We start from the raw sequence: 42,616 nt of genomic DNA, 5'->3' as shown, positions 1-42,616 counted from the left end.
CCAGACGCCGACTTGAAGGCGATCCCGCCGCGACGGCGGAGCCGGCGCCAAAGACTCAAGACTCTCGGCGCAGCATTCGGCTGACGCCTGCTGCGACGGTGGTCGCGAGGATCCAGCCGGACGCGGTGAACCCGGCCGCCACCCAGTTGTCCGCGCCGTGCATGTACCAGCGCGACTTGTTGCCGAAGTCGACGATCGGCACCAGCAGGTCGGCGGTGTAGATGACCGGATTCCACTGCAGCCCGGAGTCTTGCTGGTTGACGAGGCAGCGCGGTCCGCTGGTCATGTAGCGGCCGGTGTGGTCGTTGACGCAGTCGTCTTTGCCGAGGCCGAACCAGAGGCTGCCGAGCACCAGGAGCGTGAGCAGCCAGCCGAGCGCGCGTACCGGACGGAAGCCGTAGCCGACCATCGACCGTTGCAGCCAGCTCCATAGCCGGACGCCGGGGCCGAAGAACTTGAAGCCCTTGGCGAGTGCTTCGTAGCGGAACTGCTGCTTCCGCAGGGCGACCGTCGAGGCGTGCTCTTCGTTTCCGGCGGCGCGCAGGGTCGCGGCCAGCTGGTCGTACGGTCCTGGGCGGTAGCCGCGCATGGCGTTGCGGAGCAGGTCGATCCGGTGGTCCAGCGCGTTGTCGTCGTCGAGCGCGATGCCGTGTTTCAGTGCGTCGTAACGGAAGTCTTCGAGTTCGAGGCCGTCGGTGGCTTTCCAGATCTCCTCGTTGTCGGCCAGAGCGCCGCAATGCGCCCGGCGCAGGCGTACCGACCCGGTCGGCGGCTCGGCGGGAGACAGGATGAACTCGTCCGCCGTGACGTCGCTTGCGTCGAGCGCGATGTCATGCGGGGCAAGCGATCCCAGCTTCGCGCCGTTCATGTCGAGCCGCCGGGCGATCTGCGCCCCGTCGAGGTTCACACCGCCCTCGGCCAGGAACGGACGATCCTTGTCCTCGGTCAGGACGACGTCTCGCCCGATCCGCGCGGTGCGGATGTCGAGGGAGAAACTGCTCGATTTCCGTTGCCCTGGCTCGGTGAGCAACGTGCCGAACATGTTCACGCTGCCGCCGATTTCCGCCCCTTGCAGCCTCAGGGTGCCCTGCAAGGTAGCGTCGGTCAGCTGGAAATTCCCGGAGATTTTGGCTCTCCGGGCGGAAAACACGTCTCGCCCTGGGTGGAGGAACATCGAATTCCAGGCGAGGAAGTTGCCGCCGACCGTGACGTCCGCGAGCCTGAGCTGCCCGATCGGGACCCGGAGGTTGGTGGCCTCGATGTCGCCGCCGATCGTGGACCCGTCGAGGTGCAGCGCCCGGTCGTAATACGGCGTCGCACGGCCGCGCACCATGGTGATCTCCGCGCCCGCGAGCCTGAGCGACCCGCCGATCCGCGCGTTGACCATGCGCAGCGTGCCGAATGCCCGGAGCCCGTCGGACAGTTCGAGATTGCCGTCCACCTTCAGCCGATCCGCGACCAACGCCGGTCGCGGATCGAGGTACGGGTCTCCGGATTTCCAGGCGTCCACGACGATCGGCCCGCGCTGGTCGACCTGAAGCCGCGCCTCGCGCAGGACTATGTCACTGTCCACAGTGGCGCTTGGGAGATAGAGAACACCCTTGGCGGAGAACCTTTTCCGCTCGCTGGCCGGCCCGTAGTTGTCGACCTCGCACAGCAGGCTTCCGCCGATGTGCAACCCGTTCCCGTTGAACGCGAAGCCATCCGGGTTGTCGAACGTCGCCCCCGAGAAGTTGACGTTACCGCCGGTCCGCATGCCCGGCAGCCGCACCTCGCCCTTGGCGACCATCCGATACGCGAGAAGAGCGCCGGTGATCACCAGTCGGTCGCCCTGGATCGCCTTGCCGTGCGGATGGCTGATCGTGGTCCTGGTGAGCACGACGGACCCGTCGATCACCGCGTCGGTGAGGTTGACCGCCGCGTTGGGCATCCCGCGCTCACGATCGTCCCCGCGCTGCACGGTCGTGGTCTCGAGCTCGAATTGGTCCGCCGCGATTTCCACGACACTGCGAACCAACCGCACGTCATTCCTGCTGCGCAAATTGCGAGCCCGCAGGCCGGGAAGCCAGCATTTGCGGAAAACGAGCCCGAGAAGAGTCGCCTCGCGCACGTCCGGCGGATGCTCGAAGCGGCACCGTTCGAATTGAAAAAGGAAATTGAGGTCGGCGGCGCGCAGGTCGAGAGTCCCGGTGATGTAGGCGTCCTCGACCTGCACGATCGGCGCGTTGGTGGCCTGCCGGCGCCAGCGAAGGATGCCGCTGGTGCCAGGTTTGAGCAGGTCCGCGGCCTTCACCTCGTACCGTTTGTCGGGAACCCCGGCAAACGGATCAAGCGGCGGCAAGGTCGTATCGGTCGGCACGAGCCCCTTCTCCCCACGATCGTCGGCCCTCAGGGAATCGGATCAACGACGGATGAGCAAGGGGCTGGGCGGAGTAGTGCGTGTTCGGCCTCGGGGTTGGTCACTTTGCGCGCGCGGACGACTACGTGATCGATTCACGACCCCCGGACGATCTTGCCCGAACGTCCTTCGCGGGCGGTTCGTGCCTGCTAAGGTCACTTCCCGGAGCTGAACAAGAACAGAGGGTAGGCCGCACCCAGGAAGTCGCGGCGGCTGGCTCCTGCTCGCGGACTGCAACAGCCCCAGGACGCCCCACTTCCGGGACATCGCCACCTCCGGACCTAGCAGGCAGTGCCGATACCCCGCCGAAGATCGCCGTCAAAAGCGGATCCGTTAACAGAGGCCCGGCAGCGGTGCGCTGCCATTGAGGACACCCGGCGATCGTGTACGACGTAGGCCCGGCATATGCCGTCAACGCGCAACTGTCCCGCTACGGCCACCTACAGCCGAAGAGCGACCGGCCGCCCAGGTCACACGCTTGCGAGCAAGTAACTACCCACCTCGGTCGATCTTGCTCGAACGTCCTTCCTGTGCGGTTCGTGCCTGCTAGAGTCACTTCCCGAAGCTGACCAGGAACAGAGGGTAGGCCGCACCCAGGAAACCGCGGCCCGTGCGGGGAGGCACGACATGCCAGACGGAACGAACAGCGGGCTGCAGGGCGTCCAGAACCAGATCATCTCGACGGCCCCGACCGCGCCTCCGCCCGGATCCGGGTTGATCCAGGGGGCCAACGCGGCCGCGCCGCCGCCTCCACCGCCGGACTACGCGGCATTGGGCAAGAAGCAGGCCTCGGCCGACTTCGCCGCCGCGTCGGGGAACAACGGCTGGGAGTTCGACCCGGCCGCGATCGACGAGGTCATCAAGAACCTGGAAGACAGTCTTGACGGCGACCACCAGGAGAGCGTCTCGAAGGCCACGGCGTTGATGCAGATCGTCCCGCCCGGTTCAGAGGTCGGCAGCCAGGGCTACGCCGACGTGGCAAACAAATCAGGATCTTCTTATTACGATTTCGCCCAGGGTGCCCAGACATATATTTCGTCCTACGTGGACACGTTGAAACAAATTCGCACCGCCTACCAGAATAATGATCAGAACGCCAAGGATCAGCTTCGATCCGCCGGGAAGGTTGATTAAATGCGACCCAGCAAGTCTCTAGCCGCGCTGATCGCTGCAGCCGCCGTTTTGTCGACATCAGCGTGCAACGGCTCGAACGCGGGGTCTGCCACGCCTGCTCCGAACGAACAATCCTCGGCCGCACCCTCGTCCAACGCCGGAGACGGCGGCGCGCCTAAAGTTTCGCAGCCGATCACCAATACCTCCGGGTTCGAAGCCGACCCTTGCTCGGCCATCCCGGCTGCCGCGGTCGAAAGCGCCGGCGGCAAAGTAGACCGGACCAAGGTGGAGAACTCGGCGACCGACAAGACTTGCGCATGGGTCTTCGCTACCGGCGGAAACGTCAGCGGTGCACTAGTCACCGGCAACACGCACGGGCTCGACGGTGTCTACATCCAGCACCGCAACGGAGCGATCACCTATTTCAAGCCGCAGCCTGCGGTCCAAGGCTACCCAGCCGTCGTGTACGACCGAGGTCAACCGGCACCCGGCAGGTGCAATCTCGCCGTCGGGATCCGCGACGATCTCACCTACACAGTCGTCACGCAGCTAAGGCAAGAAAGCCCTTCGTACTCCGACCCATGCACGCTGGCGACAAAGCTTGCCGCCGCGGCGGTCTCCCACATGAAGGGTCAGTGACGTGACCTACAGTGGGTTCGACATCTTCACCAAGGTTCACGACCCAGGCGATACGTCATCTCTCGACAGCGCCCGGGACACGTCAAGCCAGCTCAAGACGATCCACGAGAACATTGTCCGGAACCTGACCGAGAGCCAGGCGAAGCTCAACGCGTTCTGGAAGGGCAAGGCCGCGGAGACCGGTACCGCCGGGCTGACCCCGCTGATTCAAAGTTCGCAGATCGTCGCGGAAAACATGGACCGGGCGCACCGCTCCATGCAGGAGCAGTCCGACGCGTTCCGGTACGTCAAGCAGAATGCCCGGCAAGTCGGCAAAGACCGGCCGGACGATCAGAAGCTGAGCGACTACGTCTCGATCGGCGCCAGCGACGACGAGAAGGCCGCGGCGCAGTTCGATTCGGACACGAAATTCAACGTCGAACTGTACGAGCCCTATTACCAGAGCACGCAGCCTCGCAAGACCACGTTGGCTCCGGACTATCCGGCCGCGCATGATCCGAATGTGTCGGCGACTGGCATCACTCCGGATCCGCCAACGCCGGGCTCTACCGGTGGGCAGGTTGGCTCGGGGGCGGGACACCACTCGTCTGGCGGGTCGTCGCACAACTACGGCGGTGGGCCGTCGCATAGCTACAGCAGTGGGCCCAGCACCTACTCCGCTCCTCCCGGGGCGGCGGGCATGCCAGTGCCTCCGCCACCCGGGCACGGCGGGCCGGTGGCCCCGCCCGTGTCGCCGCCGAATGACAGCACTCGGGCGGCTTGGGCTGATCCCACGCCGCCTCCGCCGTCTCAGACTTGGCAGCCGCCGTCCGGCCTGCCTGGGGGTGGGAACACCGGCAACGGTGGCATGAACGGCGCGTTCGGGCCGGTCGGCGGGCTCGGTGGTTTCGGGCCCACGAGCGGTGGCGGCGGCGGGTTCGGCCCAGGCGGGTCGGGAGCCGGTTCCGGTGGTACGGGCGGCCCAGGTGCCGGACCCCGAGGTGTCGGCGGCGGCACTGGTGCGGGAGCGCTCGGCGAGAGCGCGGGTCGCCCCGCGATGGGTGGCGGTGCGGGCGCAGCCGGAGCGAAGGGTCAGCCGGGAATGGGTGGCATGGGTGGCGGCGGCAAGGGCGGCAAAGGGCCCGAGGACGAAGAGCACCAGCGCAAAATCCTGCTCGCCGAAGAGGACCCGGACTCGATTTTCGGGGGTTATGACGGCAATCGGCCTACGCCGCCGGTTATCGGGGCTTAGCGGAATGGTCAGGGGGAGGGAAAGTCGGTGCTGCGCAAGCCCGTTGAGCTGAGCCTGCAGACCTTCGAGGTGCTGCTGGAGCGGCTGAATCTCGGCGACATCCACCCAACGCTGGTTCGCGGCGCGCTCTGGTACTCGCCGGACGAGCGCCGGCAGCTGGCTGCTGAGACCGATCGCGAGCTGCACAATTCCGGTTTGATGCAACGTGGACGGCTTAGCGACGAGTTCGTCGAGACGATGCATTTGCTGCAGCGGCCGGGCATTGAGTACTACTCGTGGGTCAAGTCGGAGCGCGGCGAACGGACCGTGCGCGCGGCGGCGAGTGGCCGGGACGCGGCGACTGTTGTTGCGGTGAACCAGAAGCTGTACATCGCGCCGTGTTCGGCGGATACGTTGGTTCGTGAGTTCATCGCGTTGCTGCCGGAGGCTCCGGCCGCGCGGGTGCTTTCGCTTAACTGTTCTGACGAGGATTTGAATCTGGTCAAGAGCGGTGGCCAACCGTCTGGGCGGACTAGTCCGAGTATTCGGGACGCAAAGCAGGTACTGCAGTGGCTTGACAAGCCGCATACGTACTTCGGGCGGCTGTACGTCGCGATCCGGGACAGTCGCGGGAAGCGGCGGCGTAATGAGAATCCGCCGGGGTGGGCGGATATGGAGGAGGGGCGGATCCTGTTCGGGGTGGACAAATCCGGATGGATCAGCTTGGCCGGGGCTGGGCCGCAGGAGATGGCGAAGAAGGTGCAGCAGGTCGAGAACGAGCTGCGAAAGTGAAAGGCCGCCCGGAGAATCTCCGGGCGGCCCCACATCAAGCGTTCGGGTTCAGAACCCGAGACAAAAACGACTTAGTCCGTTCATGCTTCGGATCGCCGATGACCTCATCCGGAGCTCCGGACTCGACGACAACCCCGCCGTCCATGAAGAAGACCTTGTCGGCTACCTCGCGGGCGAACTGCATTTCGTGCGTCACCACGACCATTGTCATGCCGTCCTTGGCCAGTTGGCGCATCACGCCAAGGACGTCGCCCACCAGTTCCGGGTCCAAAGCGGACGTCGGCTCGTCGAAGAGCATCAGCTTCGGTTGCATGGCCAGCGCTCGCGCGATGGCGACGCGCTGTTGCTGGCCACCGGAAAGCTGACCGGGGTAGGAACGGGCCTTGTCCGCCAGGCCGACGCGGTCCAGCAGTTCCAGCGCCCGTTCCCGGACCTGGGCCCGAGGCTCGCGGCGGACCTGCACCGGGGCCTCCATGACGTTTTCCAGTGCCGTCATGTGCGGAAACAGGTTGAACCGCTGGAAGACCATGCCGATGTTCTTGCGCTGTGCCGCGATTTCCTTGTCTCGCAGCTCGTGCAAGCGACCGCCGCGTTCGCGGTAGCCGACCAGTACGCCGTCGACATACAGCCGGCCCGCGTCGATTTTCTCCAGGTGGTTGATGCAGCGCAGCAGAGTGGACTTGCCGGAACCGGACGGGCCGATCAGGCAGAGCACCTCTCGGTCGTGCACTTCCAGGTCGATGCCCTTCAGCACGTCGAGCGAGCCGAAGCTCTTGCACACCTTTTGCGCGGAAACTACGGGAGTCACTGCGGAGCACCCCCGCTTCCACTGCCGCCACTGCCGAAGCGGAAGCCCAGCATTCGCGCTCCCCACTTGTTCTTCTGCGCGGTCGCCCGTGAAGTGCCACGGGCGAAGTACCGCTCGATGTAATACTGCACGACCGTCAGCACCGACGTCATGAACAGATACCACGTCGCCGCGACGATCAGCAGCGGGACTGTCTTGTAGTTCTGCGAATAAATCGTCTGTGCCGACACGAACAGCTCGAAGTACCCGATCACCACCACCAGCGACGTGGTCTTCAACATCGAGATGGTCTCGTTGCCGGTGGGCGGGATGATCACCCGCATCGCCTGCGGCAGGATGATCCGGCGCAAGGTCTTGCCCCGGCTCATGCCCAGCGCGGACGACGCTTCCAGCTGACCGCTGTCGACGGACTGGAGGCCGCCGCGGACGATTTCCGCCATGTACGCCGCCTCGTTCAGGCCGAGGCCCAGCAACGAGGCGACGAACTGGTTGATCAGCGTGTTCGTGTCCCAGCTGACGAAGGTCGGCCCGAACGGGATGCCGAGTCCGATCTTCGGGTACGCCAGCGCCAGGAAGTTCCAGATCACCAGCTGAGCGATCAACGGCGTGCCGCGGAACAGCCAGATGTAGATCGACGCCGCGCCCGACATCAGCAGGTTCGGCGACAGTCGCATCACCGCGAGCAGTACGCCGCCGACAATGCCGATGAGCATCGAGAGCACCGTGAGCAGCAACGTGTTCCGCAGGCCGTTGAGAATCCGGTTGTCGAAGAGGTACTGACCGACGACCGACCACTGCAACGCGGAATTCGTGACGACGCTGCGGATCACGATGAACGCGACGAACACGATGATCACGCCGGCGATCCAGCGTCCGTAATGCCGGACCGGGACCGCCTTGATCGGGGTGGTGTCGACCTCCTGCCAGGAATCGGCGGGGCCGGGGGGAGTGGACACGAGTAACTAAGTCCTCAGTTTCGTCAGGAAGCGGACGGGTTGATCTCCGACTTGGTGATGGCACCGGAACCCGACAAGCCCCACTTGTCCAGGATCTTCTTGTAGATTCCGGTGTCGATCAGCTTCTGCACGGCGCCCTGCACGGCCTTGCCGAATTCGGTGCTGCCCTTCGGCAGCACGATCCCGTACGGCGCGGTGTCGTACGGCGCGCCCGCGGACTCCAGCTGGCCCCCGGTCTGCTTCACCGCGTAGTCGATCACCGGCGAGTCGGCCAGTTCGGCCTGCACGCGCTTCGCGGTCAGCGCCAGGTTCACGTCGGTCTGCGCCTGGAACTGGGTGATGTTGATGGCCTGCTTGCCCGCCTTGGTGCACGCGGTGTTGCGCTTGCCGAGGTCGTCGACCTGCGTGGTGCCCTTCTGCACGGCCACATTCTTACCGCACAGGTCGTCCACCGCGATTTTGTCCGGATTTCCCTTGAGCACCGCGAGCGAGGTGCCCGCGCTGTAGTACGAGATCATGTCGACGGTCTGCATCCGCTCGGCGTTGATCGTGAACGACGAGATGCCCATTTCGTACTTCTTCGCCGAAATACCGGGAATGATGCCGTCGAACGCCGAGTTCTGGAACTCCGTCTGCACGCCGAGCACCTGGCCGACCGCGGTGGCGATGTCGACGTCGAAGCCGGTCGCCTTGCCGTTCTCGACGAATTCGTTCGGCGGGTAGGTCTGGTCCTGCCCGATCACGATCTTGCCGTCGGCTTTGACGTCGGCGGGCACGAGCCCGGCCAGCGCCGCGTCCTTCTGCGCGGTCGGCGCGCTCTCGGTGCCGCCGGGAGCCTGGCTGGCTCCCGAATCACCGCCGGAACCGTTTCCGCCCGCACCGCACGCCATCGTCATGCCGACGAGCGCGAAGGCTGGGAGAAGGGCGAGTGCCTTCATTTGCTGTCCTCGGGCCACTTCGTCACTCCTCGTAGTTCTCAAGGGCTGAGAGCTGGCATATTGCCACTCGTAAGCGGGTATGCACAGCACTGATGCGTCACGGGGAAGTTTCGCACAGGACTTGCCGGGAAGACGGGTGTCGCGGCCGCTCGACGCGGTAAGTCAGGATGTCCTCCATGAACGCCAACCCCGGTCCCCGGCTGCCTCCGGCCGGACGACGTGCGCGAACGGTGAAAGGCCGCCGCGCGGCCAGGCCCGGCGCGCAGTTCGACGGATACCTCGCCCCGGAGCGGCCGCACGCCGGCGCCTACGACGAGATGTTCGCGCCCGACGGCATGGTCCGCGGCCCTTACCGAGCGCTCTACGGCTCGATCGCCGCGCTCGACGCCGGCGACCTCACCAACCGCTCGCAGGCACTCGACCGGGCGATGGTGGACCAGGGGATCACGTTCTCGCTGTCGGGCCAGGAGCGGCCGTTTCCGCTCGACCTCGTGCCCCGCGTCATCCAGGCGACCGAATGGTCCCGGCTCGAACGCGGCGTGACACAGCGTGTCCGGGCGCTGGAGGCGTTCCTCGCCGACGTCTACGGCGACCGGCAGATCCTCCGCGACGGCGTGCTGCCGCGCAGGCTGATCACCTCGTGCGAGCACTTCCACCGCGAGGCCTACGGGATCAAACCGCCCAACGGGGTGCGGATCCACGTCTCCGGCGTCGACCTCGTCCGCGACGAAGAGGGCACATTTCGCGTCCTGGAGGACAATCTCCGCAACCCGTCCGGCGTGTCGTACGTGATGGAGAACCGGCGCACGATGGCGCGTGTGTTCCCAGACCTGTTCGCGCGACACCGGGTCCGGCCGGTCGGTGACTACGCGTCACATCTGCTTCGCGCGCTGCGAGCGGCGGCCGCGCCGAACGTCGCCGATCCGATGGTCGTCGTGCTTACCCCGGGCGTGTACAACTCGGCCTACTTCGAGCATTCGCTGCTGGCCCGGCTGATGGGCGTGGAGCTGGTCGAGGGTCGCGACATGTTCTGCCGCGACAACGTGGTCTACCTGCGCACCACCGAGGGCGAGCGCCAGGTCGACGTGATCTACCGGCGGATCGACGACGAGTTCCTCGACCCGGTGCACCACCGGCCGGACTCGGTGCTCGGCGTCGCCGGCATCCTCAACGCCGCCCGCGCGGGCAACGTGGTGGTGGCGAACGCGGTCGGCAACGGCGTCGGCGACGACAAGCTCGTCTACACCTACGTGCCGGAAATGGTGCGCTACTACCTGAACGAGAAACCGATTCTGCCCAATGTGGACACTTTCCGCTGCTGGCTGCCCGACGAGTTCGACTACGTCATGCAGCACGCCGGCGAATTGGTGATCAAACCGGTCGAGGGCTCCGGCGGGTACGGCATCGTTTTCGGGCCGGACGCGTCCAAAAAGGAGCTCGACGCGTTGCGCCGCAAGGTGCGCGCGAACCGGCGCGGCTGGATCGCGCAGCCGGTGGTGCAGCTTTCCACCGTTCCGTCCAAGGTGGACGATCGGCTCGCGCCGCGGCATGTGGACCTGCGGCCGTTCGCGGTCAACGACGGCAAGGAAATCTTCGTGCTGCCCGGCGGCCTCACCCGGGTCGCGCTGCCCGAGGGCAGCCTGGTGGTGAACTCGTCGCAGGGCGGCGGGTCGAAGGACACTTGGGTGCTCGCTTCGCGGTCTTCGACGTCGGAGCAGGAACTGGACCGTCCCGCGCTCGGCGACGTGTCCGTTGTGGACGGTGTCGCCGCGGAACAGGGACCGGAGCTTTCCACGTCGCAGCAGCAACAACAGCAACAGCAGAGCTGAGGGAGGGAAATCATGATGCTGGCCCGCAACGCGGAGTCGCTGTACTGGATCGGCCGTTACGTCGAACGCGCCGACGACACCTCCCGCATCCTGAACGTCTCGGTGCATCAGCTGCTGGAAGACGCGAGCGTCGACCCGGACCACGTCAGCCGCCAACTGCTCGCTGTGCTCGGCATTCCGTTCGACGCGGGCGACGCGCTCGACGTCTGGAAGCTGACCGAATTGGTCGCCTATGCGAAGGACAATCCGTCGTCCATCGTCGGCTCGATCAACTCCGCGCGCGAGAACACTCGCGGCGCGCGCGAGGTGGTGTCGACCGAGCTGTGGGAATGCCTGAACGCGACGTGGAACGCGGTGCCGGACCGGCAGCGTTACGCCCGCCGTGCCGGGCCGCACGCGTTTCTGTCCTTTGTGGAGGAACGGGCGGCGATGTTCGCCGGGCTCGCCGATTCCACGATGAGCCGCGACGACGGCTGGCTGTTCCTGGTGCTCGGGCGATCGGTCGAACGCGCGGACATGGTGGTGCGGCTGCTGCTTTCGCGAGTTTCGGACCGGGCGTCGTCGCCGGGATGGATGACCGTGCTTCGCTCGGCGGGCGCGCAGGACACGTACCTGCGCACCAACCGTGGCGCGCTGGACGCCGCACGCGTGGTGCAGTTCCTGCTCAGGGACACGTTGTTCCCGCGTTCGGTCTTCCACGCCTTGCGCCAGGCGGAGGATTGCCTACGGCAGCTGGATCCGGGAATCAACGCACGGGGCAACGAAAAAACCGAGGCCGTCCGGCTGCTCGGCCGCGCCCGCAGCGAGCTGGAATTCCTTCACCCGGCGGCGCTGCTGGACGACCTGCCGCGACGGCTGCGCGGGCTGCAGGAAGCGATCAAGGAAATCGGGGAAGCGGTGTCCATGCAGTACTTCCACACGTCGCCGTGGGTGGCGTGGAGCGGTGCGGAGGTATCCCTGTGACCTGGCAATTGCGGGTGACGCACCGGACCGGCTACCGGTACGCGACGCCGGCCACCCAGTCGTACAACGAAGCCCGGCTCACGCCGCGTTCGGACCGGCGGCAGACCACTTTGGCCACTCGCATCGAAACCTCCCCGGCCACGCGCGCCTATCGCTACACCGATTATTGGGGAACCGACGTCACCTCGTTCGACCTGCACGCGCCGCACACCGAGTTCACCGTGCTCGCGACGTCCGTGGTGGAGACGGCGGACGAAGCGGAACCGGTGCACTCGGCGACGTGGAAAGACCTGCAGAGCGAGACCGTCCGCGATCAGCGCACGGAATATCTGACGCCGACGCCCTATACGCCGAATGATCAAGAACTGTCCAAACAGGCCCGTGCGCTGCGCAAGGGATTGGACCCGGCGGACGCGGTGCTCGCGATCTGCGGCTGGGTGAACGAGCAGTTGAAATACCAGCCCGGAACCACCGGCGTACACAGCACGGCGACCGATTCGTGGCGAGCGCGCGAGGGTGTGTGCCAGGACTTCGCGCACGTCACGCTGGTGATGCTGCGGGCGATCGGCATTCCGGCGCGGTATTGCTCGGGGTACCTGCACACCAAGCCGGAGGCCAAACTCGGCGAAAAGGTGGAGGGCGAAAGCCACGCGTGGGTCGACGTGTGGACCGGGGGCTGGTGGGCGCACGATCCGACGAACGCGATCCCGGTCGGGCCGCGGCACGTGTGGGTCGCGACTGGGCGGGATTACGCGGATGTGGCTCCGTTGAAGGGGATCTTCACCGGGGCTAGTCAGTCCACTTTGGACGTTTCGGTGGAACTGACCCGGATGGCTTAGTCACGCGGTCTGACGGCGTCGGGAAACCGCCAGCAGCCACAACAGGTACCCGCCGCCCAGCGCTGCCGCGACCACGCCTACCGGCAGCAGCGAAGCGTCCAGAACCCGCTGTCCCACGAAGTCCGCCGCCAGTACCAGCACCGCGCCCATCGCCGCGGAAGCGACCAGGTTCGGGCCCGGGCGGCGGGTCAGGCGGCGAGCGAGTTGCGGCGCGGCCAGGGCGACGAACGGAATCGGCCCGGCCGCGGCGGTCGCGGCAGCGGCCAGCGCGACCGCCGCCAGCAGCACCACCGCACGCACGCGCGGCACCGCGACGCCGACCGCGACAGCCGCGTCATCGCCCATTTCCAGCATTCGCAACGCGGGCTGGTGCACGAAGATGAACGGCGACAGCACCAGGACAGCCAGGCACAACGGGATGAAGTAGTTCCAGTCGCGGCCCGCGAGATCGCCGGTCAGCCAGCCGACCGCCTGTGCCGCGGCTTCGAGTTTCGCTTGCACCAGCAGATAGCCGTTGACCCCGGCGAGCACCGCGCTCACCGCGATGCCCAGCAGCACCAGCCGTGAGCTGAGCAAACCGTGCGGGGCGCACAGCGCGGTGACCAGCAACGCAGTGAGCAGGCCGCCCGCGACCGCGCCGACCGACACCAGTCCAGGGCCCGCGCCGAACAGCAGGATCATCATGATCCCGCCGGTCGCCGAGCCGGTGGTGAAGCCGATGATGTCGGGACTGCCGAGCGGATTCCGCGTCACCGTCTGGAAAACCGAACCCGCCAGCGCGAGCGCGATGCCGACGAAAATCGCCACCAACGCGCGCGGCAGGCGGCCGGTGACCACCAGATACTGCGCCTTCGTGCCGGATCCGGCGAGCGTCCGCAGGACTTCCATCGGCGTCATCTCGTAATCGCCGGTGCCGACGGCGAGCACCAGAAGCACCGCAGCCACCAGGGTCAGCAGCCCGACGACCATCCACGTCCTCATCGCCGCACCGCCTTCAGCCGCCGCGCCACGATCACGAAGGCGATGCCGCCGATCACGTCTGTCATCACGCCCACCTGGATTTCGCCGTTGCCGCCGAGCAGTCGGCCGAGCACGTCGCAGCCGAGCAGCAACACCGGCCCGAGCAGCGCGGACAACGGCAGCACCCACCGTTCGTCCTGGCCGACCAGCGCGCGGACGACGTGCGGGATCATCAGCCCGACAAAGGCAATCGGGCCACACGCGGCGGTCGCGGTCGCGGAGAGCAGGCCGACGGCGATCATGCCTGCCGCGCGGGTCAGCGCCGGGTTCGCGCCGAGGCCGCGTGCGCTGTCGTCGCCGAGCGCGATCGCGTTGAGCGGCCGAGCGAGTACACCCGCGATCACCAAGGCTGCCAGGAAAAACGGCAGCAGCCCGGCGAGGCTGTCGAGGTTCCGGTTCACCAGCGATCCCACGAGCCAGTACCGCATCTGGTCGAGGCTGTGCGTGTTGATCATCTGCATGCCCTGGTTGATCCCGACGAACACGGCCTGCACCGCGACGCCCGCGAGCACCAGCCGCAGCGGGCTCACCGAGCCGCCGATGACCGTGACCAGGACCGTTCCCGCCAGCGCGCCGAAGAAGGCGAACCACACCAGTTGCTCCGGCGAAGTCACCGAGAACACCGCGCCGCCCAGGACGATCGCGACCGCCGCGCCATGGTTGATGCCGAGCAGACCGGGGTCGGCGACCGGGTTCCGGGTGATCGCCTGCAGCAACGCGCCGGCCAGCCCCAGCCCGACGCCGACGGCCAGCCCGAGCAGCGTCCGCGGCAGCCGGTCGTCGCGGATCACGACGTCCTCGAACGTGCCGCTGTAGGAGAACAGCGCGTGCCAGACGCTGCCGAGCGGCAACCGGTTGGAGCCGAGGGCGATGGACAGCACCACCACCGCGACGAGTGCGACGAGCGCCGCGACCAGGACTGTCGCGCGGACGCCCCAGCGCCGGGATGTGACGCGCTCCCCAAGCAGGACCATGGCGTTCACCCTAAGGCAAGGCTAACCTCAGGCGGTACCTCACCCGATCCTCCGGAGTTCCGATGACCTTCTCACCGGCGCGGCTGTCCCGCCGCGGCTTTCTCGCAGGCACCGCCGCCGCGGGCACCCTCGGCCTGCTGAGCGCCTGCGGGTACAAAGACGACCAGCCGGCGGCGGGCGACGGCGCGACCTGGTCCTTCACCGACGACCGCGGCCGCAAGCTCGACGGCAAACGGCCGGAACGGATCGTCGCACAGGTGACCGCCGCGGCCGCGTTGTGGGACTTCGGCGTGAAATCGGTGGGCATTTTCGGCCCGTCGAAGCTCCCGGACGGCAAGACCGATCCGCAGGCGGGCGGCGTCGACCTGAAGTCGGTGACCTCGCTCGGCAACGTGTGGAACGAGTTCAACTTCGACAAGTTCATCTCGCTGAACCCGCAACTGCTGGTCAGCGTGATCTACCTGAAGCAGCAGATGTGGTACGTGCCGGACACGATGGCGGACAAGGTCGACAAGGCCGCGCCGAGCGTCGGCATTGGACTCCAGGACATCGCGATGCCGCAGGGGATCGCGAAGTTCGAGGCGCTGGCGAAGGCGCTCGGCGCGGACGTCGCGACGCCGGAAATCCAGCAGGCGAAGGAGAAGTACGAGGCCGCGGACGCCAAGCTCGCCGAGGCGGTCAAGAAGACGGCCGGGCTCAAGGTGCTGCTGCTGTCGGCGCAGAAGGACACGACATACGTGGCCAACCCGGCGAAGTTCGCGACCTCGAAGCACTACCAGGACAAGGGGATGCAGTTCGTCCTGCCGGAGAAGCCCGACGAAAGCCAGGGCGGCTACTACGAGCAGGTGAGCTGGGAGAACGTCGGCAAGTACTCCGCCGACGTGATCATGTACGACTCGCGCGGCGGGTCGCTTTCGCTCGGCCCGGACGGGCTCGGCGGCGTCCCGACCTGGCAGCAGCTGCCCGCGGTGAAGGCGGGCAAGCTGATCCCGTGGAACAACGAGACGCCGTTCTCGTACCAGCGGTTCGCGCCGGAGCAGACCCGGATCGCCGACGCGTTGGGCAAGCTTGCCTAAAGCACCCCAATGTGGCATTGGGTGCATGCGACGCACCCAATGTGGCATTGGGTGCGTGAGATGCACCCAATGCCACATTGGGGCGTTCGCCAGGTCAGCTGCGGGCGTGCGCGTCCAGCAGATGCGCCACCGCTTCGGTGACCTGCTGGGCGTAGTCCAGGTTCAGCCACTCGTCGGGCACGTGGATGTTCGAATCCGCCCCGCACGCGCCGGTGACCAGGAACTGCGCCTCCGGGTACTTCTCGCCGAGCAGGCCCATGAACGGGATCGACCCGCCCATTCCCGCCGCGCGGTGCGGACGGCCGAACACCTCGTCGTCGACCCGGCGCAGCGCGTCAGTCAGCCACGCGGCTTCCTCCGGCGCGTTCCAGCCGTTCTCCGCCTGCTGGTCCTCGGCGATGGTGACCTTCGCGCCATACGGAACATCCGTGGTCAGCACCCGCTTGATCGCCGCCAGCGCGTCGTCCGCGACCGCCGTGGGCGGCAGGCGGAAGCTGAGCGTGAGCGTGGTGCTCTGCCGCAGCACGTTGCCTGCCTCGGCGGGCAGCGGAAGCCCTTCGCCGCCGATGATCGACAGCGTCGGCCGCCAATAGTTGTTCAGCAGCAGCTCAAGCGCGTCCTCGGACACCGTCTTTCCACCGCTCACCAACGGGAACGCGGTGTGCAGCGCTTCCGGCGCCACCTCCGCGACCGCCTCGATCTCGGCGCGGCGGCTGGCCGGCACCTCGACGTTCAGCTCGGACAGCTTGATCTCGCCGGTTTCCGCGTTCTCGATCCGCTCCAGCAGCTGCCGCAGGACCCGGAACGAACTCGCGACGACACCGCTGGCCAGACCGGAGTGCTGTGCGGTGGCGAGCAGCTGGACGTTGACCGTCAGGTGCACCATGCCGCGCAGGCTGGTGGTGAGCCACAGCCGCTCGTAGTCCATGCCGCCCGCGTCGAGGCAGACGACGAGGCTGACTTCGCCGAGCCGTGCGCTCAGGTGCTCAAGGTAAGCGGGCAGGTCGGGGCTTCCGGATTCCTCGCCGGTTTCCAACAGCAGCGCGATGCGCGCGTGCTCGCCGCCAGCGGCGTGTACTGCTTCCAGTGCGGCACTGGCCGCGTACCCGGAGTAGCCGTCGTCGACCGAACCTCGGCCGTACAGGCGACCGTCGCGGATGACTGGCGTCCACGGGTCGAGGCCTTCGGACCAGCCGCCGACCGGGGGCTGCTTGTCCAAGTGGCCATACATGAGAACGGTGCCCTTGTCCGTCGCGCCCGGGGTGGCCGGAACGTCGACGAACAGCAGCGGAGAACGGCCTTCCAGCTCGACGACCTCGATCCGCGCGCCCGGCAGGTCGCGCCCTTCGAGGTAGGTCTTGACGTGCTGGACGGCGGCGGCGAGATGCCCGGTCGACGCCCAGTCCGCGTCGAACGCCGGGGACAGCGCGGGGATCGCGACCAGACCGGACAGGCTCGGCGTGACGTCGTTGATCCACGTCGAGACCACGGATTCGCGTACGGATTTTTGTTCCACAGCGCCATCTTGCCACGGTGACCGACGTCACCGGTGCGGGTGAACGTCGTGCGCGGCGATCCCAGCGAGAACCGCGATCGTCGCTCGCGAGGGCAGGTAGGGCGCGGGATGGCCGACCGACCATCGCCACTCCCATACTCGGGCATCCAAGCGTTTTCCCTGTTCAGCGAGGTTTTCTCAGCAACAAATCAGCAACTCCCGCTCTCCATCGGAGCAATTCTCGTGCCAGGATGTGGCCACGAACCGTCAACGCCGACGATGACCGGAGCACCTCGGACCCGAGGCGCCGGTCCCCGCCGGTGCAGTCGCTGTGGCCGCCACAAGCGGCCGTCAGAGGCGCCGACACCGAGGAGAACAGCTCATGCCGTCCGAACAGTGGACGCACCCGGAACCTGGAGACGGGCCGGCCGCCGTAGCGGCCCAGCCTTCCCCCGAACAGGTGATCGCCGGTTTGCGAGCGACAAGCGAAGGTGGCGCTGAGCTGACTCAGCTGCTCACCCCCGAGGGCCAGCGGGTCCCGTCCGAGCGGTTCGACCGCTACGTCGAGGACGTGGACGACGAAACGCTGAAGAACCTCTACCGCGACATGGTGCTGGTGCGCCGCGCGGACCGCGAGGCCAACGCGATGCAGCGCCAGGGGCAGCTGGGCATCTGGGTGCCGCTGCTCGGCCAGGAAGCCGCGCAGGTCGGGTCCGGTCGCGCGCTGCAGCCCCGCGACATGGCTTTCCCGAGCTACCGCGAGCACGGCGTCGCCTACACCCGCGGCGTCGACATGCGCGAGCTGATCGGGATTTTCCGGTGCACCGACCACAGCGGCTGGGACTACCAGGCGCACCGGTTCCACCCGTACACCATCGTCATCGGCAACCAGGTGCTCAACGCGGCCGGTTACGCGATGGGCCAGAAGTTCGAGGGCAAAGTTGGCGACGAGGGTGGCGAGGCCACCATCTGCTACTTCGGTGACGGCGCGACTTCGCAGGGCGACGTGCACGAAGGTTTCGTCTGGGCCGCGGTGTACGACGCACCGCTGGTCTTCTTCTGCCAGAACAACCAGTGGGCGATTTCCGAGCCCACCGAACGCCAGTCGCGGCTGCCGCTCTACCAGCGCGCCCGCGGCTACGGCTTCCCCGGCATCCGCGTGGACGGCAACGACGTCCTCGCCTGCCTCGCCGTCACCCGGTGGGCGCTGGAGGAATGCCGGCACGGCAACGGACCGGTGCTGATCGAGGCGTTCACCTACCGGATGGACGCGCACACCACGACCGACGACCCCACCCGCTACCGGCTCTCAGACGAGCTGGAGGAGTGGAAGCTCAAGGACCCGATCGAGCGCGTCCGCGCGTTCCTGGCCCGCAACGGGCACGCCGACCAGGCGTTCTTCGACAGCGTCCAGGCCGAGGCGGACCAGTTCGCCGCCGAGCTGCGCGACTACACGTTCAACATGCCGGAGCCGCCGCCGGATCGGGTGTTTTCCCAGGTGTACGCCGAACCTTCGCCGGTGCTGGAAGCGCAGCGCGAGGAGTATCTGTCCTATCTCGACGGTTTCGCGGCAGCGGGTGAGCACTGATGACTGATCTGCAGAAGCTCACGATTGGCAAGGCGCTCAACCTCGGTCTCCGTCGTGCGATGGAAGAGGACCCGAAGGTCCTGATCATGGGGGAGGACGTCGGCAAGCTCGGCGGCGTCTTCCGGATCACCGACGGACTGCAGAAGGACTTCGGCGAGCAGCGCGTGCTGGACACGCCGCTCGCCGAATCGGGCATCATCGGCACCGCGGTCGGCCTCGCCGTGCGCGGATTCCGGCCGGTGTGCGAGATCCAGTTCGAAGGCTTCATCTTCCCCGGCTTCGACCAGATCTCCTCGCAGCTGGCGAAACTGCACTACCGCACGCAGGGCAAGGTCAAGATGCCCGTCGTGATCCGGGTGCCGTTCGGCGGCGGGATCGGCGCGGTGGAGCACCACTCGGAATCGCCGGAATCGCTGTTCTCGCACATCGCCGGCCTGAAGGTGGTGTCGATTTCGAACGCCGTGGACGCCTACTGGGGCATCCAGGAGGCGATCCGCTCGGACGACCCGATCCTCTTCTTCGAGCCCAAGAAGCTGTACCACTCGGGCGCGTTGAAGATGGAGGTCGACACCTCGACGGCGCCGTCGCGGGTGTTCGCGTCGCAGGTGGTGCGCGAGGGCACGGACGCCACGGTGGTCGCGTACGGCCCGTCGGTGAAGGTGGCGCTCGACGCCGCTACCGCCGCCGAAGCCGAGGGCAAGTCGCTGGAGGTCATCGACCTGCGCACGCTCTCGCCGCTCGACCTCGGACCGGTCTTCGAATCGGTCCGCAAGACCGGACGGCTCATCGCGGTCAGCGAAGCGCCGTCGGAATCCTCGCTGACCTCGGAAATCGCCGCCCGCGTTCAGCAGGAATGCTTCTACTCCCTTGAGTCCCCCGTCCTGCGCGTGACCGGATTCGACACGCCGTACCCGCCTGCGAAGCTCGAGGAGCACTACCTCCCCGACCTCGACCGGGTCCTGCACGCTGTCGACCGATCTCTCGCCTGGTAAGGGGGTTGCATCAGAAATGCCCGAGTACAAACAATTCCCCCTGTCGGACACGGCGGAGGGGCTGACCGAAGCCGACATCCTCGCCTGGCGCGTCAAGCCGGGCGACACGGTCACGGTCAACCAGATCGTGGTCGAGGTCGAGACCGCGAAGGCCGCTGTCGAGCTGCCGATCCCGTGGGCCGGGGTGGTCACCGAACTGCACGTGGAACCGGGGCAGACGGTGGAGGTCGGGACGACGATCCTGACCATGGACGTGGATCCCGACGGGAAAGCCGCGCCCGCGCCCGCCGCTGCTGCTGCTTCCGCTGCCGCGCCCGCTCCGGCCGAGGAGGAGATGAAGCCGCTGGTCGGCTACGGCTCCAAGGCGGCCGGGACTACCCGGCGGGCGCGAAAGCACCCCAATGTGGCATTGGGTGCGTCAGATGCACCGAACGCCACATTGGGTGCGTCGCATGCACCCAATGCCACATTGGGGCAGCCCCCGGCCCCAGCGGCACCGGCAGAACCGGCGGCCCCGCGCGGCGGTTACGTCCCGCTGGCCAAACCGCCGGTCCGCAAGCTGGCCAAGGACCTCGGCGTCGACCTGCACTCGCTCACCGGCAGCGCGGACGGCGGCGTGATCACCCGCGACGACGTCCACGCCGCCGCCAACGGTTCCGCCGCCCCCACGGTGTCCACAGTGTCCACTGTGGACACCGGCTACGACCCGACCACCCGCGAGCGGCGTGTGCCGATCAAGGGCGTCCGCAAGGCGACCGCGGCCGCGATGGTGCAGAGCGCGTACACCGCTCCGCACGTCACGGAGTTCCTCACCATCGACGTTACGCCGATGATGGAGCTGCGCGAGAAGCTCAAGAAGTCGCGCGAATTCAGCGGCGTCAAGCTCACTCCGCTGGCGTTCGCGGCGAAGGCCGTGTGCCTCGCGGCGAAGCGCACGCCGGACGTCAACGCGGTGTGGGACGAGGCCGCGCAGGAGATCGTCTACAAGGACTACGTGCACCTCGGGATCGCGGCGGCGACCCCGCGCGGTCTCGTGGTGCCGAAGATCCGGGACGCGGATTCCTTGTCGCTCAAGGAACTCGCGGTCGCGCTCACCGAGCTGACCGACGTCGCACGCGAGGGCAAGACCACGCCGGCGGCGATGCTGGGCGGGACGTTCACGATCACCAACGTCGGCGTTTTCGGCGTCGACACCGGAACGCCCATCATCAACCCGGGAGAGTCGGCAATCCTGGCGGTCGGGGCCATCCGCGACACCGCCTGGGTGGTCGACGGCGAGATCAAGGTGCGCAAGGTGATGCAGCTGTCGCTGAGCTTCGACCACCGGGTGGTCGACGGGCAGCAGGGGTCGGAGTTCCTCGCCGACGTCGGCGCGCTGCTCGCCGATCCGGCGGTCGCGATCACGTACTAAGCGACAAGGCCGTGTCCACCCGGGCACGGCCTTTCGTTTATCGAGTTGACGGAGTGAGCGCTCACTCCGTACCGTGGCAAGCATGGAAACGAGGAAAAGAGCACCGGGGATGGCCCCGGACGACCGGCGGCGGATGATCGTCCGCGCGGTGCTCCCGCTGGTCGTCGAGCACGGTCACGGGGTCACCACCGCGCAGATCGCCCGGGCCGCCGGGATCGGCGAGGGCACCATCTTCCGGGTCTTCAAGGACAAGGACGAACTGTTCGACGCGTGCGTGGAAGCCGCGCTCGATCCGGCGGAGGCGCTGGAGATGATCGGGGAGATCCCGGCCGAGCTGCCGCTGGAGAAGCGGCTGGCCGAAGCCGCCGAGGCGATGAACGCGCACCTGCAGCGAATGGGCGCGGTGATGGCCGCGACGATGAAGGGACGCCCGCGCGCGGCGGCGGAAGAGGCGCGTAACCGCAAGTCAGTGACCGGGGACAGCCGCCGCGAGTCGCTCGAAGCGATGCAGCGCGCGGTGCGGGAGCTGTTCGTTCCGGACGCCGCCCGGTTGCGGCTGCCGGTGGACAAGGCCGCTTCGCTGTTCCTGGCGCTGCTGTTCACGCAATCCCGCCCGATGCCGGGTGCCCCGACTACTGACGAGGTCATCGACGTCTTCCTGCACGGTTCGGTGCTGGCGTGATCCCCGGCGGTGGGGGCGGGATCGAGATGGCCCTCGGCCGCCGCGGTCGCCGCAGGATGGCGCAATCCGTGCCGGACAGCGGTCTCACCGGGCCGGTCGACATCCCGGAACCAGAACAGCCCGAACAGCCAAAAGGCCTGCGCGCCCGGCTGTCGCGCATGCGCACTTCCGTAGCCGGCACCGTCCGCGGCCTGCCGAAGGTCGCGAAGCTGACTTGGCAGGCCAGCCCGACGTTGACGATCGTGCTCGCGGTGATCACACTGGCGTCCGGCCTGCTGCCGACGGTCACCGCGTATATCGCGAAAATCCTGCTCGACTCGGTGGTCGCCGCGATCCAGCATCGCGGGTCGACGGCGGACATCGTGCGCATCACGCTGTTCCAGTTCGGCGTTCTGGCGGCGACCGCGATCAGCAGCGCGCTCACCACGATCGCGCAATCCCTGCTGCAGGAACGGATGACGCTCAGCATCCGGCACCAGGTCATGCAGCACGCGAGCGACCTGCACCTGTCGTACTTCGAGGGTTCGTCGTCCTACGACATGCTGCGCCAGGCAGCGCAGGAAGCGCCGACGCGTCCGTTGTCGATGATGACCTCGGCGCTCGGCCTGATCCGGACGCTGATCACCTTCGCCAGCATGATCGCGCTGCTGGTGTCGATCAGTCCGCTGCTCGCGCTGGTCGCTTTGCTGGCCCCGATTCCGGCGTTCATCTCGCAGTCGAAGTACGGTTCGCGGGCGTTCTGGCTCACCTTCATGATGTCGCCGATCAAACGGCGGATGGACTATCTGTCCTCTTTGGTCACCACGGACACGTATGCCAAAGAGACCAAGCTGTTCGGCCTCGGTCCGTACTTTGTGGACCGGTTCCGGAAGCTCGGCGTCGTGGCCTACGAACGGCAGCGAAAGCTGACAGTGAAACGGAATGTCAGCTCGACGTCGTGGGGATTGCTGAGCACGCTGGTCGGCTCGGGGATCGCGTTGTACATCGCGCTGGAAGCGGTGGGCGGGCGGCTGACGCTCGGCGACCTGGCGCTGTACACCGCCGCCGCGACGTCCGTGCAAAGTTCGGTGACCGGTTTGTTCACCGCGTTTTCCGGGATGTACGAGAACAATCTCTACCTGGACACGCTGTACAAATTCCTCGACACCAAACCGGAAATCACCGCTCCGCCGAAGCCGCGGCCACTTCCGTCCACTGTGGATGGACACATCCAGTTCGAGTCGGTGAGCTTCAGTTACCCCGGCGCGGACGAACCGGCGCTGCACGGGGTGAGTTTCGAGATCCGTCCCGGTGAGACCGTCGCGGTCGTGGGCCGCAACGGCGCGGGCAAATCGACGCTGTTCAAGCTGCTGTGCCGGCTGTACGACCCGACAGCGGGCCGGATCCTGCTGGACGGCGTGGACATCCGCGAGTACGACCCGGTACAGCTGCGCACCAAGATCAGCGCGATGTTCCAGGATTACGTGACCTATCAAGGCACCGCGGCCGAGAACATCGGCCTCGGCGACCTGAACCGGCTCACCAATCGCGAGCACATCGAGGAGTCCGCCCGCCGCGCCGGAGCCGACGAGCGCATCGCCCGGCTGCCGACGGGGTACGACAGCCCGCTCGGCCGGTGGTTCGACCAGGGCGTGTCGCTGTCCGGCGGGGAATGGCAGAAAATCGCGCTGGCCAGGGCCTTCCAGCGCGAGGCCCCGATCCTGATCCTGGACGAGCCGACGTCGGCTTTGGACGCCCAAGCCGAGCACGACCTGTTCGACCGGCTGCACACGTTGTCGCGCGGGCGGACGACGCTGTACATCTCGCACCGGTTCTCGACGGTCCGCCAGGCCGAGCGCATTCTGCTGCTGGACCACGGGAAGGTCGCGGAGTACGGAACGCACGAGGCGCTGATGGCGGCCGACGCCGGGTACGCGGAATTGTTCACGCTGCAAGCGGAGGCGTACTTGAAGTGATTATCTTGGGGTGATCAGCCGAGGGGGTTTCGTGCTCATCACCACTCAAGACCTGGGGGTCACCGCGGGCGAGACTGAGCTGTTCAGCGGTCTCGACCTGGCCGTCGACGCCGGCGAATGCCTGGTCGTCCGCGGTGCCAACGGGGCGGGCAAGTCGACATTGCTGCGCTGTCTCTACGGGAACCAGCCGCCGACGTCCGGTTCCGTGTCCGTCTGCGGCGGACCGCCCGACGAGCGGTCCGCCGCTTTCCGCCGCCGCGTTTCGGTGCTTTTCGACGATTCGGCGCTCTTCGACGAGCTCACGCCGCGCCAGCATCTCGATCTGCTGCGCAATTCTTTCGGCGGCGAGCTGGCCGAGGGTCCGGTACCGGCTCCCGATGTGCCCGCGGCAGAGCTGTCGGCCGGACAACGGCGTCGGCTCCTGCTGCACGCCGCGGTCGCGCGTCCGCACGAGGTGCTCCTGCTGGACGAGCCGGAACGCGCCCTAGATGCCGACGGCCGGGCGTGGCTGTCCACTCTGGTCCGCACCAGCACGGGACGCGGCGCGGCGGTGGTCGTGGCAAGCCATCACCCGCCGCTCGCGGACGAGGTCGCGGATTACGTGGTGGACCTGTGAAACGACCGGATCTGGTCCTGGCGCTGGTCATCGCGGCCGGGCTGCTGGGATCGCCGTTCTACAACACCGAACTGGTGCGGAGCCAGCTGATCGGCGGCGCTCCGGTGGGCGCGCTCGGCAGCCTGCTCGTGCTGTGCACCGGCCTCGCACTGGCCTGGCGCGCGACCTTGCGCCGCGGCTACCTGTGGACCCATCCGGCCACGCTGACCTGGGACGATTTCGACGGTCAGCGCCCTTCCGCGCTCACCCACCGGCTCGTGCTGGACTGGGCCGCCCGATTCGGTGTCGCCGCGTATTTCTTCGCGGTTTCGGGCATGCTCATCGGTTTCCCCAGCTCGCTCGTCGGTCCAGTGGTGCTTTTCGTGGTTGTCGCCGCCCTGGCGCTGGCGATGGGCCGCCGCCGCTCGTTCCCCGGCGAATCCCTTCTCCCGCTTACCCTCGCACTGCCGCTGGTAGTTCCACTGTGGACATACGTCGTCACCGCCGCCATCGCCGCCTGCGCGTTGGCGCGGTCCTCTCCGTTGCCGCGCACGGTTTCTCGCGACACCTTGATCCGGCACTACACCGAACGCATGGTGCGCCGGACGTCCGCCGCTTTCCTGGACGTCTGGGCGCTGCTCCCGGCCGGACGCCCAGTGCCGTGGCGGAACGCGCTGGCCGGTCGCTTCATCGTCACCCGGTATGTCGTCACGGGGACTCTCGCGCGCCGGTACACGCTCGGCCTGCCGGTCTTCCTGGCACTCGCCGTAGTCGCGACCCACGCGACCTTCCCCGCCGTGACGTCAGTGTGGCTGCTCGGCATCGGCGGCTACCTCGGTCTCCTGCCCTTCACCGCCCCGGTCGCGCAGCTGCATCGAGTGCCCGGACTGCGTCGCTGGCTGGACGCGTCAAACCTGCGCCTGCACGCCGTGACCTGCGCTTTCCTGTGCCTGCTAGCCCTGATCTGGGCGGGCGTGGTGCTGCTGCTGGGCACCCCGGCCTCCGTCAGCGCGGTCGTGGCGGTGCTGATCGCCGCCCTCGCGGCCGTCCGCTCGGTAACCCGCGGCCCGCTGGACTTCAGCTCGATGGGGATGGTGCTGTACGAAGGCGTCCTGATCCCGGCGGGCCTGGTGCGACAACTTGTCCGGGGCCCGGATCTCCTGGTGCTCGGGTTAATTGCCGCGAGTTTCGTCCCGCTCTAGTTCTAGGCTTGCTCGCCATGGGGCGACGCATCATGGTCACTGGCTGCTCCGGGGCCGGAAAATCCACCCTGGCCAGGCAAATCGGCGCCGCCCTCGACATCCCGGTGACGCATCTGGACCGGCTCTACTGGCGTCCCGGCTGGGTGGCGGCCCCGCCGGAGGAGTTCCGCGCCGCCGTCGCCGAGGCCGCCGGCACGGACAGCTGGGTGATCGACGGCAACTACAGCAAGACCTTCGACCTGCGCCTGCCGTTTGCCGACACCGTGGTGCTGCTGGACGCCTCCCGCTACACCTGCCTGCATCGGGTCGTGCGCCGGCAGGTGCGCGAATGGGGCCAGGAAACGCAGGCCGCCGGGTGCGTGTCGAAGATCGACCTCGAACTGGTCCAGTGGATCTGGAACTGGCCGGCCCGCCGCCCGCTGATGCTGCGACGGATCGCCACCGAAGCCCCGGCCGCGCGGCAGGTGCTGCTGCGCTCGCCGCGCGAGGTTTCGGCGTTCCTGCAGCGCCTGCGATGATCGCTTGCCGGGCTAGCAATAAAGTGCCCCACATGACGACGGGTACGGCCGCGGAGACCGCCGCACGACTGGAAGCCGAGCTGGATAAGTATCCCGATGAGCAGGGAGAGATCCTTTTCGAGGCGGCACGGGCATGGCGTCAAGCCGGTGACGACGACCGCGCCGTCGCGCTGCTGACCCAGGCTGTCGCGCTGGGCGGCGAGGAAGGGGGCAACGCTCGGGTCGAACTCGCCGAGCTGCTGTTCGACCTCGGCCGGGCCGACGAGGCCCAGGCCCGCCTGGACGAGTTGCGGAGCGAGCAACTGCCCTCATCGATGCCGTATCACCTGGCCGCTGAGCTGCTGGAACACCGCGGAGAGCTGCAGCAGGCGCTGGCCTGGTTCGACCTGGCCGTGGCCCGGCTGTCTGAGGAGGAGCTGGCCGACCGGAACACGGAGTTCGGGTTCTTCACCCTCGCGAACAACGTCTTGACTGGTCGACGACGGGTGCGCCGCGCGCTGGGGTTGCCTCCGGACGAGCAGGACGAGTCGGTCCAAGGTCCTTCGGATCCGGTCCGTGCCGCCGCCCCGCCAGCGCCTCCGGGGGAAGTGCGAGTGCTGTTCTGGCCCCGCGACGAGATTCCCCGCGCGCACGAGGCTTGGCCGCACCTGGTTCAGCACGCCGACGCGGACACCATCGTCGCCGACCGAGAGGCCGACAACCGGGAGCTGTCTGAGACGGGCGTCGCCCGGATCTTGATGGTCCCGTTGACCGTCGCGAAACTCCGGGAGTTCGCGACCCGTACCGGCGGCGACCCAGCCGCGGAAGACACCCGGCTGGCCTGCATGAACGAGGTCTTCGAGGAAGGCGGCGCGCTGAGCTGGCCCCCCGCGCGCAACGAGCCCTGCTGGTGCGGCTCGGGTGCTAAATACAAGAAATGCTGCGGCCGTCCCAACCTCTCCTGACCGCGATCGGCAGCCTCCTGACCTGCGCTTATTTCCCCTCGGGAGCAAATCCCGGCACTCGTTCGTTCACCTGGTATGGCTGTCGTGTTCCTGCTCTACGTCATCGCTGAAGTCGCCGCCATCTGGGCGGTCGGCTCGGTCGTCGGTGTGCTCGGCACGATCGGGCTGCTGATCGCGGGCGCGTTCGTGGGCTCGTGGCTGGCGCGCCGCGAGGGCGGCAAGGCGATGCGCGCGTTCATGGCGACCGCACAGTCCGGCCGCAACCCGGAGAAGGAGCTGACCGACGGCATGCTCGTCGCGCTCGGCGGCGTGCTGATCATGGTGCCCGGCTTCGTCAGCGACGTCCTGGGCCTGCTGATCCTGGCACCGCCAACCCGTTCGGTCGCCCGGCGGTTCTGGCTGCGCCGCGCGGAGAAGCGCGCCGTCCGGTACGCCAACCAGCGGCGAGGCCCGGTGATGGTGGTGGACAGCGAGGTCGTCACGGAGGAGCCGCGGCCGTCGAACCATCCGGTGATCGAAGGCCGGATCGTCGAAGGCTGAGCCTTTGCCACAATGACTCCCGTGGAGCGGCTGGTAACGACTTCCGCGGTGAGCGCCCGCATGAGCAAACAGAAGTCCCGCAACACCGGGATCGAAATGGCGCTGCGCAAAATCCTGCACGCCGCCGGGTTCCGCTATCGGGTGCACCGGCGTCCGGTCAAAGGCGTTCGCCGCGAGGCTGACCTGGTGTTCGGCCCAGCCCGGGTGGCGGTTTTCGTCGACGGCTGCTTCTGGCACGGCTGCCCGGAACACGGCACGTGGCCGAAGAACAATGCGGAGTATTGGCGGACCAAGATCGAAACCAACCGCCGCCGAGACGCGAATACTGACGCACTGCTGCTCGAAGCGGGCTGGCTGTCCGTGCGAATCTGGGAACACGAAGCGACCGATACGGCCGCGTCGCGGGTGATCGAGACCGTGCGGGAACGCCGGCCCCATTAATGTTGGCGCCATGCCTCTACCGGGTCAGCCCACCGCCGCGGAGTTCTTCGCCGGCATCGGTCTCGTGCGCCTAGGCCTCGAACCGGCCGGCTTCGACGTCGCGTGGTCCAACGACATCGAACCGGCGAAGCAGGCCATGTACGAGGCGCATTTCAACGACCGGGGCGCGCACGAGTACGTCCTGGGCGATGTCGCCGCCCTGCGCGGGGCTGACCTGCCCGCCGGCCTCAGCCTGGCCTGGGCGTCCTTCCCGTGCACGGACCTCTCGCTGGCCGGCTGGCGCCGCGGCCTGGCGGGCTCGCACTCGTCGACGTTCTGGGAATTCACCCGCATCCTGGATGAACTGGGCCCCGACCGTCCGCCGGTGGTAGCCCTGGAAAACGTAGTAGGCCTAGCCACCAGCCACGGCGGCGACGACCTGCGCGCGGCGATCCGGGAACTCAACCGTCTCGGCTACTCGGCCGATGTTCTCACCCTGGACGCGCGGCGGTTCGTCCCACAGTCGCGGCCTAGGTTGTTCATCGTTGGTGCGCAGAATCCGCCCTCTGACTCGCCCGCGCCGTCGCCACTCCGCCCGGCTTGGCTCGCGCTTGACCCTGCGTTACGGACACATCGCGCTGCTCTTCCCGCGCCTCCGCCGCTGTTGGTCGCCGGGCTGTCCGCCGCTATCGAACGCCTGTCCGCCGACGACGAGCGATGGTGGGCTGCGCCGCGTGCTGCCGCGTTCATTGGCTCCCTCTCGCCGCTCCAGCTGGAACGACTGACGCAGCTCAAAGCGGGGAAGAAGCTCGTGTACCGGACGGCTTACCGCCGCACTCGCAACGGAAAGCCAGTGTGGGAAGTCCGGCCAGACGACATCTCCGGCTGCCTGCGAACCGCCCGCGGTGGGTCTTCTAAGCAGGCCGTCGTACAAGCTGGCCGGGGAAGCGTGCGGGTCCGGTGGATGACGCCGCGCGAGTACGCGCGGCTGATGGGGGCGGGGAAGTACGCGCTGGACGGGCTGCGGAACAACCAGGCGCTGTTCGGCTTCGGGGACGCGGTGTGCGTGCCGGTGGTGCAGTGGCTGTCGGAGAATTACCTGATGCCGTTGGCGCGTGGGGAAATGAGCTTGGAGACCGCGGTTTAGTCCGCCCCAGTCGGCGGCCCGAGACGCTTGGCCAGCCTATTTCAACAACCCGTCAACACCGTCGCGAGTGTCCTGCCAGCTCGCTTCGACACACTTGTCCAAGACCGCAATGTCAAGCTCCTCGCCGAGCGCGGCAGCTAGGACATGGGCAGCCAACCGCGGCGGGATCGCGTTCCCGACCTGTTGGGCGACGCCCCGACCAGACCACGGGTAATCCGGCGGAAAAGTCTGCAGCCTGCCCGCTTCCCGATCGTTGAAGCGGTCCGGCTCGCCGGACGGCCTGCCGAGAAGACGGTTGCGAGAGACTTTGCCGGTAACCGTGAACGCGGGTTGGTCGGTTTCTCGCCGCCCCCGGGCCTTCGGATCGCCACCAGTGCCGTAGTTGGACACCACAGTGAACCGGTGTTGCCAATCGAGCGCTTCACCCATGGTTTTCCACGGCAGCAGTCGCTGGTCACCGGCCTGGCGATCCCGCCCCTTGACGTAGCGGCGGTGGGTGGGCTCCGGCAGCTTCGCGGGCCCGTCGCGTCGAGCGATCAGGATCGCCCGGCGCCGGGTCTGCGGAACACCGAACTCCTCGGTGTGCAGGATGCCGCAGGCGACGCTGTAATCACGCTTTTCAAGAACCTCGGCGAACGCCTTCCACACCGGGAGCACGGCTGGCACCTGCTCCAACACGATCGCGTCGTACGGCGTTCCCGCCTCGATCGCCCACCGCAAAGGCTGGAGGACCAGACCAGTGCGGTTGTCGTCCTTGTCGAGGAGTGCCAGCTTTTCGGTGACGTCCTTGCCCGCGGCCATCTCCTCGACAAACCGCAGCACCTGGTCCAAGGCTCTCCGACCAGCACCTTTACCCGCAACCGTGTACGTCTGACAGGGCGGACCGCCGCTGAGGATGCGTGCCATGGGGAAGTCAGCTGGTTTGGACAGGCAAACGTCGCCCTCTTCGGTCAGCAGACCCGCAGCCTCTCGGGTGGCGCAGGCGTCTGCGTCATATTCGATGCCCGCGACCGATACCCCCAGCCAGTGCGCGGCAACGTCGAGACCGCCCGGACCGGCGAAAAGATCCACCATCTCGACCTGCGCACGCAGCGACGATGGCGGCTGTTCGTCGGTCATGAGACGACATCTTATAAGGGGCGTCCCCGAGACGGACGCGAACACCCATTCGACACGCCGGCTCGAAACATCGCGCTACGTAACAAACTTGTGACCACGTGGAGTAACGAACTCGGCTATCCGCGCGACGTGAATGATCGCGGAGCGCGTCGAAGCGGATGGGCCTGCCCTCCGATCAAGGGTCGTTCGCGCGATGCCCTGACGGAGTTGGCGGCGGGCCCTACCGTGGATGTGCACCGCCAAGAACGGACGCGGATGGAGGAAAGGTGCCCAACGAGTTCGACCAGCAGTACTCGGCGTTCCTCGACTTGGTGGACTCCGGTACCCCCGAAAGCGCGTTGAAGAAGATGGAGTTGTTCGGCGCGACGGAGGATCTCCTGCAGCGGATCGCGGATCGGCACGAGCAGGAGACGATCAAGATCCGAGAACGCGAGGAACCGAGAAGCGTCGTCCTCGGCAACCGGTCCACCTGGTACACGGGTGCCCGCCCGCAAGACAAGTACTGGCCTGCCCTCGAAAGTCTCCTCCGGAAGTCCGGCTGGACGGACAAGAGCCTCAACGATCTTGACGACGCGTCGACCAGGGTGGTTTCCCTGCTGAGCCATCCACAGGAGCGGACCTTCTCGACCAAAGGGCTGGTCGTCGGCTATGTACAGTCCGGCAAGACCACCAATTTCACGGCGGTCACAGCGAAAGCGGCCGACCGAGGCTACAAACTCTTCATCGTGCTCGCCGGCATCCACAACGGTCTGCGCAGGCAGACGCAGCTCCGGTTGGTGCAACAACTGGTGGACCCCAACCGATCGCGGTGGCACCAACTGACGGACCCGGACAAGGACTTCACTCCGCCCGCCAACGCCGCCTCGTACTTCGCCAAGAACAACAAGCAACACGTTCTGTGCGTGATCAAGAAAAACCCTCGTGTGCTCGAGAAGTTCTCGGCGTGGCTCGAAACGGCAGCCGCGTACCTGTCGGATTGCCCGGCCTTGATCATCGACGACGAAGCCGATCAGGCGACTGTCGCCACGGACAAGATCAACCCGCTTATCTGCGAGATACTCGACCGACTGCCGAAGTCTGCCTACGTCGGGTACACCGCGACGCCCTTCGCCAACCTCTTGATCGACCCGTCGGTGAAGGATCTTTATCCCGAGCACTTCATCGTGAATCTCCCCAAACCCGAAGGCCACTTCGGCACTGAAGTCCTCTTCGGACGCGAAGTCATGGACGGCGAGGATCCCGAGGACGTGTTCGCCGGGTACGACATGATCCGGGAGGTACCGAAGTCCGAAGCGGATCTCGTCCGGCCGATTTCGCGAGCGGACACGGACGGATTCCAGCCGGTGATCACCGAAACGCTGCGCTCGGCGATCCTGTACTTCTGGCTGTGTACCGCCGCGCGTCGAGTTCGAAAGACGGGGAACCCGCACTCGACCATGCTGGTGCACACGAGTGTGAACACCTCCGTGCACAACAGCTTCAAGCATCCGCTCAGCAAACTGCGGAACGAGAGCAAAGCGTCGTTGCTCGCCGAGGACCCTGACCTGCTCGCGGAGCTGCGTAGGCTCTGGGACCAGGAAACCGCGAAGGTGCCTGCCGAGCAGTTCGGCGAGCAGAGGGTCTCGTTCGAGGAGCTGGAACCCCTGCTGCCGGACGTCCTGCGCGACTGCCGGATCATCATGGACAACTCGGGCAGCAAAGATCGCCTTGACTACGAGCACGGCCCGGTAGTCGCCATCGCGGTCGGCGGGAACACGCTTTCTCGCGGACTCACGCTCGAAGGCCTCACTGTGAGTTTCTTCGTGCGAGCCGTGTCCGCTTACGACACCTTGCTCCAGATGGGACGGTGGTTCGGCTTCCGCAACGGCTATGCGGACCTGCCGAGAATCTGGATGACCGACGAACTGCGCGACTGGTTCCGGCACATCGCGACTGTCGAGAGCCAGATGCGTCGCGACATCGACATCTACCTGGTCGAAGACAAGACGCCGCTGACCTTTGCGGTACGGCTGCGCACTCATCCATCGCTTCGCGTCACGGCTGCGGCGAAGATGACGAACGCAGTGCCATCCGCCTCGGCGTACGGTGGTCAACGAGTACAGACTCGCTACTTCCGCACCGATCGCGAATGGCTACAAGCCAACCAAGCGGCAGCCCGCACGTTGATCGAGAAAGCGGCGGCCGAAGGGCAAGAGGACAGGAGCGTCCGAGACCAGGACAAACTGATCCGGGGTGTTCCGCACAACCTCGTCATCGACTTCTTGCGCGACTACAGCTTCCACGAGAACTCGATGGAATGCGACTCAACGCAGTTGACCGAGTACATCGCCAGGCGAATCGCCAAGTCCGGCGCGCTCCGCGACTGGAATGTCGCGATCATCGGCGGTTCAGCAGGTGAAGACGTACCGAAGACCTTCACGTTCTCTGCCGGCTACACGGTTCGGATGGTCACCCGGTCAGCGCTCGACGGGGCCGACCCCGCCGTTGTCGACATCAAGACCCTGATGAGCCGCCGGGATGCGGCGATCGATCTCGATGTCTCAGCGGTCAAAGGCGAGCTGACCGAGGAGAAGATCAAGGGACTGCGTCTCGGGCAGAGCCCAGACACCGCCTTGCTCGCGCTCTACGCGATCGACAAGGACTCCGCACCGAGCAACCTGCGCAAAGACAAGCGCCGAGCGCTCAACGCGGAGGACCACGTGATCGGCGTCGGCCTCGTCTTCCCGGCACCCTCGTCGGACGATTCGACAGTGGAATGGCAGTCCGTCGCCACAAACCTGGCCAACGTCCGCATCGAGGAAGAAGATCTGAGCGCCCTCGAAGCGATGGACGTCTGATGCCCGTGTCTCTGCGGAGGGTCGTCGACGACCACTGGGAACGCCTCGAAGAGGAGCGAGTGTCCGGTCCCGACCACGTGCGAACCTCCGAACTCCCGGTGACCACCCCGGCCGGATCGTTGCTCGCGGCGGTCGACCACATGGGGAATCGGCACGTACTCGTGCCCTTGACCGCCAACCAACACGTCCGGACCGACCGTCGCGGTGCGGCGCTGGCGGTCCGCGAGCGACCACTCGAGAACGGGGAGATTTACGAGCGCTACGCAGACCTGGGCTGTCTTCGCCGAGACCTCGACGAAGTGTTCACCGGTCTGGTCTCGGATGTGCTTTCCGCGGTGGAGACAACGCCGGAACGACCGCTCAAAGCGCTCTACACGGTCCTCAATCGATGGCGAGATCTGTTCCGACATGCTCCTGCGCCGCTGGGCATAGATCAACTCGCGGGCCTCTTCGGAGAGCTGGTGGTGCTGAATGAGTTGCTGGCCGGGAGAAGCACCGCAGTCGACTTCTGGACCGGACCGTCCGGACATCACCACGACTTCACGATCGGATCGCATGGCATCGAGGTGAAGACCTCGACTGCCACGCGGGATCGCACAGCGCGGATCCACGGAATCAATCAGCTCCAGCCTCCGCCACACGGCGACCTCGACCTGGTATGGATCCGGCTGGAGTCTGTCGCGGAACAAGGCAAGACGCTCGCCGAACTGGTCGAGAGCGCGCGGCGCGCAGGTGATGACGACGCTAGCCTCCTGCTCAAGCTTGCCGAGGCGGGATACCTGACCGCTGACGCGGAGCGGTATCACGACGTGCGCTTCGAGATTCGCGAGCAGCGTTGGTACGAGGTAGGCGAGGATTTCCCCCGGATCGACCCCGCCGCGGTGCCTGCCGATGTCTCCGAGCTCGATTACACCCTCGACCTCGCTGGACAACGGCCGCACGCCACCGACCCGGACGAAATCCGTGCCCGGGTCCAGCGGATCACCCGGGAGAACACATGACCGAGGCATCCTGGCACTCTCAGCGTTTCCCTCCGGAAGGGGCGAGCGCCGCGGAGGGCATCCGCAACCAGCTCGGCCGCCCCGAACTCGATCTGCTGACGATCCTCGTACGCGAGTCGGCTCAGAACAGCTGGGACGCGCGAATCGGCGACACCACGGTCGACTATCACCTGGACTTGCGAATCGTGAGTCCGGCACACGCCCCGAGCTGGCGTGAACTGCTCACCAGGCGGGTGCCCGCCCACGAAAATCTGCCACTGCGAAAGTCGCTATCCGGCTCCGCCATCCGAATCTTGACGGTGTCGGACCGAGGGACGACTGGGTTGGGCGGCCCCACTCGAGCCGACAACGCTGTCGTCGAGAACCACGACTTCGTTTCCTTCATCCGGAACATCGGCGAACCGCGCGACACCGAACTCGGCGGTGGCACCTACGGTTTCGGCAAGGGGATTTTCTACTTGTTGAGCGGGCCGGGCACCGTGCTGGTGCACACGCGGTGTCGAGTTGCCGGCGGGTACGAAACCCGCTTGATGGGCTGCGCGCTGTGGAAGAGCTATGCGGAAGGCGAAGGACTCTCCGGACATCGGTTCACCGGTCGCCATTGGTGGGGCGCTCCTTCTCCCGACGGCGTCGTCGAACCGCTGGTCGGTATCGAAGCCGAAGAAACGGCGGAACGCCTGGGACTTCGTCAATTCGGCGACGACGAGACCGGTACGACCGTCGTCGTCATCGACCCGGATCTCGGCGAGCGGACGACGGAGGAAGCGGGCAGCTATCTGGCGGATACGATCGCCTGGAATCTGTGGCCGAAAATGCTCACGGATTCCATCGACCACCCGCCCATGCGATTTTCGGTGCAGTGCAACGGGATCACCGTGCCAGTCCCAAATCCGAGAGAAACCAGCCCGCTCGACATGTTCGTCGCGGCGCACGAGACCATGCGCTCGGAAAACGGGCGCTCGCTCGAATGCCGAAAACCGAAAGCCAAACTCGGAAACCTGGGTTTCGAGAAGCGCTTCCTGCCCCCGTTCGACGAAACTCCGGCAGGCGCGGCGTCGGGCATCGGAACCACAGTTCATCACGTCTGCCTCATGCGTACGGCCGAACTGGTCGTGACCTATCACGAGGGCCCGAAGCCAGCGGCTGAGTATGTCTCGTACGCTGGAGTCTTCCGCGCGGACACAGCACTCGACAGCACATTCGCCGCCTCGGAGCCTCCGACTCACGACGCTTGGCACTGGCAGTCCCTTGACGGTTGGGACAAGACCTTCGTCAAGACCACCTTCACTCGCATCCGTGAAGCAGTCGAAGAACTGATCGAGGTGGACGGTCGTGTACGCGCCAGTTCTTCAGAGATCGCACTGGGCGCGGCCAGCCGCGCGTTCTCCGACCTGGTGGCAGGTTCTTGGGGCAACGGCGGTGCCTCCGACTACCGGATCGCGTTCAAGCCCGCCCCGCCTCCTAAGGAACCCGTCGCGGCGCAACACACCGGCGACCTGTACGCCCCGGCAGCGGACAACGGCCCAGTCGCCGAAACCGTCCCGACCGGCAGCAGCGCCGATCCCGCCGCTCACGCCCGGCCGGGCGGCCGCAAAGCGCGTGTGGAGTATCTCGACACGCCGTACTACGAGGTGCGAGCGGGCCACTTGGTCCTGATCCAGGCCTTCTGTATCTCCGCGCCTGGTGCGCATCGGTGCGTCGCGGACCTCGCGGTGACGTTGGCGGGCAGTAGCAGTCGCGAAACCGATCCGCCCCGAGGGGCGGACGAACCGCAGTTCTTCGGATGGGAGGGACCAGACGGCGCGCTGCACCGAGAGATGACGCAAGTACTAGAGGGGGACGGTCAAGTCTGGCGAGTCCTAGTCCGACCCGCACCCGACACAATGACCGAGATTACCGTGGTCACGGAGCGCGCGGAGGTCCTCCCGTGAGCAAACAGGCGCCGCCGTACCGTCTCGCCGCCCCTGGCTCGGTCGTGGCCGAGCCTTGGCAATTGCTGCTGGACGACGTGCCAGTCGAGCTGCCGGAGTCCCTGAGCGATTGGGACTATCAAATGGACCTGCCGGTCCGACAGCAGGTCAGAGTCGATGTAGACCTCGTCCGGCAAGCGACTGGCCTCCCACCGTCCGCGAAACTCACCCTGGCGATGGTGTGGACCGCGACCGGATCCGGACTGAAAGCAGCGGGATCGCGAGTCTTGCTGCCCGAGGCGGGGACGGTCACAGTCCAACTCGACGCGCTGCTGTCCGGAAACCAATTAGGCGGCCTGCTGGTTCTCGAGACCGCGTTGGTTCTCGCGGAGTACTGCGATTCCGGGGCCTTGGCCTCCCCACGCCGGGCTGGGTCCGTGCTGTGGGCAGATCAACGCAGCACTCGTCTCCAAGGCGACGCCGCGCTCTTCCCGATGGCCGTGGTCGATTTCTCGAGAACCCAGTATCCCGAGGACGCGGGCTGGCATATGGAGATCGGCGGTGACCTGGAGACGGCCACGATGGGCGCCCTGCTGCTTTTGGTGAACGAGCGCAAAAAGGTGGTCGTAGAGGCCCTGCGCAACGCGGCCAAACCAAGGGCAGTCGATCGAGTCGTGTTGTCGACGGTCCATGCGGACGTTGCCCGGACGTTGGTCGATCACGCATTGCGCGAACCCGATTTCTCGTTGAACGCCGACTACGGCGATGAAAGCTTGGGTGCCACGTTGCAAGCGCTCGTCGCCAGGCTATTCCCCGAGCAAAGCGTGTCCCACTTGCGCCGCAGACAGCAGCAGTCACCCATCGCGTTCGCTACTGAGCTGCAACACGCCGTTCGGATCTTGGAGGAGGACTGATGAGCGTTCTCTACCCACGCTTGCTTCCCCGCCAGGCCCACGCCCTCTATGAGCAGTACAAGACCTTGCCGATCGCGGAACTTGAGCAGCAGGTGAGCGTACGACACGAATCAGCTGTCTACGCGGCGACCGGCGGCGACCGGGTCCGAGACAAAGACTTGGACCAGTTGCGCCGTGCCGTCGTGGCCGCCGCGCGCGAAGCTGGTTTCCCGAACGAACCGACGGCGGGCGCACGGACAGACTTCGACCGGGCGGTCGCCGAACTTCTGCACCGGACCACGGGCTTGGCTCCCGCGGAGGCTGCGGCTCGGGATATCTGGGTATTCCTCGCACTCGTGCTGCTGCCTGATGTCTCTTTCTGGCGCTTCGAAAAACGGACCGACGAAAGGTTCCTGGCCAAGGACTTGACTCGGCACGTGTTCGGCAGGCTCTGGTGGCGAGCACACCTGGTGCACGACCCGGAGAGCGCCGACCCGTATGCGGCGTTACGCATTCTCGGCGAGGGGGCTTTCGATCAAATTTACGCCCGGCGACGCGCGCTCGGCGGCAGCCCTCAGCTGGTTCGCGGCATCCTCCAGGTGTGGAATGAGCTCGACACCGGAGGGGTGAACGAGACCGACCTGTTGAAGGACTTCCTCAAACGATTGCTGCGACTCGGTGCCTTTATGTCGTTCGAGACGCTGGAGGATGAACAGCTCAAAGGCGAGGTGCGCCGGGCAGCCCATGATTCGCTCCATGCGTTCCTGGCAGAACGACAGCCGCGCCACGCGCTGGGATGAGGTAAGCCGTCCGCTAGTCCGCCCCAGTCGGCTTAGGAATGTCGAAATACCCAGACAACCGCACCGCAGGCGCGTACTCTCCCTTGACCTTCACCTTCCCCGTCACGAACATCGCCGCCACTGCCGCGTTCCCGGTCGCCATCCGGATGAAGTCCTCTACCGCCACCGTGATCGTCGTGTCCGGAGTGCGGGCCAGGTCGGTGCTCGACACGCACAGGCCGTCCTCAATCACCGTTTGGTAGCGGTCGAAATCGTCCCCGGCGGGAAACCGCCAGGAGACCACGATGTCCACGTGCCTGGCTCGTTCCGGGCGGAAGTGTTCCGACATCCGGCGGAAGATCTCGTCCAGGAAGACCGCGCGCAGCTCGTCGTGGTCGGCTATGCCTTTCAGCTGCTCCCGCGAAGCCGACGCGACGACATCGACTAAGGCCTGGGTGGTCAGCGAGCCGATGTCGATGCCGGCTCCGGCTGTGCCGAGCATGTGCAGCGTCTCCAAGACCTGCACGAACTGCTCCGGCGTCAGTTTGCCCACCTCGAGGGTGCGGGCGAAACCGTTCACCGCGTGCTCACCGGGTGAGTGCGCGGCACGCATGCGCGAGCGCCAGCGGGACACCGGAGCGGCTCAGGCCGGTCGGGGGAGGTCGAAGTGGCCGGCCAACCCGGCTGCGAAGGCCAGGTCGCCCTTGACCTTGAGTTTTCCGGTCACGAACAGGACCGCGGGCGTCGCCTGGTGGGTGATGATGCGGAAGAAGTCCACGGGCGAAAGCGTAATCGTCACGCGGGCCTTCTCGCGCATTTCGCGGGACACGGTGCAGGTTCCGTCGGAAAGCACCGTCTCGTAGCGGTCGTAGCCGCCCTCGCCGGTGCCGCCGGACAGCCGCCAGTGCACGACCGCGTGCAGCGACTTCGCACGGATGTGCGCTCCCATGCGCGCGAAGATCTCGTCCAGCACCCGCTCCCGCAGCGGGCGTTCGGCGACCACGGCCTCCAGCTGCGCCCGCGACGCGCGCGCCACCAGCGTGGCGAACTTCGTCGGGTCGACCTTGTCCAGCGAGAACGCCGGCACCTGCTCCGACAGCCGCACCAACGCCGCCAGCAGGCGGTTCATGTCGGAACGGCCCAGCTCACGGGGGTCAATGGCGTCCGCGACCGCGTTGACGTCGAGCGCGCTCGCGTCGACGGCTTCGGTGCGGTCCAGCGCGTCCAGCAGCGCGACCCCGCGCAGGCCGGCCAGGTCAGAGCTGGTCGCCTCCGGGTTGTCGGCCATCTTCCACCCCTTCCAGAACTTTCCGCCGTAAGGCTACCGGTGAGTAGGTAGCCCGGCAAGCAACGCCGGGGGCCTGGCTCCGGGTACCGTCCGTGCCAGCGAGAGGGAGGAAACAACCACCGTGCCCGACGAAGATCAGCGCCCACCCGAGCGAGCGAGACGGCTCCCGAGGGCGGTCCGTGAACGCCAGATCCTGGACGCCGCGGTGCGGGTGTTCTCCCAGCACGGCTACCACTCGGCGTCGATGGACGAGATCTCCGAGGTCGCGGGCGTCTCCAAGCCGATGATCTACACCTACCTCGGCTCGAAGGAAGACCTCTTCGGCAAGAGCATCCAGCGCGAGGCGACCCGCCTGCTGGAAGCCATCCAGGCCGGCGTGCAGCCCGACCTCCCGCCGGACATGCAGCTGTGGCACGGCCTGCGCTCGTTCTACCGCTTCGTCGCCGAGTACCGCGAGTCCTGGACGGTGCTGCACCGCCAGGCGCTGACGGTCGGCGGCGGGTTCGCGGCGGAGATCACCGCGATGCGCACGCGCGCGATCGAACTGGTCGCGGCGCTCGTGGTGGCCGCGGGGACGCGCAAGGGCCTCGGCGAGCAGACGGAGTTCTCCGGGCCAGGGCTGGCCGCCGCGCTGGTCGGCGCGGCGGAATCGCTGGCCGACTGGGCACTGGACCACCCGGAGATCTCCGACGGCGTGCTCGCGTCCTGGCTGATGAACCTGGTGTGGCTGGGATTCAACGACCTTGTGGAGGGGCAGGTCTGGAAGCCCTCAGAGTGAGCGGCGCGGCTCTGACTGTCTCGATCTGCGCGTTGGTGTTCACGGTCTTCTCGTTCTGGTGGCTCAACGCGCGACCGGGTCGGCTGAAGACCTTCCCGCCGCACACCTTTGCCTCCGGCCCAGAGCGGGACGGCGGGCAGTCGGTACTCATCCCGCTGGTTCTCCACAACACCGGCGCACTGCCGATTGTGGTTCGAGATCTCCGCGTCGTGGTGCTGGGAGAACCGGCGATGAGCGTGCTGAAATGGGAGAGAACGCGTCCCCGGCTACGCGGCGAAAACGACGCCGACCTCCCGGCAACGTTCGCCGTTCCCGGTCGGAGCGTCACCCAGATATTCGCTGAGTTCGACTCCGCTCCGCCGGGCTTCCAGAACCTAGATCGCGAGATTCGCGTTGAGGCTCAACTCGGACGGCGGGCAAGGTGGCACCACGTCGTCACTTTCGTGCTTCACACATCGGCGGCCATTCATCCCGAGCAGTACCTCGAGTACCGAAACGAGAAGCCCTCAGAGGGCTGAGATCACCCCGTCCAAATGGGGCTTCGGCTTCCGGGCGTGCCACAGCTCAAAAGCCCACCCGTCATCCGTCTGCCAGGTTGTGAAAGCCGCGCGGCCGGGCAGCAGCACCGGTTGCTTGAAGCGCACCGCGACGCTGTACGCGTCCGGCAGCCGGCCCTCGAAGGACGCCAGCGCGTGCGCCTTCGTCCACATGCCGTGCGCGATCGCCTTCGGGAAGCCGAACAGGCGCGCGGTCAGCGGGTGCAGGTGGATCGGGTTGCGGTCACCGGAAACCTCGGCATAGCGGCGGCCGATGTCTCCCGGGACGTGCCACAGCGCGGACGGCTTCGGGGGCGTCAGCTGGGTGCGCGGACCCCCGGAACCAGAACCCGAGCCGGTGCGGCGGAGATAAGTCGACACCTCGCTCCACACGGTGTCCGCGCCCGAGTGGACCTCGCTCACCATGTCGAACTGGGTGCCTTTTTCGTGCGGGCGCAGGTTTTCCGCGCGCACGCTCACCCGGAACGTCTCGCCGAGCAGCAGCGGACGGTGCTGCGTGATCCGGTTCTCGACGTGCACCAAACCCAGCAGCGGGAACGGGAAACCCGGCTCGGTCATCAAGGCCATCTGCAGTCCGAAGACCAGCATGTGCGGATACGTCGCCGGAAGCGCGTCCGAGAAGCGGAATCCGCAGACTTCGTTGTAGGCCGCGACATGTGCGGGATCAACGACGACCTCCGGGCGCACCAACTCCGTACTAGGCAGAGTCGAGCCGCCGCCTCGGCGGAGCAGGGCTTTCGGGTACAGCGTCGCCAGGCTTGGCGCGCTCGTCACTTCACGAACGGCCATCCCTCACGCCCCCAGCAGCGCCTGGCCGCACACGCGGACCAGGTTTCCGTTGACCGCGGCCGACGCCGGATTGGCATACCAGGCAATGGTTTCCGCGACGTCCACCGGCAGCCCGCCCTGGCCGAGACTCGACAGCCGCCGTCCGGCCTCGCGGATGAACAGCGGGACCGCGGCGGTCATCTTGGTCTCGATGAACCCAGGCGCGACCGCGTTGATCGTGCCGCCGTACTCCGCGAGCTGCGGCGCGCCGACGTTCACCATCCCGATCACGCCCGCCTTCGACGTCGCGTAGTTCGTCTGGCCGACGTTGCCCGCGATGCCGGCGATGGACGAAACCCCGATGACCCGGCCGTTTTCGCGCAGGACCTTGTCGCCGAGGAGCTTGTCGTTCACCGCGAGCTGCGCGGCGAGGTTCACCGAAATCACCGACTCCCAGCCGCCCTCGGTCATGTTGCCGAGTGTCTTGTCGCGGGTGATTCCGGCGTTGTGCACCACGACATCCACGCCGCCGTGGCGGGAAGTCAGGTACTCGGCGAGCTTGGCGGGCGCGTCCGCGGCAGTGATGTCCAGCTGCAGCGCCGAACCGCCGATCCGATTGGCCACAGTGGACAGATCGCCGCCCTGCGCGGGGATGTCCAGCGCGACCACGTGCGCGCCGTCGCGGGCGAGCGTTTCGGCGATCGCCTCGCCGATGCCGCGCGACGCACCGGTGACCAGGGCGACCTTGCCGTCCAGCGGCTTGTCCCAGTTCTCCGGCGTGGGCGCGGTCTTCGCGTGCGTGCCGACACGGATGACCTGGCCGTCCACGAACGCCGACTTCGCCGAGAGCAGGAACCGCAGCGTCGACTCGGCCGCTTCCTCAGCCCCTTCGGCCACGTACACCAGTTGCGCCGTCGCGCCGCGCTTGAGCTCCTTGCCGACCGAGCGGACGAAACCCTCCAGCGCGCGCTGGGCGATCCGCTCGCGGCCCTCGGCCAGCTCCGGCGGCGTGCCGAGCACGACCACCCGGCCCGACGGTCCCACCTTGCGGATCACCGGGTGGAAGAACCGGTAGACCTCGCGCAGCTGTCCCGGATCCTTAACGCCGGTGGCGTCGAAAACCAGCGCCGCCTGCCGGTCGGCCGGTGCGCTGATCACCTCGATGCCCGCCTCGGTGAGCTGTGCCCGGACCGTCTTCTCCAGCCGGCCGCCGGGCGCGGCGCCGAGAAGTGCGGGACCCTCGAGTGCGGGTTGGCCGGGACGGTGCCGGCGCAACGTCGCGGGATTGGGCAGGCCGAGCTTCGGCACCACGAATTTCCCCAGCGGAGTCCTCGTGAACTGCTGGTACCTGTCCGCCATCACGTGCCTCCCGTGCAGTCTGCGTCACGTCGCAGTCTAACCTACTCGCTAGTAGGTTACAGTGTGAAAGGGACGACTCAGAGAGGTGGACGCCCATGGCGACCAGGAAAGCCCCGGCAGTGCGCAAGGTCGCGATCGTCGGCGGAAACCGGATCCCCTTCGCCCGGTCGAACGGCCCGTACTCCCGGGCCTCGAACCAGGACATGTTCACCGCCGCGCTGGACGGTCTCGTCAGCCGGTTTTCGCTGCAGGGCGAGGTGATCGGGGAGGTCGCCGCCGGCGC

General features: G+C 66.8%; 40 protein-coding genes (1 of these 40 cut by a window edge). 28 read left to right on the top strand and 12 right to left on the bottom strand.

Annotated elements, in window-relative coordinates; translation table 11 throughout:
* Positions 1-55 precede the first annotated feature (55 nt).
* The gene (locus ABD156_RS32965; protein WP_344282863.1) at positions 56-2,359 is read right to left on the bottom strand and encodes an oxidoreductase; all 2,304 of its coding nucleotides are present in this window, start codon (positions 2,357-2,359) and stop codon (positions 56-58) included.
* 666 nt (positions 2,360-3,025) lie between these two features.
* On the opposite strand from ABD156_RS32965, the gene ABD156_RS32960 reads away from it, so the two are divergent.
* Genes ABD156_RS32960 through ABD156_RS32945 form a run of 4 tightly spaced genes read left to right on the top strand, consistent with a single transcriptional unit; the run spans position 3,026 to position 6,152 of the window.
* On the top strand, positions 3,026-3,532 hold the full coding sequence (locus ABD156_RS32960; RefSeq protein WP_344282860.1) for a hypothetical protein: 507 nt from the start codon (positions 3,026-3,028) through the stop codon (positions 3,530-3,532).
* On the top strand, positions 3,533-4,150 hold the full coding sequence (locus ABD156_RS32955; protein WP_344282857.1) for a DUF3558 domain-containing protein: 618 nt from the start codon (positions 3,533-3,535) through the stop codon (positions 4,148-4,150).
* Position 4,151: 1 nt separating this feature from the next.
* On the top strand, positions 4,152-5,381 hold the full coding sequence (locus tag ABD156_RS32950) for a hypothetical protein (protein WP_344282855.1): 1,230 nt from the start codon (positions 4,152-4,154) through the stop codon (positions 5,379-5,381).
* A 27-nt stretch (positions 5,382-5,408) separates the two neighbouring features.
* The gene (locus ABD156_RS32945; protein ID WP_344282852.1) at positions 5,409-6,152 is read left to right on the top strand and encodes an ESX secretion-associated protein EspG; all 744 of its coding nucleotides are present in this window, start codon (positions 5,409-5,411) and stop codon (positions 6,150-6,152) included.
* 34 nt (positions 6,153-6,186) lie between these two features.
* Here the strand turns inward: ABD156_RS32945 and ABD156_RS32940 are convergent, their stop codons facing one another.
* Genes ABD156_RS32940 through ABD156_RS32930 form a run of 3 tightly spaced genes read right to left on the bottom strand, consistent with a single transcriptional unit; the run spans position 6,187 to position 8,854 of the window.
* Complete coding sequence (locus ABD156_RS32940) at positions 6,187-6,960, bottom strand: amino acid ABC transporter ATP-binding protein (RefSeq protein ID WP_344282849.1); 774 nt, start codon at positions 6,958-6,960, stop codon at positions 6,187-6,189.
* A complete protein-coding gene (locus tag ABD156_RS32935; protein ID WP_344282847.1) occupies positions 6,957-7,916 on the bottom strand; it encodes an amino acid ABC transporter permease in 960 nt (319 codons plus the stop codon). Before ABD156_RS32935 ends, ABD156_RS32940 begins: the two co-directional genes overlap by 4 nt.
* Positions 7,917-7,939: 23 nt before the next feature.
* Positions 7,940-8,854 carry an ABC transporter substrate-binding protein gene (locus ABD156_RS32930; RefSeq protein ID WP_344282845.1) on the bottom strand — a complete coding sequence of 305 codons (915 nt, stop codon included), beginning with the start codon at positions 8,852-8,854 and terminating at the stop codon, positions 7,940-7,942.
* A gap of 167 nt (positions 8,855-9,021) precedes the next feature.
* Between ABD156_RS32930 and ABD156_RS32925 the strand changes: the two genes are divergently transcribed.
* Genes ABD156_RS32925 through ABD156_RS32915 form a run of 3 tightly spaced genes read left to right on the top strand, consistent with a single transcriptional unit; the run spans position 9,022 to position 12,485 of the window.
* Positions 9,022-10,683 carry a circularly permuted type 2 ATP-grasp protein gene (locus ABD156_RS32925; RefSeq protein WP_344282843.1) on the top strand — a complete coding sequence of 554 codons (1,662 nt, stop codon included), beginning with the start codon at positions 9,022-9,024 and terminating at the stop codon, positions 10,681-10,683.
* Positions 10,684-10,698: 15 nt separating this feature from the next.
* Complete coding sequence (locus ABD156_RS32920) at positions 10,699-11,646, top strand: alpha-E domain-containing protein (RefSeq protein WP_344282913.1); 948 nt, start codon at positions 10,699-10,701, stop codon at positions 11,644-11,646.
* A complete protein-coding gene (locus tag ABD156_RS32915; protein WP_344282840.1) occupies positions 11,643-12,485 on the top strand; it encodes a transglutaminase family protein in 843 nt (280 codons plus the stop codon). Before ABD156_RS32920 ends, ABD156_RS32915 begins: the two co-directional genes overlap by 4 nt.
* Here the strand turns inward: ABD156_RS32915 and ABD156_RS32910 are convergent, their stop codons facing one another.
* Positions 12,486-13,466 carry a FecCD family ABC transporter permease gene (locus tag ABD156_RS32910; protein ID WP_344282837.1) on the bottom strand — a complete coding sequence of 327 codons (981 nt, stop codon included), beginning with the start codon at positions 13,464-13,466 and terminating at the stop codon, positions 12,486-12,488.
* The gene (locus ABD156_RS32905; protein WP_344282835.1) at positions 13,463-14,479 is read right to left on the bottom strand and encodes a FecCD family ABC transporter permease; all 1,017 of its coding nucleotides are present in this window, start codon (positions 14,477-14,479) and stop codon (positions 13,463-13,465) included. The genes ABD156_RS32910 and ABD156_RS32905 overlap by 4 nt, the downstream gene beginning before the upstream one ends.
* 62 nt (positions 14,480-14,541) lie before the next feature.
* Here ABD156_RS32905 and ABD156_RS32900 point away from each other — a divergent pair, with 62 nt between their 5' ends.
* Entirely contained in the window at positions 14,542-15,555 is a 1,014-nt protein-coding gene (locus tag ABD156_RS32900; protein WP_344282832.1) for an ABC transporter substrate-binding protein, read from the top strand.
* 94 nt (positions 15,556-15,649) lie between these two features.
* On the opposite strand, the gene ABD156_RS32895 is transcribed toward ABD156_RS32900, so the two are convergent.
* Entirely contained in the window at positions 15,650-17,071 is a 1,422-nt protein-coding gene (locus tag ABD156_RS32895) for a M20/M25/M40 family metallo-hydrolase (protein WP_344282829.1), read from the bottom strand.
* A 361-nt stretch (positions 17,072-17,432) separates the two neighbouring features.
* On the opposite strand from ABD156_RS32895, the gene pdhA reads away from it, so the two are divergent.
* The 12 genes from pdhA (at position 17,433) to ABD156_RS32835 (ending at position 29,044) form a co-directional block, all read left to right on the top strand.
* Complete coding sequence (gene pdhA, locus ABD156_RS32890; RefSeq protein ID WP_344282827.1) at positions 17,433-18,638, top strand: pyruvate dehydrogenase (acetyl-transferring) E1 component subunit alpha; 1,206 nt, start codon at positions 17,433-17,435, stop codon at positions 18,636-18,638.
* Positions 18,638-19,630 carry an alpha-ketoacid dehydrogenase subunit beta gene (locus ABD156_RS32885; protein ID WP_344282824.1) on the top strand — a complete coding sequence of 331 codons (993 nt, stop codon included), beginning with the start codon at positions 18,638-18,640 and terminating at the stop codon, positions 19,628-19,630. Before pdhA ends, ABD156_RS32885 begins: the two co-directional genes overlap by 1 nt.
* 16 nt (positions 19,631-19,646) lie before the next feature.
* The gene (locus tag ABD156_RS32880; protein ID WP_344282821.1) at positions 19,647-21,041 is read left to right on the top strand and encodes a dihydrolipoamide acetyltransferase family protein; all 1,395 of its coding nucleotides are present in this window, start codon (positions 19,647-19,649) and stop codon (positions 21,039-21,041) included.
* 109 nt (positions 21,042-21,150) lie between these two features.
* Positions 21,151-21,723 carry a TetR/AcrR family transcriptional regulator gene (locus ABD156_RS32875; protein WP_344282910.1) on the top strand — a complete coding sequence of 191 codons (573 nt, stop codon included), beginning with the start codon at positions 21,151-21,153 and terminating at the stop codon, positions 21,721-21,723.
* 56 nt (positions 21,724-21,779) lie between these two features.
* Complete coding sequence (locus tag ABD156_RS32870; protein ID WP_344282818.1) at positions 21,780-23,678, top strand: ABC transporter ATP-binding protein; 1,899 nt, start codon at positions 21,780-21,782, stop codon at positions 23,676-23,678.
* Between the two features lie 31 nt (positions 23,679-23,709).
* Positions 23,710-24,294, top strand: coding sequence for an ABC transporter ATP-binding protein (locus tag ABD156_RS32865; RefSeq protein ID WP_344282815.1), 585 nt, complete (start codon positions 23,710-23,712; stop codon positions 24,292-24,294).
* On the top strand, positions 24,291-25,475 hold the full coding sequence (locus ABD156_RS32860) for a hypothetical protein (protein WP_344282812.1): 1,185 nt from the start codon (positions 24,291-24,293) through the stop codon (positions 25,473-25,475). Before ABD156_RS32865 ends, ABD156_RS32860 begins: the two co-directional genes overlap by 4 nt.
* A gap of 17 nt (positions 25,476-25,492) precedes the next feature.
* Complete coding sequence (locus ABD156_RS32855) at positions 25,493-25,993, top strand: P-loop NTPase family protein (RefSeq protein WP_344282809.1); 501 nt, start codon at positions 25,493-25,495, stop codon at positions 25,991-25,993.
* A 32-nt stretch (positions 25,994-26,025) separates the two neighbouring features.
* A complete protein-coding gene (locus ABD156_RS32850) occupies positions 26,026-26,937 on the top strand; it encodes an SEC-C metal-binding domain-containing protein (protein ID WP_344282808.1) in 912 nt (303 codons plus the stop codon).
* A 75-nt stretch (positions 26,938-27,012) separates the two neighbouring features.
* The gene (locus ABD156_RS32845) at positions 27,013-27,477 is read left to right on the top strand and encodes an FxsA family protein (protein WP_344282805.1); all 465 of its coding nucleotides are present in this window, start codon (positions 27,013-27,015) and stop codon (positions 27,475-27,477) included.
* Between the two features lie 12 nt (positions 27,478-27,489).
* On the top strand, positions 27,490-27,918 hold the full coding sequence (locus tag ABD156_RS32840) for a very short patch repair endonuclease (RefSeq protein ID WP_344282804.1): 429 nt from the start codon (positions 27,490-27,492) through the stop codon (positions 27,916-27,918).
* A gap of 10 nt (positions 27,919-27,928) precedes the next feature.
* Positions 27,929-29,044 carry a DNA cytosine methyltransferase gene (locus ABD156_RS32835; protein WP_344282801.1) on the top strand — a complete coding sequence of 372 codons (1,116 nt, stop codon included), beginning with the start codon at positions 27,929-27,931 and terminating at the stop codon, positions 29,042-29,044.
* Positions 29,045-29,080: 36 nt separating this feature from the next.
* Here the strand turns inward: ABD156_RS32835 and ABD156_RS32830 are convergent, their stop codons facing one another.
* Positions 29,081-30,163: a DNA cytosine methyltransferase gene (locus ABD156_RS32830; RefSeq protein ID WP_344282799.1), complete on the bottom strand. Its 1,083-nt coding sequence runs from the start codon at positions 30,161-30,163 to the stop codon at positions 29,081-29,083.
* 266 nt (positions 30,164-30,429) lie between these two features.
* On the opposite strand from ABD156_RS32830, the gene ABD156_RS32825 reads away from it, so the two are divergent.
* From ABD156_RS32825 to ABD156_RS32805, 5 genes are all read left to right on the top strand, one after another.
* Positions 30,430-33,000: a Z1 domain-containing protein gene (locus tag ABD156_RS32825; protein WP_344282797.1), complete on the top strand. Its 2,571-nt coding sequence runs from the start codon at positions 30,430-30,432 to the stop codon at positions 32,998-33,000.
* On the top strand, positions 33,000-34,001 hold the full coding sequence (locus tag ABD156_RS32820; protein ID WP_344282794.1) for a PD-(D/E)XK motif protein: 1,002 nt from the start codon (positions 33,000-33,002) through the stop codon (positions 33,999-34,001). The genes ABD156_RS32825 and ABD156_RS32820 overlap by 1 nt, the downstream gene beginning before the upstream one ends.
* On the top strand, positions 33,998-35,932 hold the full coding sequence (locus tag ABD156_RS32815) for a hypothetical protein (RefSeq protein WP_344282791.1): 1,935 nt from the start codon (positions 33,998-34,000) through the stop codon (positions 35,930-35,932). The genes ABD156_RS32820 and ABD156_RS32815 overlap by 4 nt, the downstream gene beginning before the upstream one ends.
* 62 nt (positions 35,933-35,994) lie before the next feature.
* Positions 35,995-36,825, top strand: coding sequence for a hypothetical protein (locus ABD156_RS32810; protein WP_344282788.1), 831 nt, complete (start codon positions 35,995-35,997; stop codon positions 36,823-36,825).
* Positions 36,825-37,604 (top strand): DUF6339 family protein, encoded by a 780-nt coding sequence (locus tag ABD156_RS32805; RefSeq protein ID WP_344282786.1) that lies wholly within the window; start codon positions 36,825-36,827, stop codon positions 37,602-37,604. Before ABD156_RS32810 ends, ABD156_RS32805 begins: the two co-directional genes overlap by 1 nt.
* Positions 37,605-37,617: 13 nt before the next feature.
* On the opposite strand, the gene ABD156_RS32800 is transcribed toward ABD156_RS32805, so the two are convergent.
* Both ABD156_RS32800 and ABD156_RS32795 read right to left on the bottom strand, forming a co-directional pair.
* On the bottom strand, positions 37,618-38,196 hold the full coding sequence (locus ABD156_RS32800; protein WP_377926016.1) for an SCP2 sterol-binding domain-containing protein: 579 nt from the start codon (positions 38,194-38,196) through the stop codon (positions 37,618-37,620).
* A gap of 30 nt (positions 38,197-38,226) precedes the next feature.
* A complete protein-coding gene (locus ABD156_RS32795; protein ID WP_344282780.1) occupies positions 38,227-38,871 on the bottom strand; it encodes an SCP2 sterol-binding domain-containing protein in 645 nt (214 codons plus the stop codon).
* A gap of 121 nt (positions 38,872-38,992) precedes the next feature.
* Here ABD156_RS32795 and ABD156_RS32790 point away from each other — a divergent pair, with 121 nt between their 5' ends.
* Together ABD156_RS32790 and ABD156_RS32785 are read left to right on the top strand one after the other, a co-directional pair.
* Entirely contained in the window at positions 38,993-39,649 is a 657-nt protein-coding gene (locus ABD156_RS32790; protein ID WP_344282777.1) for a TetR/AcrR family transcriptional regulator, read from the top strand.
* Positions 39,646-40,167 (top strand): hypothetical protein, encoded by a 522-nt coding sequence (locus ABD156_RS32785; protein ID WP_344282774.1) that lies wholly within the window; start codon positions 39,646-39,648, stop codon positions 40,165-40,167. The genes ABD156_RS32790 and ABD156_RS32785 overlap by 4 nt, the downstream gene beginning before the upstream one ends.
* Here the strand turns inward: ABD156_RS32785 and ABD156_RS32780 are convergent.
* The gene (locus ABD156_RS32780) at positions 40,156-40,995 is read right to left on the bottom strand and encodes a MaoC/PaaZ C-terminal domain-containing protein (protein ID WP_344282771.1); all 840 of its coding nucleotides are present in this window, start codon (positions 40,993-40,995) and stop codon (positions 40,156-40,158) included. The genes ABD156_RS32785 and ABD156_RS32780 overlap by 12 nt on opposite strands.
* A gap of 3 nt (positions 40,996-40,998) precedes the next feature.
* Complete coding sequence (locus tag ABD156_RS32775; RefSeq protein ID WP_344282768.1) at positions 40,999-42,333, bottom strand: 3-oxoacyl-ACP reductase; 1,335 nt, start codon at positions 42,331-42,333, stop codon at positions 40,999-41,001.
* Positions 42,334-42,428: 95 nt separating this feature from the next.
* On the opposite strand from ABD156_RS32775, the gene ABD156_RS32770 reads away from it, so the two are divergent.
* Positions 42,429-42,616: the 5' end (the start) of an acetyl-CoA C-acetyltransferase gene (locus ABD156_RS32770; RefSeq protein WP_344282765.1), read on the top strand. Its footprint extends 1,102 nt past the window's final position; only the first 188 of its 1,290 coding nucleotides appear in the window; it begins with the start codon at positions 42,429-42,431; the stop codon falls past the right edge of the window.

The organism is Amycolatopsis albidoflavus, from assembly GCF_039525725.1.
In the GTDB taxonomy this organism is placed as follows: Bacteria; Actinomycetota; Actinomycetes; order Mycobacteriales; family Pseudonocardiaceae; genus Amycolatopsis; species Amycolatopsis albidoflava.
This window is presented reverse-complemented; position numbering and strand designations above follow the sequence as displayed.

Excerpts from the sequence above, each read along its gene's own strand:
- ABD156_RS32960 (WP_344282860.1), top strand. The coding sequence starts at position 3,026 with ATGCCAGACGGAACGAACAGCGGGCTGCAGGGCGTCCAGAACCAGATC.
- ABD156_RS32955 (WP_344282857.1), top strand. The coding sequence starts at position 3,533 with ATGCGACCCAGCAAGTCTCTAGCCGCGCTGATCGCTGCAGCCGCCGTT.
- ABD156_RS32930 (WP_344282845.1), bottom strand. The coding sequence starts at position 8,854 with ATGAAGGCACTCGCCCTTCTCCCAGCCTTCGCGCTCGTCGGCATGACG.
- ABD156_RS32925 (WP_344282843.1), top strand. The coding sequence starts at position 9,022 with ATGTCCTCCATGAACGCCAACCCCGGTCCCCGGCTGCCTCCGGCCGGA.
- ABD156_RS32920 (WP_344282913.1), top strand. The coding sequence starts at position 10,699 with ATGCTGGCCCGCAACGCGGAGTCGCTGTACTGGATCGGCCGTTACGTC.
- ABD156_RS32910 (WP_344282837.1), bottom strand. The coding sequence starts at position 13,466 with ATGAGGACGTGGATGGTCGTCGGGCTGCTGACCCTGGTGGCTGCGGTG.
- ABD156_RS32905 (WP_344282835.1), bottom strand. The coding sequence starts at position 14,479 with ATGGTCCTGCTTGGGGAGCGCGTCACATCCCGGCGCTGGGGCGTCCGC.
- ABD156_RS32900 (WP_344282832.1), top strand. The coding sequence starts at position 14,542 with ATGACCTTCTCACCGGCGCGGCTGTCCCGCCGCGGCTTTCTCGCAGGC.
- pdhA (WP_344282827.1), top strand. The coding sequence starts at position 17,433 with ATGCCGTCCGAACAGTGGACGCACCCGGAACCTGGAGACGGGCCGGCC.
- ABD156_RS32885 (WP_344282824.1), top strand. The coding sequence starts at position 18,638 with ATGACTGATCTGCAGAAGCTCACGATTGGCAAGGCGCTCAACCTCGGT.
- ABD156_RS32880 (WP_344282821.1), top strand. The coding sequence starts at position 19,647 with ATGCCCGAGTACAAACAATTCCCCCTGTCGGACACGGCGGAGGGGCTG.
- ABD156_RS32875 (WP_344282910.1), top strand. The coding sequence starts at position 21,151 with ATGGCCCCGGACGACCGGCGGCGGATGATCGTCCGCGCGGTGCTCCCG.
- ABD156_RS32870 (WP_344282818.1), top strand. The coding sequence starts at position 21,780 with ATGGCGCAATCCGTGCCGGACAGCGGTCTCACCGGGCCGGTCGACATC.
- ABD156_RS32855 (WP_344282809.1), top strand. The coding sequence starts at position 25,493 with ATGGGGCGACGCATCATGGTCACTGGCTGCTCCGGGGCCGGAAAATCC.
- ABD156_RS32850 (WP_344282808.1), top strand. The coding sequence starts at position 26,026 with ATGACGACGGGTACGGCCGCGGAGACCGCCGCACGACTGGAAGCCGAG.
- ABD156_RS32845 (WP_344282805.1), top strand. The coding sequence starts at position 27,013 with ATGGCTGTCGTGTTCCTGCTCTACGTCATCGCTGAAGTCGCCGCCATC.
- ABD156_RS32840 (WP_344282804.1), top strand. The coding sequence starts at position 27,490 with ATGACTCCCGTGGAGCGGCTGGTAACGACTTCCGCGGTGAGCGCCCGC.
- ABD156_RS32835 (WP_344282801.1), top strand. The coding sequence starts at position 27,929 with ATGCCTCTACCGGGTCAGCCCACCGCCGCGGAGTTCTTCGCCGGCATC.
- ABD156_RS32830 (WP_344282799.1), bottom strand. The coding sequence starts at position 30,163 with ATGACCGACGAACAGCCGCCATCGTCGCTGCGTGCGCAGGTCGAGATG.
- ABD156_RS32820 (WP_344282794.1), top strand. The coding sequence starts at position 33,000 with ATGCCCGTGTCTCTGCGGAGGGTCGTCGACGACCACTGGGAACGCCTC.
- ABD156_RS32815 (WP_344282791.1), top strand. The coding sequence starts at position 33,998 with ATGACCGAGGCATCCTGGCACTCTCAGCGTTTCCCTCCGGAAGGGGCG.
- ABD156_RS32805 (WP_344282786.1), top strand. The coding sequence starts at position 36,825 with ATGAGCGTTCTCTACCCACGCTTGCTTCCCCGCCAGGCCCACGCCCTC.
- ABD156_RS32800 (WP_377926016.1), bottom strand. The coding sequence starts at position 38,196 with ATGCGTGCCGCGCACTCACCCGGTGAGCACGCGGTGAACGGTTTCGCC.
- ABD156_RS32795 (WP_344282780.1), bottom strand. The coding sequence starts at position 38,871 with ATGGCCGACAACCCGGAGGCGACCAGCTCTGACCTGGCCGGCCTGCGC.
- ABD156_RS32780 (WP_344282771.1), bottom strand. The coding sequence starts at position 40,995 with ATGGCCGTTCGTGAAGTGACGAGCGCGCCAAGCCTGGCGACGCTGTAC.
- ABD156_RS32775 (WP_344282768.1), bottom strand. The coding sequence starts at position 42,333 with ATGGCGGACAGGTACCAGCAGTTCACGAGGACTCCGCTGGGGAAATTC.